The following is a 57671-nucleotide window of genomic DNA, read 5'->3' on the forward strand; positions in this document are numbered from 1 at the left end:
TAATTATAGCTGCAGTTTATGGAGATAAGTTAAAAAATAAAAAAATAAGTTAAGCTAGATTTTAAAATTAAAAATATAAAAAATTAATGAACTTTAGGAGGGTATTTTATGTTAAAGAAAAGATTAGCATTATTATCAATGTCAGTTGTATTAGCATTAGGCGCTTTTGCTGGATGTGGACAAAAATCAGAAACAGGCACTAAGTCCGGAAAGAAAACTATTGCATTAATAGTTAAATCAACAGACTCAGAATACTGGCTTACTGTAAAAGCTGGAGCAGAAAAGGCTGCTAAGGAAGCAGGGGTAGATATAATATTTAAGGGACCTGCTACAGAACAGGATATTCAAGGACAAATAAATATAGTTGAAGATGCTATAAATCAAAAGGTTGATGGAATAGTACTTGCAGCAAGTGATACAAAAGCACTTATTCAGCCAGCTGAAAAAGCAATAGATGCAAAAATTCCTCTAGTAACTGTTGACTCAGGGGCAGATTCTTCTAAAATAGCAAGCTTTATAGCAACGGATAACGAAGCTGCAGCAGCTCAAGGTGCTGATGTGCTTGCAAAACTTATTGGAGAATCAGGTAAGGTTGGAATAGTAAACTTTGTACCAGGAGTTTCAACAGCTGTTCAAAGAGAAAAGGGATTTAGAGATGGAATGGCTAAACATAAAGGAATACAATTATTACAAACACAGTATTCACAAAGTGACAAGGCAAAAGCAATGGCTATAACTGAAGATATTTTAACTGCTAACCCAGATGTAAAAGCAATTTTTGCGGCTAACAACCGTTCAGCACTAGGGGTTGCACAAGCTCTTAAAGGAAAAGGCGTCGCTGGTAAGGTAAAAGTTGTAGCTTTCGATGCTGACCCAGATGAAATCAAAGGTCTTGAAGATGGTTCAATAACAGCTCTTATAGTACAAAATCCTTTCAAAATGGGAGAAGAAGGAGTTAAAAATGTTTTAGCTCTTATGGAAGGAAAGACGGTTGAAAAGAGAATAGATACAGGTGTTACAATAGTTACAAAAGAAAACATGAATGATCCAGAAGTTAAAAAAGTTTTATATCCAGAAACAAATAAATAATAAGTTAATAAGATAATAAGGACTTAATAAGTCCTTATTATCCTTATTTAACTATGAAGTAGGGAGGGGATTGGTTTTTATGAATCAAGATATATTATCTACAATAAAAAAAGTTATGGAAGAAGAAATAGAGGCAATAAAAAAGGTTTACGAAAATTTAGATGAAGCTCATGTGAAGGCAGTAGAATTAATTCAAAATTGTACTGGTAAAGTTGTTTTTACAGGAGTAGGTAAATCAGGACATATAGGTAAAAAACTTGCAGCAACCTTTGCAAGTACAGGAACCCCAACTTTCTTTGTACATTCAACAGAAGCTCTTCATGGAGATCTTGGAATGATAGAAGAAAGAGATGTGGTTATTGCTATATCAAATAGCGGAGAAACAAAAGAAGTACTGTCTATACTTCCATCTATAAAGTATATCGGTGCTAAATTAATATCTATTACAGGAAACAAAGAATCTACCCTTGCAAAGGAAAGTGATGTACCTCTTGAGGCAAAGATTTCTCATGAAGCTGATCCGTTAAACCTTGCTCCAACAAGCAGCTCTACAGTAGCTTTAGTACTCGGAGATGCAATTGCAATAACACTTTCTCAGCTTAAAGGATTTAAGAGAGAAAACTTTGGGGTATATCATCCAGGTGGAAGTCTTGGAAAGCAATTATTTGAAGAAATGAAAAACCTCGAAAAAGGGGAGAAGTAGTGTGAAAAAGATATTAGTAATAGGAAGTTTTACCATGGATTTGGTGGCTCTAACTCCAAGAGCACCAATGGAAGGTGAAACTATTATAGGAACTTCATTTCAGCAGTTTACAGGAGGAAAGGGAGCTAATCAAGCAGTAGCTGCAGCAAGACTTGGTGCAGATGTTACAATGTTTGGAAAGCTAGGACGTGATAGCTTTGGAGAAGCTCATATAGAAACCTTAAAAAGAGAAGGTGTAAATTATGAGCATATATTATTTGATGAAAATGAAAGCTCCGGAGTTGGACATATAACTTTAGAGGCAAATGGAAACAATAGGATAATAGTTATTCCAGGTACGAATCATAAAGTAACTCCTGAAGATGTTAAAAATATTGAAGAGCAAATAAAGAGTTCAGATATAATAATGCTTCAGCTTGAAATTCCTTTTGATACTGTATATAAATCCATTGAACTTGCACATAAACATAATAAAACAATAATTTTAAATCCAGCACCAGCTGTAAAGTTAAGAGAAGAGTATATAAAGTTAGTTGACTATATAGTTCCTAATGAAACTGAAGCAGCTTTGCTTACTGGCATTGAAGTAAATACCATTGAAACTGCTAGAGAGGCAGGTAGAAAACTTTTAGATTTAGGTTGTAAAAATGTTATAATCACTCTAGGATCTAAAGGAGTATTACTTATAAATGATAAGGAAGAAATATTTAAGGAATCCTTCAAAGTTAAGCCAGTTGATACAACAGCTGCTGGAGATTCATTTATAGGTGCATTTGCATATTCCTTATCTCATGGAGTAGAACATTCTAGGGCTTTAGAATATGCATGTGCAGTAGGTGCTATAACAGTTACTAAAATGGGTGCTCAGCCATCACTCCCTAATTCCTTAGAAGTTGAGGAATTTATAAAAGAAAGACAAATAGGAAAAGTTAATTAAGCCAAATAAAAACTCACATTGGTAAATGTGAGTTTTTATTTCAGATAATATGTAGTAAAATAAAGGGAAACCAGTGCCACCCACGTGGCAAGTGGCAAGTTGCATATTTAAAGTATAGGAGTGATTATTATATGGATAATATATGGCTTAATGTGAAAAACGGCACGGATATTAGGGGAGTGGCAGTTAAAAATGAGGATAGACCTGTAAATCTTACAGAAGAAATGGTTAAAAGCATTGCAAAAGCATTTGTAGTTTTAATATCTAAAAAGAAAAATAAAAACTTAAAGGAATTAAAGCTATCAATAGGAATGGATTCTAGAATAACTAGCGAAAAACTAAAAGAAATATTAATGACAGAAATTAAGGCTTTAGGATGTACTGTATATGACTTAGGCATGTGTTCAACTCCTGCAATGTTCATGAGCACAGTGATTGAAGGATATAAATTTGATGGAGCTATAGAAATCACAGCAAGTCATCTGCCATATTACTATAATGGATTTAAATTTTTTACAGATAAAGGCGGATTTGAAAGCAGAGATGTTACTGAATTACTTGAAATAGCAGAGCAGGGCGATTTTCCACAAGCTAGCTTAAGTGGGGAAGTTATAACTGTTGATTTTATGGAAGTTTACAGTCAGTTTTTAAGAAACAAAATAACTGATGGTATAAATGATAATAAAAACAAATTAAAACCACTTGAAGGTTTTAAAATAGTAGTTGATGCAGGTAATGGAGTGGGAGGATTCTTTGCAGAAAGAATTTTAAGCAAACTGGGAGCAGATATTTCAGGAAGTCAATTTCTTGAGCCCGATGGAACTTTTCCAAATCACATACCAAATCCAGAAAATAAGCAGGCAATGGAAGCTATTAGAGAAGCTACATTAAAAAATGGTGCTGATCTTGGAATTATTTTTGATACAGATGTGGATAGAGCAGCTATAGTTGATAATAAAGGTAGCGAAATAAATAGAAATTTAATTATTGCATTATCCTCTGCAATTGTCCTTGAAGAGCATCCAGGTTCTATAGTAGTTACAGATTCTGTCACAAGCAATGGTGTTAAAAAGTTCATAGAAGCTAGAGGCGGACTTCATCATAGATTCAAAAGAGGATATAAAAATGTTATCAATGAAGCCATAAGATTTAATAAAGAAGGTAAAGAATCTCATCTTGCCATTGAAACCTCTGGTCACGCTGCATTAAAAGAAAATTACTTCTTAGATGATGGAGCATATTTAGTGGCTAAAATACTTATAAAAATGGCGAAACTTAGAAATGAAGGTGGGAAAACACTATCAGATTTAATTGCAGACCTTGAAGTGCCTTATGAAAGCATAGAAAAGAGAATTAAGATTAACTCTGAGGACTTTAAAAACTATGGATTGTCTGTTTTAGAAGATTTAAAGGAATATATTAATCAGGTTTCAGGATGGAGTATAGAGCCTAACAATTATGAAGGTGTAAGGGTAAATTGTGATAGGGAAAATGGTAATGGATGGTTTTTATTAAGATTATCTCTTCACGAGCCTGTTATGCCGTTAAATATAGAGTCAGATGAAGAAGGCGGCGTCAACAAGATAATTACTAAGCTTACTGAGTTCTTAAAGAAATATAATAAATTAACTATATAGTTTTCAATAGAAATTATTTTAAGAAATAAAACTTAAATATTTAAGCACAAAGGAGAAATTTAAATGAAACTAAGATGGGGCATTATTGGTGCAAGTGGTATATCTGACGAATGTACCATACCTGGAATATTAAAGTCAAATAACTCTGAAGTTGTGGCTGTAATGAGCAGAACTATGGAGAAGGCTGAGAAAATTAGACAAAAGTATAATGTAAAAAAGGCTTATTCAAATATAGATGATTTATTACAGGATGAGGAAGTTGATGTGGTATATATAGCAACTCCTGTTTTTGATCATAAGGATAGCGTTATTAAGTCTGCAAAGGCTAAGAAACATATTTTTCTTGAAAAACCTATGGGACTAAATCCAGAAGAATGTGAAGAAATGATTCAGGTTTGCAAAGAAAATGGTGTTAAATTAGGTCTTGCATTTATGATGAGATTTGGAGATTACCATGTAAAAGTTAAAAGACTATTAGAAGAAAAAATAATTGGTGATGTTATTAATACAAGAATACAATACAGCTGGTGGTATCCAGATGATAATGTTTGGAGACTTGACCCAAAACTTAGCGGTGGTGGAACAGTAGTAGATTTAGGAAGTCATTGTATTGACTTAATACAGTACTTACTTGGAACTAAAATTAAAACTGTAGCTGCTATGATTGGAACAAAGACTTTTAGCTATGAAGTTGAAGATTCTGCACAAATAATGTGTGAAATGGAAAATGGGGTATTTGGAGCATTTAACTTTCATTTCAATATTCCAAACAGTATATCAAACAATACTATGGAAATTTATGGAACTAAGGGCTCTATAGTTTGTTATGATACTATAGGAAGAGAAGATGTAGGAAGAGTTGTTATAAAACTTGCAGGAGAAAATGGATTAACAGACTTTGCAGATTACTCTTCAGAAGAATTATCAGTAGAGCCTGTTGATAGATATACAAAGGAAGTTGAAGCTTTTTCAAATGCAGTTATAAATAATAAAGAAATCCTAGTTGCAGGTGAAGATGGACTAAACGTGGTGAAGATAGCTTCAGCAATTTATAAATCTGCTAAAGATAAGACATTTGAAGAAATTAAGTAGCATATTAAATTAACTTAGGAGTTTTAAATTATGAAAGATTATAAAAAAATATTAGAGGTTATAGATGAACAGGAAAGCAGACTAGTATTTTCTGAGTTTACTAGTGAAACTGCTCTTAAAATAGGTTTAACTATAATAGAAAATGCAAAGAAAGAAAACAAAGTAATCACTATAGATATAACAAAAAATGGTCATCAATTATTTCACTATTCCTTTGATGGTACTTCCCCAGATAATGATCAGTGGGTAGCAAAAAAGAATAGAGTAGTAAATAGATTTTTTAAAAGCTCATTATATATACAAGCGCTTTTAAAGCATGAAGAAAAATCTATAGAGGAAAAGTATCATATAAGTTCCTTTGACTACTGTCCATATGGAGGAGCATTTCCTATAATAATAAAAAATGTAGGAGTAGTTGGAACCATAACTGTATCAGGATTAACTGAAGAAGAAGACCATGATATGGTGGTAAGAGCAATAGAAAGTGCCACCTAAGTATCAAATGAGATTTTAGACATTAGCACATTAAAAAATACCTACCTCAGAATAAAATTTGAGATAGGTATTTTTCAACTTGCCACTTGCCATGTGGGTGGCACTTTTTTATAATGCTAAGTTAAATATATTTACAATGTCTTCTTTATGAAGTTTTACAAAGTTTCCAAGTGGGCCATTTTCTGTTCCTTTTGAGGCCATTTCTTCAAATCTATCTGAAGGTACATTAGCTTCAGTTAGAGAAACGGGCATTCCTATTTTCTTAAAGAAATCTTTAGTTCTTTCAATTCCTTCAAGTGCAGTCTTTTCAAGATTATTTATATCAATTTCCACATCCCATACTCTGTTTGCAAATTGAGCAAATCTATTTACGTCCTGCTTACATACATATTTCATCCAAGCAGGGAAGAGTATTGCAAGACCAGCACCATGAGTTATATCGTAAATTCCGCTTATCTCATGCTCCATATCATGGGTTCCCCAGTCTTCAGTTCTTCCTGTTCCAAGTATTCCGTTATGTGCAATAGTTCCTGCCCACATGATTTCAGCACGAGCCTCGTAATTTTCAGGCTCTTGTAGAACTATAGGTACATTTTTAATTATAGTTCTAAGAGTACCTTCACTTAACCTATCTGTTAAATCCACATTAGGTTCATTTGTAAAATATCTTTCAAATATATGTGCCATCATATCTGCAGCACCAGCAGCAGTTTGATATGGTGGGAGAGTATAAGTAAGCTCAGGATTCATTATTGCAAATACTGGTCTCATAAGGTCGCTTCCAACAGCTCTTTTGTACCAGCCATCTTCATTTGTTATAACAGAACCAGTACTAGATTCACTTCCAGCTGCAGGTATAGTTAAAATTACTCCCACAGGAATAGTAGCATTTACTGAAGTTTTTCCTGTGTAAAAGTCCCATACATCTCCATTATAAGTTACACCTATTCCAATAGCCTTAGCAGAGTCAATAACACTTCCGCCGCCTACAGCTAAAATAAAGTCTATATTATTTTTACGACAAATATCTATTCCTTCATAAACTAAGCTTAATCTAGGATTTGGCTTAACTCCTCCAAGTTCAAATATTTCTATGCCTGCATCCTTTAAAGATTTAATTACTCTATCATAAAGACCAGATTTTTTTATGCTTCCACCACCGTAGTGAAGTAAAACTTTTCTACCATATTTTTCAGTTTCATTTCCAACTTCATTTTCTGTATCTTTACCAAAAATAATTTTAGTAGCATTGTCATAGCTAAAATTAATCATGCTTAACGCCTCCTTACTGATAATTTCATACAAAGTTTATTATATCATTTTTAAGTAAATTTTAGTAAAATAACTTTTGTAGATTTAAATAACTCCAATGCTTCTCCAAACTCTGAGCAGCTATATAGTTTAAAGGTATCTATATCTAGCTTGCTTGAAAACCGCATCAAATATTTAATATTTCATTGACAGACTAAGAAATATGTCATATAATGAACAGTGTTCAGAAAGGATGATACTTCATGCCAAAGATAATTGAAAATCCACGTGCTATAATTTTAGATACTGCAAAAAGAATACTAGATGAAACAGGATATGATGGACTTACTATGAGAAATATCTCTAAAGAATGTGGCATTGGTTTAGGTACCGTTTATAATTATTTTCCGGATAAGAAGGCTATCATTTACAACTTAATGGAGGAATTCTGGAACGATTATCTTGTGGTAGTTGATAATATTGATAGCAAGGAAGAAGATATATATGCAAAGTTTAAGCTTATGTATAATGAGCTTGAGAACTTTGTTAATTTGTTTATGGAAATGCTATCAAGAATAAATTCGGATAGAATAAAAAATTCTAAACAAGAGGGTCTTGAAAGAAAAAAGGTATTTACTGAGAAGCTAATACAAAAGGTAGAAACTATGCTCATAAATCATTTTCCTAGCAGTATAGTAGAAAAAACAGAAGCCTGTGATATTGCAAAGTTTATAATTTTAAATATGGTTATGATATCACATATGAAAGAATTTGATTATGATTCTTTTGAAAGAGTATTAAAAAAGTTACTAAAATAAATCATGTATTTAATAGTAGGTTATTATATCGAATATTCTATTATTAAAACATGTTTTTTTATGAACTTATATGAACGATGTTCATATAAAGAAAATTTATAAGGAGGGTAAATATGAATAAGAAAAATTCAACATTAGTATTAGTATTATTTCTTCTAGGAATATTTATGGGAGCTATTGATAGTGGAATAGTTTCTCCTGCAAGAGAACTTATTCAAAAGAGTTTTGGAGTCGAACGAAGTATTGGTACATGGATGATTACACTCTATACTCTTATTTACGCAGTTGCAATGCCAATAGTGAGTAAGCTTGCAGACAGATATGGATATAAAATTATTTATGTGTCAGGCATTGCAGTATTTGGTATAGGATCACTTCTTTGTGGTTTAGCTAATTTTTATGGCAATTTTACTTTTTTCCTTGTGGCTAGGGGGATTCAAGCTGTGGGAGCAGGTGGTATTATACCTATAGCTAATGCTTATATTGGTCAAAGCTTCCCTGAAGAAAAACGTGGTACAGCATTAGGTCTTGTAGGTGCAATTTATGGAGTAGCAAATATACTAGGCCCTACCATTGGAAGTGCTATACTTAATATTTTTGGTAATGATCAGTGGGGATTTATATTCTTTATTAATGTTCCTATAAGCTTGTTTATAATATTATTAAGCAGGGTAATGGAAAATACAAAAGCTGATAATAAAAAAGCTATGGATATAGCAGGTTCTATTGTAATTGCTGGTGTAATTGGAACTTTAATGTATGCACTGACAAACATTAATTTCTTTAATTTAGGAGAAAGCATTAAAAGTACTTCAGTATATCCATATCTAATAGCTTTTGCAATATTATTACCAATATTAATATTCATTGAAAGGCGTACAGAAGATCCTGTACTTAATCTTAAATACTTTAAAAGCAAACAGATACTTACAATACTAATTCTTGCATTTATTGTTGGTATAGGTATGATGGGAATGGTATTTGTTCCTCAGTTTGCTGAAAATACTTTAAAAATAAAAGCAGGAAATGGAGGATATCTTGTAACGCTTCTTGCTGTTTTTTCAGGAATTTCAGCTCCTTTAAGTGGAAAACTCATAGATAAGAAAGGCGCTCGTTTTGTTCTTATATTAGGTTTTAGCTTCAATATTATTGGAACTTTATTTTTAGGAATTGTTGCTGCAAAGAGTTTAAGTTTTATTAGTATATTAATAGGACTTGCACTTATGGGATTTGGTGTTGGATTTACTTTAGGTGCTCCCCTTAACTACCTTATTCTTCAGGCTGTACCTGAAAGAGAAGGCGCTACTGCCCTTGCAACAATGTCTCTAATACGTTCAATAGGTGTAACCATTTCACCAAGTATAATGATAGGGTTTATAGTAAATGCTGCAAGTAATCTTCAAGGAAATTTGATGAAAGTCTTAGGTAATATGATGCCAAAGAGTGGAAGCATGGCTGCATCAGCAAATGCCGGGGGACAAAATGCTAAGTTATTTCAAGGACTTCAAAATGCAGATGTTACAACAATAGTTGATAGCTTAAAGAATGTATTAAAGCAGGTAGTTCCACCTCAAGCACAATCCCAAATTGTTAATGGTATTGAAGCTATGAGAGCTCAAATAGAATCTGTATTTCAGCTAACTCTTAATGAAGGATATGCGCAGATGTTTATAGCTGCAGCTGTTATAGCATTTTTAGGGTTAATAACTACTTTTTTATTATCCAAGAATGCTATTAAGAATGTTACCCAAAAAGAAACAATTTAAAATGATTATTGGAGCTGTCGCATTAAGAAATTAAACCGCAATATATTGTTTTAGGATTCAAAAATCTAATACAATATATTGTAGTTTGTATTCTTTGTGTGACAGCTCATTTTTATATAAATTTTATTAACTTTAACATTTACGTTTAGTTCATATAAAATTCAGTAATAGAAAAAGATGATAGTCAGTTAGTGCTAAATATTGACTCTTTACCAGATGAAGACAGAATAAATAGTAATAGTATAAGAATGATAAGAGGAAAATACCAATGAATTAATTGACTGTATTACAAAAATTTGTTATATTAAGATATATAAGTACATACATTTTAAAAGTTTTATAGGGTTCCGCAACTTTAAAATAGAGCTGGTCTGGTCCGAGATAAAACGTACAGTTTAACTGTATACACGGAAGGATAAAAGCCTGGGAGGTATTTCAAATATCTACGTTGGCTTTTTTATTTTAGTGATTTTTAAGAGAGCTAGCAATGTATTTGCGAATAAATATTTTTATACTGATAAGTAATTATTAAGGGGGAAAGTTATGCAGTGGATTTTTTTAGTAATAGCAGGAGTTTTTGAAGTATGGTGGGCCATAGGGCTGAAGTATTCACATGGATTTACAAAATTAGTGCCAAGTTTATTCACAGCAGTAGGAATGGCAGCAAGTTTATACTTTTTATCATTAGCATTGAAAAACCTTCCATTAGGAACTGCATATGCAGTTTGGACTGGAATTGGTACCGTTGGAACTGTGATTTTAGGAGTAATATTGTTTAAAGAACCGATAGACATCACTCGATTAGTTTGTATTGGATTTATAGTAGTTGGGATTGTTGGACTAAAATTAGTATCACCTCATTAATTAAAGTTTATAGAAAGCTTTTTTCACTTCGAGAAATATATTATTATGACAAAATATAAAGAAATAAAGTTTATAATTATGATATACTTTTAAAGTAGTATAAAAGTTTGCATGTGTAGGAGTGAAAATATGAAGTTTAATAAAAAGTATCTTTTGGTTTTAGTTGTGGCAATTTTATTTCTTAATGGGTGCAGTAAATTTTCTAATACTACTTTAAAAAAAGAAGTAGTTATGGATGAAAAGATTCAACAAAGTTTGGATGCATTTTTTACTTATTTTTCTGAAGCAAACATAAAGGATTTTAAAGAAAATGAATTGACAGAAGAAGAAATGATAAATTTCTCAGTGTATTATAACTTTATGCATGCCTTTGATAAATTTACTGTTATTAAGGAAAGATGTTGTGCACTTATTGAATCAAAGTATGTAAAAGAAAGTGAAAGTTATTTCTTTGGTAAACAAGCTTCAAGGCATGAATCTACAAGTAAATATGAGATTTTAGATAATAAGTATAAGGTGTTTTTAGCAAACAAAGGGGAACTAACGATTTCGAAAACAGATAAACTATATGATTTGGGAAATGAAGAATATTTAGCTCAGTTAAGTATCTATAATGTTAATGGATTTGAGGAAGATTTAAAGAGCATTTTTGAAGAACTTAAAAAAGGTGATAGTAAATTTATAAAACTTAAAGGTAAAAAAATAGCTAAGATAAAAAAGATAAATGAAAATGGAAATGAAAGATTTATTTTATTATCTTATGAAACTGAGCAGGATAAATAAGCAGTATAATAAGAAAAACAAGAAGCGTCCTAATGATTTAGGATGCCTTTTTATTTTTAAGAAACTGTTAAGATTTAAGAGACTTTAATAATAAGATTTTTATGTTAAGCTATAATTTGAGCATAATACTATATTAAATTAAATAAATGTATTAAAATATATATGTTAAATTATTGAGGGAGAGATTAAATATGGAAAAAGAGGTTGTTTTGATAGTAGATGATGATATAGAAATAGCAAATCTTATAGCTATATATCTTCAAAATGAAGGATATGAAGTTATTAAAGCAGAAAATGGATTAAGAGCATTAGAAGTATTAAATAGTACTAATGTTGACCTTATATTATTAGATATAATGATGCCTCAAATGGACGGAATACAAGCTTGTATGAAAATAAGAGAAGAAAAGAATATGCCGATAATTATGCTATCTGCAAAAACTGAGGATATGGATAAGATATTGGGACTTACCGCAGGGGCAGATGATTATATAGGAAAGCCATTTAACCCGTTAGAACTTATAGCTAGAGTAAAATCTCAGCTTAGAAGATATAAGAAGTTTAACGGTTCTATTTCTAGTGTAATTAGTGAAAATATTATAGAAATAGATGAACTTAGTATAAATGTAGATACACATCAAGTTAAAGTTGGAGAAAGAGAAGTAAAGCTTACTCCAAGGGAATTTGGGATATTAGAGCTTTTAGCAAGAAATAAAGGAATAATCTTCAGTAATGAAAAAATATATGAAAGAGTATGGAAGGAAGAATTCTTTAAATCAGATAATACTGTTATGGTGCATATAAGAAAACTTAGAGAAAAATTAGAGGATGATTCTAGAAATCCTAAATACATAAAGACTGTATGGGGTGTAGGATACAAAGTAGAAAATATATAATTTAGAGGTGAGATATGAAACGGTTATTTTATGGTTTGGTAAGATTCTTTACTGCACCCATTAGATTGATGTTAAGACCTTTAAAAAAACCTTATAGAAAAGTTGAAAGAAGGGTAAATCAAAACTTAAGATGGCAGCTTATAGTTGTATTTGCTATATGTTTTTTTGCTTCTGTAATGATGTTTTTCCTGGGAAATTCGTTTTTTCAAAAGAGAAGTTATTACACAGATATTGATTATTCAAGAAGTATACATGATATGCAAAATCAATCCTATTATATTGTGAGTGAGATTTATAATAAACAGATAAGCTCTAAGGATAAAGAAGATATAGAAAATATAATAAATAAGCATAATAACAACAATACAAAAATACTTATATCTGACCTAAAGGGAAAAATACTTTATAAATCTTCTAATGCTGAAGAAAGTTACATAGACATATCTATGGCATTGAAAAATTCTATTAAGTTTAATCAATCTATGAATACCGAAGGCTATGAAAATTATAAAGGGGAGTTTATAGCTTTTTATCCACTGCAGTTTAAAGATGGAGAAGTATCTTATATAATATTAAAAGGTGTACCTATTGGAGATATAACTCGTAAGGAAATAAATAGGCAAAATTCATTTATAGCTCTGCTTTGGGCAGTTATGTTTTTTATTGGGTTGTTTTTTATAATTACAGGAAAAAGGGTTCAGTATTTGCAAAGTATAGCAACAACTATAATGAGTATGTCTAAAGGAGATTTAAAGCAAAGGGTACCTTTAATAGGAGAAGACGAATTAACGGTACTTGCACAAAATATAAATTTTATGGCTGAAGAGCTAAATAATAAAATTGAAGTAGAGAGAGAATTAGAGAAAACTAAAAGCGAACTTATTACTAATGTTTCTCATGATTTAAGAACGCCTTTAACATCTATACTTGGATATTTAAATTTGATAAAGGATAAGAAATTTAGTGATGAAAATCAGCTAATGGAGTATTCGGGGATTGCATATAATAAATCTGTTAAACTAAAAAAGTTAATAGATGAGCTCTTTGAATATACTAAGTTATCTGGAGAAGGAGTAAAGTTAAATATATCTCTAATATCACTAAATGAATTATTAGAGCAGCTCTTAGAAGAATTTGTTCCGGTATTTGAAGAAAATAATTTAGTGATAATAAAAGATATAAGAAAAGAAAATATTATGCTTTATGCAGATGGAGAAAAGATAGCAAGAGTTTTTGAAAACTTATTAGGAAATGCTATAAGATATAGCTATAAACCAGGAGAAATAAGAGTAGGTTTGTATGAAGAAGATAAAAAGGTTGTTTTTTATATAAGTAATAAGGGCAATAATATTCCAAAGAATGAACTAAATAAGATTTTTGATAGATTTTATAGGGTGGAAAAATCAAGGTCAGAGTCTACTGGAGGAAGTGGACTAGGACTTGCGATATGTAAAAATATTGTTAAACTTCATAAAGGCTCTATATGTGCTAGTTCTGAAGGTGATACCATTACCTTTAAAGTATATTTAAATAATAAAACTGAATAATATACCATAATAATTGAAAAATCAAGTAATAAGCGCATATTTATGAAAAATAAGGCACAATAGCCTTATTTTTTTGTTATAAATATACACAATATTAGGAACTTTTGGTATAATTTATTTGGAATACTTTTAAGGGGGCAGAGAAGGTATGAAAGATTATTTTGGGGAAAATGATTTAGAGGGCAAGGATATAGATAAAATAGATGAGCTTAAAAAGCAACTAATAGATAAGGAAATGGAAATTAGGCATTTAAGAGAAAAATTAAAGTGTGAGATAGAGAAAAGGGAGCAGAGTGAAAGTGCTTTAAAAGAAATTAAAAATGTAGCGGAGATAATTTTAAGCTCCATTCCAGATTCAGTGTGTTATATAGATGCTTCAGGGAGATGGATATATGCTAATGAGGCTATAATGAGAAATTTGGAATTAGACAAAAATTATAAAGGGAAGACAAATGAAGAGCTAGGAAAAGCAAATGAGTTCCTAAAACAAACTTATAGTTATTTTGATCATTGCCATAATCGAGCTTGGGAAAGTAGAAGTATTTTAAGGGAAGAGGACAGCATACCTCAAAAGGATGGCAGTGTTAAAATATTTGATACAGTAAAAGTACCTTTCTTTAATAAAGATAAAAGTGGAAATGGAATACTAATAGTTGCCAGAAATATTACAACTCAAAAGGAAGCTGAGTTAAGGTTAAAGCAAAGTGAAGAAAGATATAAAAGGCTTGTAGATGTTATGCCTGAAGCAATATATGTATTGGATGAAAATGGAAAGAATATATTTTCTAACAAGGCAGGCGCAAGACTTGCAGGGGTAGATAATCCAAAACAGCTTATAGGCATGGATTATAGGAGATTTTTATCTAAGGATTATCATGAAATATCACAAGAGAAATTCAGTAAACTTACTAGTAATAAAATAAATAAAACTATACGCCTTGAAAGAAAATTTGTGACAATAAATGGTGACTTAATAGATGTGGAATGTAACTGTATTAAATACAAGTTTGAAGATAAGGATGCTATTTTAATTGTAGTAAGAGATGTAACGGAAAAAAAGAAAAATGAAGAACTTAAAATATGGGTAGAAGAAAAGACTAAACAATTAAATGAAATAGTGGAATACGATAAAGTTAAGACGGAGTTTTTTTCTAATATATCCCATGAACTAAAAACTCCTGTGAATGTTATATTTAGTGCCATTCAAATTGTTGAAATGATTTTAAATGAGCATAAATGTAAAAATAAATGTACTACAGGAAAATATATTTATACTATGAAACAAAATTGTTATAGATTAACAAGATTAATAAATAATATATTAGATATTAGCAAAATAGATTCGGGATACTGTAAATTAATCATGCAAAATGTTGATATAGTAAACCTCATAGAAAGTATAACATTATCTGTAGTTGAATATGCAAAGTCTAAGGAAATTTCAATAATATTTGATACTGATGTTGAGGAAAAAATAATGGCAGTGGATGTGGATAAAATTGAAAGAATAATTCTTAATTTGCTTTCAAATGCAATTAAGTTTACGGACAAGGAGGGAAATATATTAGTAAGTATTAAAAATGAGGACAACCATATTGTGATTTCTGTAAAGGATGATGGCATAGGCATACCAGAGGAGAAGCAAAAAAATATATTTGAAAGATTTATTCAAGTTGATAAATCATTATCAAGAAATAATGAAGGAAGCGGCATAGGGCTATCACTTGTAAAATCCTTAGTAGAAATACATGAAGGAAGCATCAGAGTTAAAAGTAATTTAGGGAAAGGAAGCGAGTTTATTATTAAAATTCCTGTAGCTAATATAAATAATGAAGAATCAGAAGTGAAATATACTGACGTAAATATTGAGAGGATAAGTCTGGAATTTTCGGATATTTATTTTAATTAAAAATTTACACTTTTATTAATAAGAGTTTACATTTTCACTAAACTGCACATGATATATTATAAAGTATAGGGTTTTACAATAGAAGGGAGAACGTTTATATGAGAATTTTAATAATAGGTGCAGTTGCAGGTGGAACTACAGCATCAACTCAAGCTAGAAGAAATGACAGCAATGCAGAAATTGTTATATATGAAAAAGATAAAGATATATCTTACTCAGGATGTAGTTTGCCTTATTATATAGGTGGATTAGTAAAAGAAAGACAGTATATTGTTCCAAGGGATAGTGAGAGATTTAAAGAAAAATACAATGTAGATGTAAAGATAAGGCATGAGGTAATAGCTATAGATGCTGAAAATAAAAATATAACAGTAAAAAATTTAGACACTGGTGCAGAATTCAAAGACAATTATGATGAGCTTGTTATAGCTACAGGTGCTAGTCCCTTTGTACCAGTAAAACAGTGGCTTCAGCACGAAAATGTGTTTACTTTAAGAAATGTGGTAAGTGCAGATGAAATTAAAGAATATATCTTAAAAAACAATACTAAAAAGGCACTGCTTGTAGGAGCTGGAGCTATAAATTTAGAGCTATGTGAAAACCTTCAGGAACATGGAATAGAAATAACAGTACTGGAAGCTCAAAATCAAGTTATGGGACCATTAGATGAGGATATGGCTTTAAAACTTGAAGAGTATATAAAAGATAGGGGAGTTATTGTATACACAGGGGAAAAGCTTTCAAGTATAGAAGGAGAAAAAATAGCTACTAAGGTAATAACGGATAAAAGAGAAATTGAAACTGATATAATTATACTAGGTATGGGAGTTAGACCAAATACGGATTTAGCACAAAAGGCTGGAGTGGAAATAGGAAAAACAAAAGCTATACATGTAAATGATAGAATGCAAACCAATATTCCTCACATATATGCAGCTGGGGATTGTATAGAAGTTTATTCACTTCCTCATGATGATTATGTATATAGATCATTAGGTTCTCTGGCGAATAAAACAGGTAGAATAGCAGGCAAAAATGCAACAGGAGAAGATATAACCTTTAAAGGTATATTATCCACAGGTATATTTAAGGTATTTGATATGACCGTTGCATTAGTTGGAATGAATGAAAGAGAGGCTAAGGGATTAAATAAAAAGTTTAAATCCTACAGTTTTGAAATGCCAAGTAAACCTTTCTTTATGCCAGGATCAGGAAAAATGCTTATAAAGGTGATAGTAGATGAAGACACAGATAAAATACTTGGAGTACAAATTATTGGAGATGATGGAGTGGATAAAACTATAGACATATTTTCAACTTGCATGATGTTTGGTGCAAAATATAATAGAGATTTATCTAATTTGGATTTAGCCTATGCTCCACCATATTCTCCAGCTTTAGGCAATGTTATTCAAGCAGGAATAATTATGGAAGGAAGCCTTGGAAAATAAAGAAAAATTTTTTTACGCTAAGTATACTTTGTCTTGTGGGCTTTGTGTTAATAGTAATTGAGAGTGTTTATCGTAAAAGAGCATCCTAAGATTTTAGGATGCTCTTTTTGTGGTACGCCAAGCATAGGCGATAGCTTGATGGTGAAAGCCCACTAAGTTTAATGAAAATAAGTCTACTCAAGTAATGTAATTATAGTATATTTGTATAAAAATTGGTAATTAAGTCGTAACTCATATATAATAATATGTGGATGTGCTTTGGTGAAAATTATCAACAAAGCCGTAAATACTTTAAATAAATGAGGAGCAGTATTAATGGGTGTATATTTTTATATTATTTTAAATATAGCAATGAGTTATTGTTTATTACATAGCCTATATGAAAGGATTTATGCAGGGAAGTTTATTATTAAGACAAAGCCAAAAAAGATTCCGGTAATAAACACTATGACGGCGGTAGTAGGGGGGTATGCTGCAGCGAGAAGTTTTTTAGATTATTTTGCAGGTGGGGTCGGTGATATTTATGAAATTTTTCAGGGAGTCTTCTGGATGCAGCTATGTACTTCACAATTTTTAGGTGGATTATCATTAGGAATAGCTAAAGGAGGCGTATATTCAGGTGATTCTACGGTTTCTTATTTCACTAAATGGAGCAAAGTTAAAAGCTATACATGGATATCTGATAATGTAATTGGATTTGAAACCCTCACAAGAAAAGGTAAAATTTTCAATACGGAATTAGAAGTAGACTCAGAACAAAAGCAAGAAGTAAATAGAGTATTAAAGCATAACTTAAATGAAATAGATAGAGAAGTCAATGAAAGAGGAAATTTTAAACTCAAGGTATTGATTACTTTAGTTGCTGTTATGATGATCATAGTAAATGTAAATTTAATTAAAATAAGTAAGCCATATATGACTCGGAAAATAAAGTTAAAGGAAGATGAAGCTATATTAATACTTAAAAAAACATGGAAACCTTTAGCTGAGCTTAATAAAGAAAAAATAAAGTCTAGAGGAGAGTTTGACAAGCTGTTTCAAGAAACTATGACTAAACCAATGATAGATGAGTTATATGAAATACTTGTAGATGGAGACAAGTCTACATATGGAGATATTAAGTTTAAAGAAAAGGTACGTATACCAACTGTATATGATACAAAGATGTCCATAGAAAAGTCATATATAAAAGCTCCAAGATATATAGAGGGAAATAATCAAGTTATTACAGAAGAACTTATAATTAAAGAATTGTTAGAGCCATATGAAGATGGCTCGACTAGTTTCACAAGAAAGAGTACTTTTATAAAGAATAATAATGATGAATGGATACTGGATAGCACAACTGGGGTGCAAAGCCTTGGATCACAATAAAAAATAAATAAAAGATAAAAGTTTATGCTGAGTTACTAAGTAAAATAGAAGTCTAAATTTGTTTAAGTATATAAACTAGTAAAAGTAAAATACTAAAGAAGAATATAAAATGAATTTTCCAGAACTAATTTTAAAATATATGTAATAGGCAGGAGTGGAAAATTAATGAGCTTTTTTAGTATAGAAAGAGATATGGCAATTGACATAGGTACAGCGACAATCTTAGTATACATTAAAGGCAAAGGCATTATTCTTAAAGAACCATCTATTGTTGCTATAGATAGAAGTAATAACAGTGTGGTAGCAGTAGGGGAAGAAGCTAGAAAGATGATAGGAAAAACACCTGGTAATATTGTAACCATCCATCCCCTTAGAGATGGAGTAATATCAGATTATGATATTACTGAAGTAATGCTGAAGAATTTTATAAAGAAGGTTTGGGGAATTAAAAAAAGGCCGGCTCCAAGGGTAGTGATTTCCGTTCCATGTAATGCAACTGGAGTTGAGAGAAGGGCAGTAAAGGATGCAGCGATAAATGCTGGTGCCAAAAAAGTTTATTTAATTGAAGAGCCAATGGCAGCTGCTATAGGAGCTGGTTTGGATATCACAAAGACAAGTGGGAATATGATTATAGACATTGGTGCTGGGACAACAGATATTGCCATCATTTCACTTGGAGGAATGGTAGTAAGGAATTCTATAAAGGTTGCAGGAGACAAGTTTGATGAATCAATTATTCGTTATATCCGCAAAAATCATAAGACAGTAATCGGTGAAAAAACTGCAGAAGATATAAAGATTAATATCGGTTCCGCATGCAAGAAAGAAAAAGAGAACAGTATAGAAGTAAGTGGATCAGACTCCATCACAGGTCTTCCAAAGAAAATAATAGTATCCTCAGAAGAAATTAGGGATGCATTAAGGAAAGTAGTAAATAACATAGTTGAGAGTATAAATTCAGTCTTACAAAAAACTACGTCAGAGCTTTTAGTAGATATATATGATAAAGGAATTATCATGACTGGCGGTGGAGCTTTACTGAATGGGTTAGATGCGGTTATTCAAGAGGCAACTAAGATACCCGTCTATATTGCAGAGGATGCAGAGTCATGTGTAGCTTTAGGTATGGGAAAGGTTTTAGATTATCTGGATAAGTTAGACATGGCATATGTTGAGGATGTTATACTATAATCGTAAGGAATAAAGTTTATGGATAACTTAATTATTCAATGCAAAAAGGTATGCTAGATGAGATTAGCACACCTTGATTTTTAATGATGACATCCAGAGCACCCAGAACCCTTTGAACTGCAGCCTGAACATCCAGAGTTGGAGCCAGATTTACCAGAGCAGCCTGTGCTTTCTTTCAAAGGTATGGATTTAATCATAAAACCACTATTTCTATAAACTAATTGAACTTCTTTAACCTTCTCTGTTAAGGCCTTAGGATATATTATATTTAAATCTTCTATAGTGTCTTTCTTATCCTCATTAGATATGTTATTTAGGTCATCTAAATATATTCCTACCTTAGGATTACAGCAGCTAGATTCCATAGAAAACTTTACACAGTCAAATTGGTCATCATTTTTCAATATATTTAAAATTTTATTATAAGCTTGTTCTGATATTTTTATCTTTAATTTATCCATAAAATCACCTCTTGCGGATATTATAACGGTTTTAATGCTCTCATAGCATTAAAAATGTCGTCTTATTTCTATATTATTTACCATATGACAAATACAATACTATTCCAACTCTTATACAATGTCAATTAGTATTAGCTAAAAATACTTAGTAATTAAGCGTTATCTATAGGAAAATAAGGGAAATTAATGAAATAATCAAGAAAATAATTCAGAATATTTTTGCAAGACAAGGCTATTGGAGTTATACTTATGTTAGTTACATGAGTAACTAACCAACTAAGCATAGGCTTAAATTTGTAAAATTAATGGAGAAGAATAAGTTTTAGGAGGAAAGTTTTATGTATGGAGAAGTTTGGAACAATTATAAGAAAGGTTTCAAATTTTTGCTGCCATTTATTTTAGTACAGGGATTGTTTGAAAGTACTAGTCTTAATTTAGACTTTGACAAGTATGACTTCTTTGGAAAAGGAGGAAATTTAATAAAAAACATTTCACTTTTTAAGCAAATAATAATAAATGAACAAATACCAATTTTATTTGATTTATTTATAGGAACATTATTTTACTCATTTTTAATTGTAGTTATAAAAGCATTACTAAATAAAAATGAGATAAATTATAAGAAAAATTTTAAAGAAAGCTTGGGCTTTTATCTAAGATATTTAAGATTAAATATGATTATTTATTCTATTTCAGTTGGGTTAATTATTGTAGGATTTTGGGGTATATTGATACCATTTATGGTTATTTTACTAATACTTTTTAATGTGTTATTGATTCCATGTGATGCGTATTTAATATATTACAATACAAGTGTAGGAGAAGCTTTAAAAAAAGGAATGGTATTGGGTAAAAAGCATTTTGGAGAAATATTATTACTAGGAGTAATGGTAAGTATTATATTAGCTATTATAGGGGGATCAATGGCGTTAGTAAATATAAATCCTGAAGCTAATCTAATAGGCTCTGTATTGATGAATTTTGTGTCAGCAAGTGTAGGTAGTTATTTATATATGTTTACAATAACTATTTGTAAAAAAGAAGAAAAAGTAGAAGAGAAAATAATAGAATGTTAATTTATTAAAACTATGGGGTGAGTAGTGAAGTTTTGTAATTTCTATTATAAATTTCATTAGTCATCCCATTAAATATATAAAAATTATTTAGCGTGTAAAAGTATTAAAATTTAAATTATAGGAGAAGTAGAATAGTCAGCTATAGAATCGAAGTAACTAACGAGGTGGTGAAAGTATTTGGTTATTAATCCTAATGATATAAAGCCTATATACATACAAATTGCAGAAGGAATAGAAGATGACATTTTAAGAGGAATTATAGAGGAAGAAACACAGGTGATGTCCACAACGGAGTTTGCTCACGTTTATGGTATAAACCCAGCTACCACAAGAAAGGCAATGAACATATTAGTTGATAAGGGTATTTTATATAAAAAGAGAGGACTTGGAATGTTCGTAACTTTTGGAGCAAGAGAAAAAATTAGTATATGGAAAAGGGAGGAGTTTTTGAATAATAAATTGAAAAGTATCATAGAAGAGGGAAAAAGCATAGGCATTTCTATTGAAGATATAATAACTTGCTTAAATAAGTTTAAGACATAGGTTAAGGGGGAAGAAGGGTGATAAATAAGTTAGCATATATGTTTAAAAGAAACAGGATATTTTATATGATATCATTTGTGGTAGTTATATTAGGAATTTTCCAAGGGAGTTTAATCAAAAGGTTGCCAGGAATTTTTGACAGTATGTTGGTATTTATTTTTTTTCGTAAAATAGTAGAAAATAGAAGTGATAAAATAAATGTTTTTTTAGGATTTGGTGTAACTAGAAAGGAATTTTATATTTTAACTATAATATATGACGTTATAAACTCCATTTTATCATCAATAGTAATAACTTTAACAAAGATGAAAATTGATAACATAGATAAAAGTTACTTTATTTATGTATTTTTATTATATTTAATGCTTGTCCTAGTGTTTTTTAGTATATTATCCTTTAATCAAATATTTCAGCATACGGACTATGAAGCAATAACTTGGATAACTGGGTTCATATATATTGCAATATATTCTGGAATATATTCTGCAGGATTTAATACTAATAATTTTATAAGTTTTAATGAAAAATTAGTTTCTTATAAGAATTTTACATTAAGGCAGTTTTATATAATGCTTATTATAACTATAGCCTTTAACTATATGACAAGTTATCTAGTCCATAAAGGTATTGAAATTAAAATTAAGGGGGAAGTAGAATAGTGAGTCATGCAATTGAAATAACTAATTTAAAAAAGAGATTTTGGAATAGAAATGTTTTTAAAGATTTAAATTTAAGTATAGAGGAAAATAAAATATACTGTTTGGTAGGGAGAAATGGTGCTGGCAAGACTACCTTACTAAGATGTATTGCATCTCAATATGTAAAGTCAGGAGGAAGCATAAAGGCTTTTGGAGAAGAAGTATTTGAAAATAAGAGTGTTTTAAGTAAAATATATCTTTGTCAGGAAAATGGATTTTCAACGGAGATGACAGCCAGAGAAATATTCAGTGCAGCTAAGACATTTTTAAAGTATTGGGATGAAGAATTTAAGGAAAGGCTTTTAGAGAAATTTAATATAGAGTTAGGTAAAAAGTATGGAGAACTTTCTAAAGGAATGAAAGCTTGTTTAAATATAATAGCAGCACTAGCAAGCAGGGCGCCTATAACTATATTTGATGAAGCCTATGCAGGGCTAGATCCTTTTAATAGAGAGATATTTTATGAAGAACTTCTAAGGGACTATGAAGAAAATCCAAGGACGATAATTTTTTCAACTCACTATATAGAGGAAATAGAAAGTTTATTTGAAGGAATTATATTTATGGACAAAGGAAAGATTATATTAAATGAAGATAGAGATACAATTGACGAAAGAGCATTTTATATAACTGGAAAAGAAGATGAATTAAATGATATTCTAAGAAATTTAAATGTAGTGTCAAAAGAAAAAATAGCTTCTCTTATAAGGGCAGGAATATATGATGGCATAAGCTATGAAGAAAAACTACAACTTCAAAATAAGGGATTTACATTAGAAAAGATGCCACTTCAAAAATTGTTTATAAATCTATTGAGGGAAGGTGTGAGGAGTGAATGATTTCAAGAAAAAGTTAGGGCTTGTAATAGATACTTCAATTGGCATTACTATGTTAGTGGGTTCAGTAATGAGTGTTTTTTTTATTGCTATGGACATAAAAGGAGTATCTGTAAACGTATATTTATATGTATTCTTACCAATAATACTGTTTGAATTATATTATAACAGATATCGATATATAATGAACTTTTCAATAACAAGGGCGGAATATTTTAAAATTGGTCAAGTTTTAAATTTAATTTTTTCATTAATAGTATGGGTTATATATTTATTAGTAGTCTTTATGTTAAATGCAAATATAGAAGTTTTAACTAAGCTTTCCGTGCTTTTTAAAATTATATTCTTTGCAAGTTTGAGCAATACAGTAAGTCTTTTAATGGTGAATAGTCGTTTGCTTATACTTTTAGCCTATGGATGTGTATTTGCAACGCCTTATATTTCTAAGTATATATATATTAATATATCATCTATATATATGAATATGGCTTTCGTATTATTTCCAATTATCTTTAGCATATTTGGTAAGTATGCAATTGAAAAGATAGATTTTAAACCAAGATAACTGAAATAAAAGGTAAACTTAACTATAAATTACAAGTGAAAATTCGTCAGTTTTTTTCGACAATAAATATTAAATGGAAATAAAAAAATAAGCCATTTAGGCTTATTTTTATTTATCGGATTTTAATTCTTCAAGACAAGCTTGACAGATGTTTTTACCTTTGTAGTTAATAACATCTTTAGCATTTCCGCAGAATATGCAAGATGGGCTGTACTTCTTAAGTATTATCTGCTCTCCGTCAACGAAGATTTCCAAAGAATCCTTAATTTCTATATCTAATGTTCTCCTAAGCTCTATAGGAATAACAATTCTTCCTAATTCATCAACTCTTCTAACTATACCAGTAGATTTCATAACACGGTTCCTCCTAAAACAATATTCGACTTTTATTAATTAAATAATAACAGTAATAACATAAATAGTCAATACATTTTTACAAGTTTAAATAACATTAATAAAACTACTTATGCTTTTGTATAGAACTGAGAATAACGCAGTTATTTTAATATTATTAGTAAATTTTAATTTTTAATTTATAGAACATAATTTTTGTGGCATAATAATTAGTACGAAGTAATATTTGGTAATTTTTATTAAGGAGGAAAGTTATGAATTTAGAATTAAATAAAGAATACAGTGGATTTAAGCTTTTAGAAAAAAATCATGTTAAGGAATTAAACTCGGATGCTTTTATATTTGAACACCTAAAAACTGGGGCAAAGCTTTTAAAACTTGTAAATGACGAAGATAATAGGGTGTTTTCAATATCCTTTAGAACTCCTCCAGAAAATAGTACTGGTGTTGCACACATACTTGAGCACTCAGTTCTTTGTGGTTCAAGAAAATTCCCAGTAAAGGAGCCTTTTGTGGAACTTATAAAGGGTTCTCTAAATACATTTTTAAATGCTATGACCTTTGCAGATAAAACTATGTATCCTGTAGCTAGTAGAAATGAAAAAGATTTCTTTAATCTTATGGATGTGTACTTAGATGCAGTGCTTTATCCAAATATATATAAATATCCAGAAATATTTATGCAAGAAGGTTGGCATTATGAGCTTAAAGATAAAAATGATTCATTAACTTATAAAGGTGTAGTTTACAACGAAATGAAGGGAGCTTTCTCATCACCAGAATCAGTGCTTATGAGAAAGATATCTCAATCTCTTTTCCCAGACACAACTTATGGAGTGGAGTCTGGAGGAGATCCTGAATTTATACCGGATTTATCCTATGAAGAGTTTATAGATTTTCATAAGAAATATTATCATCCTTCAAATAGCTATATATATTTATATGGTAATGGAGATACATTAAAAGAGTTAGCTTTTATTAATGATAATTATTTAAAAGAATTTGACAAAATAGAAATCCACTCTGAAATTAAAGAGCAAAAGCCTTTTGAATCAATGCAGGAAATGAAAGTGGAGTATCCTATATCCGTAAACGAAAAAGAAGAAGATAAATCGTATATGAGCTTGAATTTTGTGGTAGGAAAAGTTGTAGATAAGGAATTGTACTTAGCCTTTGATATTTTAGAGCATCTTTTATTAGATACTCCTGCAGCACCGCTTAAAAAGGCTCTTATAGATGCTAATTTAGGTAAGGATGTATTTGGGGTATTTGACAGCAGCATACTTCAGCCTAGCTTTAGTATTGTAGTTAAGAATTCTAGTGAAAGCCAAAAAGAGAGATTTAAAGAAGTAGTATTTAATACTTTAAGAGAGTTAGTTAATAATGGTATAAATAAAAAGCTTATAGAGTCTTCCATAAACATTAAAGAATTTAGACTTAGAGAAGCAGAGTATCATGGATATCCTAAGGGCCTTGTGTATGGAATAAAGGCTATGGACAGTTGGCTTTATGATAAAGATCCATTAATGCATTTAGCTTATGAACCTCAATTAAATAAAGTAAAAGAAGCATTAACTACCAATTACTTTGAAAAGATTATAGAAAAGTATATATTAAATAACTCTCATAGTTCTATTTTAATATTAAATCCTAAAAAGGGCATGGCAGAAACTGTAGAAGAGGAAATAAAAAGAGAGCTTAAGGAATATAAAGAAAGACTAAGCGAAAGTGAATTAAATAAAATAATAGAGCAAACTAATAGATTAGAGGAAAGACAAACTTCAGAGGATAATCAAGAGGACTTAGAAAAGTTACCACTATTATCCATAGAAGATATAAATAAGAACTCCGAAAGGCTTCCATTGGTAGAAGAAACTTACAAGGATATTAAAGTTGTGAAACATCCTTTATTTACCAATAAGATAGCGTATATGAATTTTTATTTTAATAGTAAGGCAGTTAAACAAGAATTTATACCTTATATAGGAATTTTATGTGCAGTACTTGGAAAAGTAGGTACAGAAAATTATAGCTATGAAGACTTATCAAATGAAGTAAATATACACACTGGAGGAATAAGTTATGGTTCAATACCTTATTATGATAATAATAATATAGATAACTTTATTCCTATGCTTAAAGTTAGATCTAAGGCTCTTGTAAGTAAGCTTCCTGAATTATTTAATTTACTAAAGGAACAAATAGTAACTAGTAAATTTGATGACTATAAGAGACTTAAAGAAATTATACAGGAGTATAAATCTAGAGTGGAAATGTCCTTGTTTGATGCAGGACATATGGTAGCAGCAGGTAGAGTAGCTTCTTATTTTTCTCAAAGTGCGGCTTATTCAGAATTTATTTCTGGGCTTAATTTCTATCATTTCCTAGTTGACTTAGACAATAACTTTGAAAGCAAAAAAGAAGAAATAGTAAGTACTTTAAAGGAAATAAGTAAATTAGTATTTAATAAAAATAATCTTTTAATAAGTATAACTCTAGAGGAAGAGGATTATGATAAGTTTACTGAAAGCTTACCAGTATTATATGATTCACTAAATGATGAAAAAGTTAATTATAATGAATATAAATTTGAAACTGTTGCTAAAAATGAAGGGCTTATGACTTCAGGAAAAGTTCAATATAATTCTAAGGGATTTAACTTTAGAAAACTTGGATATGAGTATACAGGAATACTTCAAGTATTAAAGACTATAACAAGCTTTGATTATCTATGGAATAGAGTAAGGGTTCAAGGTGGAGCTTATGGATGCTTTGGAGGCTTCAATAGAAATGGAAATATGTACTTTACATCCTATAGAGATCCTAATCTTAAAAACACATTAGATGTTTATGATAATGTGGTAAATTACGTAAAGAATTTTGAGGCAGACGAAAGAGAAATGACAAAATATATAATAGGAACCATAAGTAACTTAGATAATCCACTTAGTGCATCCATGAAAGCTGACAAAGCTGTAGCTAATTATTTAAGCAAGGTGACTTTTGAAGATGTTCAAAAGGAAAGAGATGAAATATTAAATGCTTCAGTAGATAAGATAAAGGGCTTATCAAAACTTCTTGAAGATTGTATGGAAAAAAATTATATATGTGTATTTGGAAGCGAAGAAAAGATAAAAGAAAATAAAGAAATGTTCAATAAGATAATGAATGTATTTGAATAAGATAAAATGGGAAGTTTGTATGTGCAAACTTCTCTTTTTATCTTTAAGATTATAATGAAAAGTAATTTAACATATATTTCTTATTTACTCTTTATTTTTCTAAAGACTATACGAAAATATTTGTATTAAATGTAAAACTAAAAAGGGGGAGAATTATATGTCCATAAAAAAGAAAATACCTTTATTGATAACAATTATAGTTATAGTTCTGGTATCTGTAATAACTCTAGTCAATGAAGTTAGCTATAATTCTATATTAAATAAAAAAACATTAAGTGAAATGGAAGGCGTAGGTAAACGTGCAGGAGAGACTATAAGTGCCTCAATTGAAAAGGAACAACTAGCTGCTAGAATTATTTCAGAAAAAAATGTAGTTAGAGATTTACTTAAAACAGTTCAAGGCTCTACAAATAACGAGGATTTTATCAAAAAGCAGCAGTCAATGAACGCAACATTAGTTGATTATGTAAATGAAACCAAAAATGTTGAACATGTATTTTTAGTAGATACAAAAGGTAATATAGTGTCAGATAGTGACAAAAATTATCTTGGGAAAAATCTAAATGATAGATCTTATAACAACACAAGCCTAGAGGGCAAGGCATCTATAAGTGAGGTGCTTTTATCAAAGGTAACTCAAAACCCTATCGTTGTATTTACGAATCCAGTTAAAGTGAATAATCAGATAGTAGGATATGTGGGAGTAGCGGTACATGGAAACAGCCTATCTAAATACTTAGAAAATGTGAAAATTGGTGATAATAAGTCAAGCTATGCTTTTTTAATTGATGATAAAGCAACTATGATTTATCATCCTACTAAAGAAAAAATAGGAAAATCCAGTGAGGTTCCAGATATAAAGACTATTGCAAATAGGATAGCTAAAGGTGAAAATCTAAATGGGGAAGCTATAGAGTATAATTACAATAATACAGATAAAATGGCATACTATACAGTAATTCCTGATACTAATTGGGTTCTTGTTACATCAGTAACTACCGATGAAGTATTTAAACCAGTAAAAACACTAACCTATGTTATAATAGGAATATCAATTGTAGTTGGATTATTGGCAATTGGAGTAGGATATTTATTTTCTTTAAAGATTTCAAAGCCTATTATAGAAGTAGCAGAAGTTATTGATAGAACAGCCAAGCTAGATTTATCTTATGATAATAGTCTTGAACGATTCTACAAGTATAAGGATGAAGTAGGTACAATTTTCAATTCAATAGCACATATGAGAACAGTTTTAAGAGAAATGGTTGAAAATTTAAGTTCTGCTTCTCAGACTATAAATTCAAATGCATTAATAGTTGAAAATTTAACTGCTGAATTAAAAATCTATGCTGAAGAAACAGCACTTGAGAGCCAAAACCTTTCTGCTGGTATGGAGGAAAATGCTGCTACTGTTGAAGAAGTATCTGCTTCTTCAGATGAAATGGGTAACGCGGTAAATTCTATGGCTGAGAGAGCAACTAATGGATCTGCTAATGCAAATGAAATCGCCAAAAGAGCAAAGGGGTTAAAGAAATCTGCTGTTGAAGCTAGTGAGAAAGCAAATGAAATATATCATCTAGTTAAAAATGATTTGGAAAAAGCCATTGAAAACTCCAAGTCTATTGAGAAAATAAATTCATTAGCAGCATCTATACTTGATATTACAGATCAGACAAATTTATTAGCGCTTAATGCAGCTATAGAGGCAGCAAGAGCAGGGGAAGCTGGTAGAGGTTTTGCAGTAGTTGCCAATGAGGTTCGTAATTTGGCTGAGGAGTCTGCATCAACTGCTGGAAATATTCAAAATGTAGTTCATCAGGTTATATCTTCTGTAGAAGACTTATCTGATAATTCATCAAAGCTTCTTAAGTTTATAGATGAAAATGTATTAAAAGATTATCAAAAGCTAATGGAGACTGGTGAACAATATAATCAGGATGCGGATTCAGTAAATGGATTTATGCTTGAATTTAGCGCATTGGCTGAGGAGTTAACTTCATCTATTGATGGAATAGTAGATGCGGTAGGACAAGTGGCTGGTACAGTAAGTGATGGTGCTAAAGGAGTTACTGAAATATCAAGTAAAGCCATTAATATAAATGAAAAGTTAGAAGGCATAAAAGAAAGCGCTGAAGTGAACAAAGAAAGCGCTGAACAATTAGTACAAATTATATCAAAATTTAATCTTTAACTATAACAAAGGAGCTCTAATCATGAGCTCCTTTGTTCAGGAAAAAGTTTCCTGAATATTCATAAATTTTTTTTTGAATTATGGTAAAATTATAGTATAAGTCATAATTATTAGAGGTGGATAGATGAGGAGTATTGAGTTTAATATTAAGGACGTTGATGGTGTAGAAATTCATGTGTACAAATGGAAAACAGAAGGTACTCCAAAGGCAGTAGTGCAAATTGCTCATGGGATGGGGGAGCATTCGGGGAGATATGAATATTTTGCACAAAAACTTATAGAAAATGGTTATGCAGTTTATATAAATGATCATAGAGGGCATGGCAAAACAGCAAAAAATAAAGATGATTTAGGATATATAGGAGATACGGATGGCTTCAACTGGATGATAAAAGACATGTATGAAGTAACCTTAATTGCAAAAAAGGATTATAAGGATGTACCAATATTTCTCCTGGGCCATAGCATGGGTTCCTTTTTAACGCAAAAATATATAGCTCTTTATGGAAAAGAACTTAAGGGAGCTTTACTTTCAGGGACAAACGGAAAGCAAGGACAAAAATTAAAGATGGGTATGGCTCTTGCAAAACTTGAGGTATCTATGAAAGGGCCGCGTAATAAGGGAAAAAGCTTAAATAATTTAATATTTAAGGGATATAACTCAAAGTTTGAACCAGAAAGAACACTATTTGATTGGCTCACTTCTGATAAAGGTGAAGTGGATAAATATATAACAGATGAATACTGTGGGCATGCTTTTACATCCTCATTTTTTTATTATTTCTTTAAAGGTCTTGATGAACTAAGCAAACCTCATATTTTAAATAATATTCCAAGAGAGCTTCCTATATACATCTTTTCAGGTTCTGAAGATCCTGTGGGAGAAGAGGGAAAGGGCGTAACAAACTTATATAATACCTATAAAAAAATAGGAATACAGGATGTAACTTGCAAAATTTATCAAGGTGGAAGACATGAAATGTTAAATGAAGTAAATAAAAATGAAGTGATAAGTGATATTATAACATGGATGGAGCATAGAATTCATGATTAAGGTAATGGAATATAAATAATGTTGATTTTTATTATCTATCATTAGAGCAATCCTTAGAGTTTTTAATAAACAAGCGGCTAAGACTTTAAAACTTATGAACCGTTTTAAGCAGTTCATAAGTTTTAGTATCTGCCACTTGTGAAATTAGAAGCTCTTAAATTGCCTATTAGGACTAAATATAAAAAATCAACATTATTTACTTCACGATATATTTCATTGCAAGCTCCACAGGGTTATATGAAAGTTTAGCCTTTCTAAGGCCTTCTATACCTAAATCCTGCTCTCTATTTACATAGGTTACGCTTGTTAGGTATTCTTCAAGAAAGTGTCTATTTACAAAAGCATATAATCCACGAACATCAGCATCTGCTTTTTCTATATGAATTATAGCAGTATCTTCATTAACTACTTCGCCTATAGTAAAGGCGGAAAGTTTATCATCCACATATACTGCCATTCCTACAAAGTTTATTTTGTCTATGTTTTTTAGAAGATCTTTTATTCCAAAGAGCTCATAAAGCACATAGCCTTTACAGTCATTTTTATTACACCATTCTCTTCCAGCCATTAAACAATCATCTACTATATCCTCTGTAATAGGTACTGCTTTATAGTTATATTTTTTTACAAAAGCATTGTAATGATTTTTTTTTCCATGATACTTCTTTCCGGATAATTTAACTAAATCATCTCTTAAATATATATAATCGGCACCATCTCTATCTTCTTCAATTTCTAAAGAATCTCCATATACTTCTTTTAAATCATTTATAAAATTTAATTCAGCATCTTTAAATAGGTAATCCATATTATGTTCTTTTTTATATTCTATAAGTGTATCAACTATTTCTTTAAGATCTTTCATTTTATAACCTAATGGTTGCATAAAGTGAGATGAATGGTTGAAATCCACTTTTTTTATAATAAGAACATCATTTATTATACTATAATGTATTTCACATCCTTTTCTCCATAAGAATAAACTTAAAAATGAATATTCAGAGGTAGAAAAATTATAAGGTTTTATATATTTTTCAAATAAATCTTTATCGTCTAAGGTTAATGGTTTAAATTCTAGCATCATAACACTCCTTGTTAATAATTATGTACTATTTTAATGTACTTTATATTTACTGATTATTATATGTTATTGTTTCCATAATGAATACAAAAAATAATAAATGTTAATATGTAATTAATAATCATTATTTATACACATATTAAGTATAGTATAGCTTTAAGAAAGGATAAAGTCAAACTTTGTGAATTGTACAGAATAAAAAATACCGCATATCCATTTTAAATAATGCGGTATATAGAATTATTTATTTTGTTAGGCAGCCAATCATTTTGACCAGTGTAAAGGCCTACTAAGTGACATAGGTAACTTTGTTTCAGAATCACCCTTTGCCGTATTAATTTGTCCTTGGGTCAGAAATATACTATTAGTAAGGTTAGTTCCACTAAGATCAGCATCTCTTAAATCAGCACCAATGAGATCGGTACCGCTCAAATCCATTCCTCTAAGGTTAGCAGCAATAAGATATGATCCACTTAAGTTTTCACCTCTCAGATTGGTCTTAGTGAGATCTTTTCCAATAAAATCTCGTCCTCGACCAAGAGCTTTTTGGTGTTTTGAAGAAGTCTTTTGAGCAATACGAAATTTATTTCGTACAAGTTCACTGGTTTGTTTAAGAAGAGCATTAACTTTAAAGCGGTGCGATGTAATATCAAGCTTTAAGAGAGAGTCAGCACTTAAAATAGTAAGTTTTTCTGTTTCAATGAGCATGGAGTTAAGCTCCTCTTTAATATTATGAGATGACCCCAATCTAAGTGCTTCTGTTAGATACCAGAGCATTTCATGAATTTGATGCATAATTAGGAAAACCTCGTACATTTGCTGGGCAGTTTCTGGGACTTGCCTCCAATCATGTCCACCATAGGTGGCCTGAGCAACCTTTTGTCCTGCCCCAAAACAGTCATAGGCAATACAACCTTTAAGTCCTAACTTTCTGAGGTCTTTATGGACTCTACAGCGAAAGTTTGATTGTAGATTGATGCAAGGAGTACCAGCATCTTTATTCACAGGGAATCCTTCTGAAGCTGAAAAGTACAGTGCAACACAACAAAAACCAAAGCAGTTCTCACAGTCAGCCCTAAGATTACTGGGATTTATATTAGAAAAAGATAAGTTTTCATCTTTTTTATTTTCACAGGAATAGTTCATATTTATTTTACCTCACATAACAAAGTAGAAAAATTTTTAATTTGATTTTATCATAAATACTATGATTGTTCAATTTCTAAGGATTTGGAATCAGTTTGTTGTTAATAATAGTACAAAAGCAATTGTTTACTGATTTGAAAGAATTAAATATAACCAATTTGTATTTAATAATAGAAAGGATTTAGAAAACTTTTATCGAAGAATAAAATTAATGACTAGTATATGAATTAAAAAGGAGAAGAAGTAATGATTAAACATATTGTAATGTGGAAATTAAAAGAATTTGCTGATGGAAAAAAGAAACAAGAAAATGCTAAGATAATTAAAACAGATTTAGAAAACTTACAAGATAAAATTAATGAAATTAAATTTATAGAGGTTGGGATAAATGTTAATAGCTCACCTCAAGCATATGATATTGTTTTATACTCACAGTTTGAAAATATGGAGGATTTAAACATATATCAAAATCATTCTGAACATATAAGAGTTGGAGAATTTATTAAGAAAGTTGTAAATGAAAGAGTAGCAGTAGATTATGAAGTTTAAAGAGTATTAGTATAGATACTTATACTTCAAAGAGGAGAAATTTATGGATAATATAGTTGTTTTAGATGTTAATTTTAATTTTGGATATGGTGAAAATATAATTTATCCTGTGATACTTCAAGATGAAAATGAAATGATTTTAGTAGATTGTGGATATGCCGATTTTTTATCGATATTAGAAGAGGCTGCTTGTAAAAAAGATATAGATCTTTCTAAATTGACAAAGATAATTATAACGCACCATGATCACGATCATATGGGGAGTTTAGCTGCAATAAAGCAAAAGTATCCTAATGTTCAAGTTGTTGCAAGTGAAAAGGATGCTCCTTATGTGTCTGGGCGATTAAAGTCATTACGGCTTGAGCAAGCAGAACAAACTCAGGTGATGCTGCCGCCAGAACAGCAAGAATCAGGAAAGGCATTTCAAAATATTTTAAGGTCAATTAAAAATGTAGAAGTAGATATAACTGTAAAAGATGGGGACTATTTTACTTGGTGTGGGGGAATTGAAGTTGTTGAAACCCCAGGACATATGCCAGGACATATTTCTATTTATTTAAAAAAGTTTAAAGTTTTAATTAGTGGAGATGCTTTAGCCATAGAAAATGGAAATCTTGAAATTGCAGCACCACAATTTACTTTAGATATGGTAGAAGCAAAGAGATCTGTTTCAAAACTGCTTAAATATGATATAGAAAAGATAATTTGCTACCATGGTGGAGAGTATCAGGGGAATATATCAGATGCCTTGCGTAATATAGAAAATATATTTTAGATAATTATAAAAATAAAATCTAGCTAAGTAAAATTAGTTAGGTTTTATTTTTGATAAGTGATAATTAAAATTAGAATAGTTTAATATGACATATAGCTGGCATATTTATATTGTTATCATTAAGCTATTATAAACGAAGGGAGTTTTTCTATATGAAGGATTTAAAAGAGTCGATGGAGGTTATAACTTTAAATGAAGAAAATATTGATAGCGAACATATTTGCTGTGCTATATCAGATAAAAAATGTCTTGAGGGTTACCTAAAGAAAAAGGAATGGTTAAAGCAGCAATTTGCAAAAGGATATGTATTTAAGAAGTTTAATGTCAATCATAAAGTGTTCATTGAATACTGTCCTTCTGAAATTGCTTGGATACCAATTGCTGCTCCAAACTACATGGTGATTAACTGTTTTTGGGTTGCAGGAAAGTATGCAGGGAAGGGTTATGGAAGAAGGCTTTTAGAAGAATGCATAAAGGATTCCCAAGATAGGGATGGTATTATTGTGCTCACCAGTAATAAAAAGAAACCATATATGCCAGATAAAAAGTTTTTCTTAAAACATGGATTTGAAGTTTGTGATACAGCTCCACCATACTTTGAACTACTAGTTTATAAAAACAATCCTAATGTTGAAAATCCTATATTTAATAAGTGTGCAAAAGAAAATATATGCAGTAATGAAAGCGGATTAACAGTATATTATTCAAATCTTTGCCCTTTTACTGAGTACTACACCAATACAGTAATAAAAGAATTGGCAAAGAGAGAAGGCATTGCATTAGAGATTATTAAAATTGATAATATGGAACAAGTAAAGAGCCTTCCATCAGCCTTTAGTATTTACAACGTGTTTTACAATGGTAAGTTTATTACTCATGAAATTTTAAGTGAAGCAAAATTTAATAAAATTATAGATGGTATAAAGATGGGGATATATTAATGTAAAAATGAAATATGGTTGGAATAAATGTTGGAGGAAAGAGATGTCAAATAAACGTAATAGATTGCTGTATGGATTTATAATAATAATTGTAATTGCTTTAGGGCTACTATCAAGAAAGATGGATAATATTATACCAGACTTTTTAAATACATATTTAGGGGATGCTCTCTGGGCACTAATGGTTTTCTTCATCTTTGGCTTTATTTTTAGAGATTCAGAGACAAAAAAGATTGCATTGATAGGGATATTATTTTGTTATCTCATTGAGCTAAGTCAGTTATATCATGCAAATTGGATAGATAGTATCAGAAAAACAACCCTAGGAGGATTAGTATTAGGATACGGATTTTTATGGAGTGATTTACTTGCATATGCTATAGGAATTGGCATAGGTATAACTATTGAAATTTTTTTATCAAAACTAAGGAGGAAATAAACTATAATGGATAACAATATCTCATGGTATGTAGAAAAACAAGTTGATAGGACAATAGATAATTTAAGAAAGCATAATATGGAGGGATACTTCGTTAAGGATGAAGTAGAACTGATAGAGCTTTTAAAAGAACTTATAACTGAAGACTCTGTAGTAGGTGTTGGTGATTCTATGACACTATTTGAAACAGGAGTTATAGAATTTCTTCGTAAAGGAAATTATAAATTTTTAGATAAATATAAAGAAAATATAACAAGTGAAGAAAAGAAACAAATTTATATACAAAACTTCTCTTCGGATACTTTTATGTGCAGTACAAATGCTCTAACTGAAAATGGAGAACTTTACAATATTGATGGTAATGGAAGTAGAGTTGCGCCAATGATTTATGGACCTAAACAAGTTGTTTTAGTAGCTGGAATAAATAAAATTGTTAGTGACTTAAAGGAAGCAGAAAAAAGAGTTAGAAATTATTCAGCTCCAATTGATGCAAAAAGATTAAAGAAAAATACTCCATGTACTACTTTGGGATACTGCGTAGACTGCAAAAGTCCTAATAGAATATGTAACGATTTTTTAATTATCACAGGACAATTTGTCAAAGATAGAATAAAGGTAATTATTGTAGGAAAAGAGTTAGGTTATTAGTTGTTATTATATATAATTTAAAGTTAATCAACCCTACATAACTGTGCATGAAATGTCGGATAGATACATTTGATTTCTGATATTCTATTGATGAAAGGGAGGTCATGTAAATGGATTTGCTTAAACAAATGAATGAAGCATTAAACTATATTGAGGAGAATCTTACCGAAGAAATTGATTTTAAAGAAGTGGCAAGGCTGGCTGTTTGCTCGGAATATCATTTTAAAAGAATGTTTTCTTTCCTTGCAGGTATTACACTTTCGGAATATATCCGCCGCAGACGTCTAACTATTGCAGCGTTTGAACTTAGTAACAATAACATGAGAGTAATCGATATTGCAGTTAAATATGGATACAGCTCGGCAGATTCTTTTACTAGAGCTTTTCAAGGTTTGCATGGGATAACACCGTCGGAAGCCAGAAATAATGGTCAATCATTAAAGGCTTATCCACGAATGACCTTTCAATTAACAATTAAGGGAGGAAATGAAATGAAGTATAGAATTGAAGAAAAAGAGGCATTTTCCATAGTTGGCATTACAAAAAGAGTTCCTATAATTTTTAATGGAGTTAATCCAGAGATTGCAGCTATGTGGCAAAGTCTAAATGGTGAAATAATAAGTGAGTTTAAGAGCCTTTCTAATGTGGAGCCTTTTGGAATAATCAGTGCGTCAGCGAATTTTTCTGAAAATCGAATGGAGGAAAAAGGAGAGCTTGATCATTATATAGGTGTAGCAACAAATAAAGATTGCCCAGGCAATTTAGCTAAACTTGACGTTTCTGCATCAACATGGGCAGTATTTGAAGCAGTTGGACCATTCCCTGAGACTCTTCAAAATATATGGGGACGCATTTACTCTGAATGGTTTCCGTCTTCAAACTATGAAATAGCAGAAGGACCAGAAATCCTGTGGAATGAACAGAAGGATGTAACTTCACCAACTTTTAAAAGTGAAATATGGATACCAGTTAGAAAAAGAAAATAATTAATTTTACTTTTAGATACTAGCTGAAAGGTGTTAGATATTAGGATTAGATGAAATTTTCCCTTGTAAGGTTTCATCCAATCATAGTACCTAGCACCTTTAGTCTACTATATTAAGAGAATTTAGTGACTACTCTTTATTAAAGTATTTCTCATACATTAGTGGTTCGCCTTTTTCCCAAGGTGCATAGTCCTTAGCAAATTCCACTCTTTCTAAATAAGGTGGATGAGAATAGTACCATACTTCAAATAGCTTTCCAGGATAGGGAAGAGCTAGGCTTCCTTCATGAAGTTTTATGGTAGAGGTTATAGTAGCTTCTGTATTTTGAGTGAGCTCTAATTCAAATCTATCAGCTTCAATTTCCATACGTCTAGAAACGGTATTTGTTATTGGGTTACTTAAAAACATATAAAAGTTTAAAACAAGTAATATTAAAGGCAGTGCAGCAATATCAGATATCCTATTGAATCCCAATTTACCTTTAGAAAGCTTAATTATATAAAGCACACTTTTATTGGTTAAGTAAAGTACAAATATAATCAAAACTCCTCCAAGAATTATGGATTTCCACACATGTCCCATTACATAATGGCCCATTTCGTGAGCAAGCACTCCTAGAGTTTCTTCGTTAGTTAAATTGTTTATAGTGGTATCCCACAAAACTATTCTCTTAGACTTCGAAACACCTGTCATATAGGCATTCATTTCTTTTGTATCTACACTTTTATTTACTTGATATACATCGGTTCCTTCTAAATTTGCCTTCTTTAATTGAACTTCTATTTTTTGCTTTAGGTTTTTATCTTTAATATCTTCGTATTTATTAAATATAGGATCTATATAAAAAGGAGAGACAAAGGTCATAAAAAATATAATGGGAATAGATAAAAATCCCATGTAAAGCCACCAGAGCTTTTCTTTTTTTCGTATAACATAATAAGGGAACCATATAAACAATGCTCCAGTTACAGAAGACAATAAAACACTTTTTAGAGAATCTGTAAGCCATTTTACTAAAGTTTGATTTGATAGTCCAAAATTATGAGGTTGAATAAAACTGCTATAAAATTCCAAAGGTAGCGTTATAAGAAAGTTTATAAGTGTAAATATAATAAAATATACTCCAGATATTATAAAAAATCTGCGAGTTCTTCTCTCTATAAAGTTTCTTATACCCTTTGAAAGGCCAGTTGCTAAGAAAAATATTGGAATTAAAAAGGTAAGTATAAAGCTTATAGTCCATATGTTTAAATTAGATTTTTTATATGCTATTGCTTTATCGCTTACTTGAGGAAGATTAATATCTTTACCATTTACAGTAACGCTATAGGTTACCCCTTTTAAGCTTTCTAAATTTCTATGCTCTGTATAGCGGGCTAATACTATAAATAGTAAAAGAAAAATCACTGCAAAGATTATTGGTTTATATGAGCATTTTTTCAAAAAAACACCTTCTTTTGACAAATTTATATTTGAAAACAGGTACATGAAAAGGTTATAATTATAAAGGTTTAATATAAATATAACAAAATTTAAAGTAAAGATTAATATATTATTTAAGGAGTGATATTATTTGCTGTTAACTAAAGAAAAAACCCATCCCCGCATCATAAGTATTATAGAATATTTTAAGTATGATTCGTTATTTTATTTAACAACCATATTTATTTTTATAAAGTCCATACTTTTTTTAGGTGTTATAGCTCATGATAATGTGTCTGGAATAAATATGTTTAAGGCATTTTTTGCACCACCTCCACTTGCAGCATACCTTGCTTTTATAACGATTTTTTTAAGTATTGCATATTTGTTTAGTGGAAGAATTCATGGCTGGGTACTTTTTTTAGTTAATGTGGCTATTACTATATTATTACTATCAGACCTGTGGTATTACAGAGGTTTTGGAAACTTTATTTCTCCGTACATTTTTCAGCAAACATCTAACTTGGATAACTTAACGGATTCTATACTATCTATGGCAAGACCTATAGATATAATATTTTGGATAGACATATTATATATGCCATATATGCTTACTAAAAATAAGATAGCGTATAAATATTATAAGCGAAATATAATGTCATTTTTATGGATAGTGCTTATAAGTATAATATCAATATATTATATCCATTATAATATAGATATAAAAAAGACAGGAAAAGATGGACAGTACTTTTTTTATACTTGTTGGGCTCCTAATCAAACTATGTCCAACTTATCACCTATAGGATATCACATATATGATGGGTATAATTACTATCATGAAGTTAAAAAACCTTTTACTCTGAGTGATAAAGAAAATGACAAAATAAAGGCTTGGTATAAAGATAATAAAGAAAACCTACCTGATAATGAGTATAAGGGAATTTTTAAAGGTAAAAATGTGATATTTTTGCAAGTAGAATCTTTAGAAAACTTTGTAATTGGTAAAAAGGTTAATGGGCAAGAAATTACTCCTAATTTAAATAAAATTTTAAATAATAGCTACTATTTTTCAAATTTTCATGAGCAGGTATACAATGGTACAAGTGTGGATTCAGACCTTCTTTCCAATACTTCAATGCATCCCGTAAGAAAGGGAGCTACATTTTTTAGATTCCCACAAAATACTTATAATTCCTTTCCGAAACTTTTAAAAGAAGAAGGGTATTATACTCAAGCTATACATCCTGATAAGGCTTCTTTTTGGAATTGGAAAAATGGATTAACAGCTGTAGGATTTGATAACTGCATAGATTCTTCTCATTTTAAGTTGGATGAAACTATAGGGCTTGGATTAAGTGATGGAAGTTTTTTAAAACAAACTATACCACTTATAAAAAATGCTAAAAAACCATTTTATACATTTATGGTAACTCTCTCAAGTCATGCACCTTTTGATATTGAATCAAAGTATAGAGAGCTTAAAATTGATAAAGGACTTGATGAAACAAAGCTTGGAGGATACTTCCAAAGTATACACTATACAGATAAGCATATAGGAATTTTCATGGATAACTTAAAGAAAGAGGGTCTTTTAGAGGATACAGTTGTTGTTATATATGGAGATCACGGCGGAATTCATAAGTACTATGAAAGTGAACTTAAGGATATAAAACCTCAAGAAGACTGGTGGATGAAAAATAACTGGGAAATTCCTCTTATCATATATAATAAGGATATAAGCCATAAGGAATTCACAGTAAATGGTGGTCAAATAGACACTATGCCAACTGTAGCTTATATGATGGGAATAGATAAAGAAAAATTTGAAAATACTGCAATGGGAAGAATACTTGTAAATACAAAAGAAGATTTTACAGTACTTTCAGATAGAACTTATATAGGAGATAAGAGTAATAAAAATCATGTAGAACATAGTATACTAAGTATAGATATTTCAGATATGATGATTAGAAGTAATTACTTTAATAAATAGGGGAGATGTGAATATGGAAGAAAAATTATGGGGAAAGCTTGAGGCTTTAGAAAAAAGCGATAAAACTTTAAAAGAAGTACTTCCGCAGGGCTTTGAAAACATGATAAAGGTTTATATATTTAATAATCGTGACAATATAATAGGTTTTTTAAAGGGGATAGTAAATAACCCTAATTTTAAAAAGAAGATATCAGAGGAAATAGTAAAGTTTACATCAAATATGAATCCAATGATGGCAAAGTTTATAAATGTGGATAGTATGCAAACTAAAGTTGTTGAAGGAATAAATGGTTACCTTCAAGATGAGAACAATGTATATAAGATAATGGAACTTGTAAATGAAGGAATAGACAAGTTTAAAGATAAAAGAGCAGCGGAAGTACTTATGTATATTCCTTATGAAGGAAAGAAAGAACTTGTAAGATGGGTAAGTAAAATAGTAAAGTAGTAAAATAAAGCCTTGAAAATCAAGGCTTTATTTTTGTTTTGGCAGTCTTATATTTTCTAATAAATTTTCCTCATGGTCATATACTTCAATGGTATTCTTTTCTTCATAAAACTTAGCTACCTTAAAGCTTCTATGAAATGCGTCATCCATAGATTGATAAAATATAATATTATTTTCATCTTCTTTTTCTATATGACCTATTGAATAACCAAAGGCACTTATCATCATTTTATGTTCCTGTTTCATTTTAAAGTTCCCCCTTAAATGGCATGTCTACCTAAAGTATAAATTAATTAAAGATTCTATAGAATTTTTAATAGATAAATTATATTAATTTTTTTATACTTTTTCAAGACATATTACAACAGATTAATATGAAATTAGAACAAATATTTTATTTTATAATAATAGTTTTAGTATTAAATAATAAGAAAATGAAGAAAATTAAAGAAAATGGACAGGCAATAGGAGATAACGGGATATAAAGATAATTGACAAAATAGTCAGAAAATTATAAAATGTAATCAGACACCAAACAAAAACTAAAACATAAAAATCTAAAGATAGGAGATGATTCCACCAAAACAATTAACTTTATTTAGACCTATTATAAAAAGTTTCAAAGAAATCTTTAAGATTGATAGGTAGGTGATGGTGGTATTAAAGGCTCCAATTCCTTTAAATGATTCTCTTAAACCAGTAAATGAAAATTGAATTAGGAGTTTAATAAAAGATTTAAATTTTAATAGATATAAGGGTTCGGCACAAATAGATGGTTCTAGCTGAACAACCTAATCTAAAGTAGTATTATTTAAGGAAAATCTTAAGAAAGGAATGATAAAATTTCAAATAGCTATTGATGGGTGTGGTCAGGAATTGGAAGCTGAAAAATAACCGGTTTGTATATAGTAAGAGAGTATACAAACCGGCTATTTTTTATGTAAAAATAATTAGAAAAATCTTATCTTCATAAAATATATAACTAATAAATGTACTGGATAAAAAGCATAAAAGGCATATTTGTATTTTTTGAATCCTTGTTTTTCATTATAATATCTTATTATTATTAGAGAAAATAATGAAAATAATTGAATTATTCCGCCTAACTCAAAAGAAGCTCCTCCAAGTATCACTGAAATGATATAAAGTGATATTAAAGCTATATTTAAAATTGCTTGAGATTTAATGAGTTTTTTGAAATCTTGGCTATAATAATAAAATAAAAATATAGTGGCAATACCATATGCAAAATAGTCAGTATTAAGTATTGTAGCAATAATGCTTGGAAGTATTATACTTAATTGTTTACCACGTTCATTTTGTTCCTTTTCATATTTATCATAGAAATAAATTGCTATTAATCCAAGAAGTAAAGTGAAAAATATATTTAAACTTTGAGCTTTAAGTGCAAGATTAAATGGAATTTGAGATATAAGAGCAAAAATACCAAGTCTTTTCATATACCTTATAGGGTCGCTAGTATGTTTATAGCCTAAAGCAATCATCCAAGCAAATAGAGGAAAGGCTAGTCTACCAATTATCCTTAAAAATATATATTGTGGAAATAAAGCAGCTCCTATGTGGTCTATTAGCATGCACAAGCACGCAAGCAATTTAATTTTAAAGTTTGACATAGTAATTCTCCTTGCATGATTTATAGAAACTTATAAAATAAAAAATAGTTTATTGATTCTTAATAATTTCATAACTACTAGTTAATAATTATTATTTATAATTAATTATATAATATAACTAACAAAAATAGTTTTGTTCAGAGAACCTCCCCCTTTTAATATACACAAAGGTGCTTAAAAAAGCACCTTATTTTTTTATCAAAATAAGATGCTGTAAAGGTATCTATTTATCATTTTTATTCTTTTTGAATAGATTTTTAATGCTGAATTTCTTAGTGCTTCTTTTGAAAAGATATCTCATTATGAGGACTATAGGAATTATAATTATAAGATATGGTATAAAAGCAATTACTCCTATAATTGAAATCTTTAGTATTTGAATTACATTGTTTATGGAATTTATAAATTTATATTTAATTTTTTCTCCTAAATCACTTCCGGAATTTCCAAGAGAAAGCACATCAACTTCCTGCAAGTTTACATCCACGGTTGAATAATCTATAAGATTATCAAGTCTCTTTAGTGTTCCAGTAAGGTTTTCAATTTCATAGCGAACAGTTACAAGTTCTTTTTCTATTTCAAGTACATCCTTTAAAGTTCCTGATTTTTTTAATAGTTCTAAAAGTCGTTCCTCTTGAAGTTTAAGTGATTTTAATCTAGCTTCTGTATCAAAATACTGAGAGGTTACATCTTCACCGCTTATGGTGGTGGTTACAACATTTCCTATAACAGATGAGCCATCCATAAAGGAGTTAAAGTGCTTAGTTGGAATTCTTAAGGAAAAATTAGCGTGTCGCATTTGAGAGTTGTTTATATTTTCTACTCTATTCCCAGATATAGTCGAATTTTCAATATATCCACCTAAAACCTTTACCTTTTCATTAAGAGCAGCTATAGATTTTTCAAATTCCTTTGTTTGAATATCTAAATATCCTCTTTGTATTAATTTTCTTTGAGATAACTTAGATGCATCAATATTTTCCGGAGTGGTGGCAGCTTTAGATTCCTGTTTCATTTTTGAATTCTGACCGCTGGCTATATCAGCCTCAACATTCATTTGACTATAATCCTGAGCTATTTGGTTTCCAGATCTAGATGCCTCTTTTTTTGATCCGCAGGCATTAAAGGAAAGCATGGAAAAGATTATAGTTAACAAAACTAGAAAGAAATATATTTTCTTTTTCAATAATATTCACTCCCTATAAGATTAGTTAAGAATAGGTTTATTTACTAATATATACGAGTAAACTAATAATATAGTCCTTGGCATTTTTAATGCTGAATTAGAAGTATGGAATTTGCATCTAGGAAGGTGTTCACTTCACTAAGATACTGGGGGTGTTTAAATTTGGCTGCTTATTCAAATAGAAGACGGGACCATATTCATTTTATAAAGCAATACAATATGGAAACTGGTGAGTACACTGGTACTCGTATAGTTATATTTATGAAACCTAAGTATAAATCTATACATGATATAGGTGATTTCCAAAAGCATCCTTATAAAAGTCCTAAATCTAAAAAGCCTAATAAGTCTTTATGGAAAGTAATAAATTGTGATATAGGAGAATTAATAAAAAAGGAAATGATAAATGTTAGTGAAGATAATAAATATATTATGAGACATATATTATATGAAAATCCTAGAGGAGATATAGAAAGCTATATAAATGATTTAATATTTAAAGAAACAGGAATGCAGAACCTAAGATTATAAATTGACAGCTGACAATTAATATAGAAATATTATGATTGTTCTACAATGTCTCCTAAACCTTGGATGTTCTTAAGGGCAGATATGGTTTCGTTTCTCATAAATTTCATGTAATTTTTATAATCTAGGTTAGCATCATAAAAAATTTCTTCATAGATTTCTCGATTCATTAAAATTTAAGCAGTTAAATCAAAAGTAAATGGGTGGTAGATTAATTGATTTGTTTTACCACCTATAGTTTTCTCCTTTTCATAAACTTTCACATCATATCCTTTGCTAAGTAATCTTACAGCTGTAGATAAACCGCCTACGCCTGAACCTATAATTAATACTGACTTTTTCATTGTTTTCACCTCGTACTAGATTATATACAAAGTTATTATTCTCAATATATACCATATTCAATTCTTTGTTTTCAGCACTAATTTCAGGCCCATAATGCTTTATCTTTGTTATCTTTGAACTTTATAAGGGGATGTCTAACAAAGAATAAAAACTACAATATATTGCATTAGATTTTTAAATTCTAAAACAATATATTGCGGTCTAATTTCTTAATGGGACAGCCCCTTATTTATTATTATTTTATGGAGTAGTAAAGAACACCATCTTCTTCTTCCATAGTTACTTCTCCTAAAGCTCTAAGATGTTCTAAATGGGCATGGGCCTCTCCAGCTGCAAACCATTTCTGTGCTTTGGGAAACTCATCCCAGTTTTTACTTTTAATATCCCAGTGTAGCTGCTTTGTTACTGTTCTCACAGTAGACCTTCCAGATTTTCTTAAAGCTTCTCTTGATTCATCTAATCTTTTAGCATGATGAGCATAAAGTTCTTCAATTCGCCTGCGGTGATCGTCTACTAAAAAACGATGGGAAGAAAACAAATAATCAATATCCATATTATAAACATGATCTAAACTTTCTAAATAAGTTCCTAATATATCGCCATATTGGAAACCCCAAAATGTAATATTTGGAGTTATTTTTCCTAGTATATGATCCCCGCAAAATAGTATCTTGTGTTCTTTATCATAAAGACCTACTATCCCTGGTGTATGACCTTTTAAATCTATAATTTCAAAATTATATTCTCCAATTTGAATACATTCACCTGGAATTGCAGAAATGAAATTTATATGAGCTGTCGGTCGAAATTTAAATCCAGGATGATCTTCGATATCTAGCTTGTCTTCTTCCAATCCTTGCCAAACTCCCTGTTGAATTGTATCTTGCCACATTGAATCTGATTTTTTTACACTATTATTTAATAAATTACCATCCATCTTACTCGCATATATACTTAAACCCATTTCTTCTAAATAAGTAGCTAACCCCGTATGATCTGAATGTAGGTGAGTCAAAAAAAGAATAGTGTTTTCTGGTTTCAAATTTAATTCTTTAAAAGTTTTCATTATATCTTCTTTTGTATCCTCACGGTTAAAGCCCGTATCAATGATCATAGATTTTTCTTGACCTTTAATAATATAAAAATTTAAGTACTTTAAGGGATTGTTCGGTAATGGGAGTTCTTCCAAGTAAATATTTTTGTATACTTCTCTCATAGATTAGATCACCCTCCTAAAATTCCATATTTTAGCAATATGATAGTATATTATTTATATAAAGTCAACTATTCCATCTACTGATAAAACAGGGAAAAGAAGATTTAGGAATGGTTTTTCGAAGAATTGGTACAAGATGTGTATATTGTTATAATTTTCAGAATTATATGGTTCGCATTCAGGGAGGCTCTAATTAAGATGATATACTTGCATAACTAAATAATTATTGCCCTCTTGAATCCTATAATGTATCATTATTATTGTGAATTAAATACAATACTTAAGGAGTTTGATTGGATGTCTTCATCAACAAAAAATACAAAAGTTTATGAGCAAGTAATAGATCAAATTAAAGATATGATAATAAATGGTACCCTTAAGGCTGGAGATAAATTATCTTCCGAAAGAGAGCTTGCAGAGCAACTGCAAGTGAGTAGAACATCTATTAGGGAAGCTTTAAAAGCACTTCAAATTATAGGATTAGTTCAATGTAAACAGGGTGGAGGAAATTACATCAGTGAAGACCTTGAAAATGGGTTATTTGAACCTTTATCAATAATGTTTATGCTTAAAGATAGTAATCCTGAAGAAATTATTGAGGTTAGAAGAGTTATCGAGGTACAAACTGCAGCTATAGCTGCACAAAAGATAACGGATAAAGAACTTGAGGACCTTGAAATACTTATAAAAGCCTTTAAAAATTCAAAAGATGAAAATGATAACGTACAAATTGATAAAAGGTTTCACTATGAAATAGCTAAGGCTTCCAAGAATTTTATAATAGTAAATATATTAAATGCAATATCTTCATTAATAGATTCCTTTATTAAGGATGCCAGAAAAAAGATAATAGTAGATGAAGGAAATATGGAAGTCCTTGCAGACCAACATGAGGATATTTATATAGCACTAAAAAATCATAATCCCAAAAAAGCTTCTGAGGCTATGAAAAAACATTTAGATTTTGCCAATAAATATATTATGATGAAGTAATTTAGTTAAAATACTAATTAGTTTAAAGGAATAAACTAATTAGTATTTTTTTGTTTCTAGATATGATTATATCAATAAATATAAGATAAAACTCCATATGAAATATAACACAATATACAAAATATTGTTAATTAAATAACAATATTATAGAGTTGAGTTTAATAAAGATAAAAATTTAAATTTTTTTGTCTCAATGGAAATTATTGAAAAGGTTACAACATATAGGTTCGTGAATAATTCGCATTTTTCGAAATATTGTTAATTGAATAACTATACTAGGAATAATAGTAAAAAAGTGGTATGATTTAATTAATACAGATTGGTCTTACCAGTTTGCGTAACATAGAGATAAGATGAATAATTATAAGCTATTTTTATTGACTTAATACTAGTGATTTGGCAGATGTTTTCGATATAGGTATTAAACATACCTGAACATAAGGCAACGCCAATTACCTTTGTGATAACGTTTTTATTGGCGGTTATTGTGTGGAAAATGTCAGTTTTAGATGCTTTTAAGTCAAGTCTTGAGTGTGTACCAAATACATTAAGGCCTATAATTCTTGTTATAATGGCAACAGTATTTATCTATAATTTATCCCTACACACAAAGAGTATGGATGTAATTAAAACATGACGATTGGTATTACCAAAGATAAAAGAATATTGGTTCTTATTCTAGCTTGGAGATTCGACGGATTTCTTAAAAAATTATATGTTATGGAGGAAATTTAAATGGGGAAAATTAAAATACCATATCATAAACAAATGCTTGAAATTGAAATAGAAGATAAAAATTTACTTGGAATATTAGAGTCAAAAGCAGAAAATTATAAAACAAAAGAAACTCAAGAAGAACTTGTCGAAATGGCTTTAGACAACCCTATAGGGAGTGAACGATTAGAAGATTTAGTTAAAGATAAAAAGAATATGATTATTATAAGCAGTGATCATACTAGACCAGTGCCAAGCAAAGTTACAATGCCAATATTACTTAGAAGAATAAGAAAAGCAAATCCTGATATAGATATAACTATACTTATTGCCACAGGATTTCACAGAGCAACTACTCATGAAGAACTTGTAAACAAGTTTGGAGAAGAAATAGTTAAAAATGAAAATATCATAGTTCACGATGCTTTCAATGATAGTGATATGGTTAAGCTTGGAATTCTCCCATCAGGTGGAGAACTTATAATAAACAAGCTAGCTTGCGAAACAGAATTATTAATTGCAGAAGGATTTATAGAAGCTCACTTCTTTGCTGGCTTCTCTGGTGGAAGAAAGAGTATACTTCCAGGTATTGCATCGGCAACAACAGTTATGGCCAATCACTGCAGCGAGTTCATAGGAAGTTCTAATGCAAGAACTGGAATACTTGAAGGTAATCCTATACACAAAGATATGCTTTATGCATCTGAAAAAGCAAATCTTGCTTTTATATTAAATGTTGTTATAGATAGTGAAAAAAAAGTACTAAAAGCATTTGCAGGGCATAGGGAAAAAGCTCATGAAAAAGGCTGTGAATTTGTAACAGAACTTTCAAAGGTTGATAAGATTCCAGCAGATATAGCAATTTCAACAAATGGTGGATATCCACTTGACCAAAATATTTATCAGTCAGTTAAAGGAATGACAGCAGCAGAGGCAACTTGTAAGGAAGGCGGAGTTATCATAATGGTTTCAGCTTGCAATGATGGACATGGTGGACAATCCTTTTATGATAATTTAGCACAGGCTAAATCTCCAAGAGAACTTTTAGATAGAGTAGCAAAGGTTCCAAGAAACGAAACTGTTCCAGATCAGTGGGAATTCCAAATACTTGCTAGAATGTTAGATAAATATACAGTAATAATGGTTACTGATATGTGTGACTCAGAAATGATAAAAAGTATGCACATGCAGCATGCATTTACATTCGAAGAAGCACTTAAGAAAGCTTATGACATTAAAGGAAAGAATGCTAAAGTAGTGGTAATTCCTGATGGAGTATCGGTTATAGTTAGATAATTATAGTTAACAGTAGACAATAATTTTTAAAAACTTATTCCATAAAAATTATTAATTCAAATAGTAATATCAAAAATTTTAAAAATCAAGAATGTAAAGGAGAGGTAAAATATGAATATTCTGATATGTGTAAAGCAAGTTCCGGATGATTCTGTTGAAATCCATTTGGATAATAAGACAGAAAAACCAAATTTAAATGGAGTTAGTTTGGTAGCAAATGCATTTGATACCTATGCATTAGAGTTAGCAGTTCGTTTTATGGAAGCTCATGGAGGAAATGTTAGTGTATTAACTGTTGGAGCAGAGGATTCTCTAAATACATTAAAAAATTGTCTTTCTGTAGGAGCTAAAGAAGCATTCTTTGTAAAAGATGATTTATATAAAGACTTAGATGCCCTTGGAACAGCTGAAGTTCTAGCGGATGCTATTCATAAAATTGAAAAAGATAAAGATAAAGAGTTTGATTTAATTCTTTGTGGAAAGGAATCTACAGATGAAATTACCGGTCAGGTAGGGCCAATGCTTGCTGAGAAATTGGGAACAGGCTTTGTCAGCAGTGCAATTGAAGTTAATTTAAAAGATAATGGCGTGGAAGTTCATCAAGAAACTGATGAAGGATATAATGTAGTTTCTGTACAATCTCCTGCTGTAGTAACAGTAAGTAAACCAGATTATGATCCGCGTTATCCTACTATTAAAACTAAGATGGCAAGCCGTAAGGCAGTAATTCCAACTTATTCAGCATCAGAAATTGGAGAGGTAAAACAAGGAAAAGTACGCTTAATTGAATATGCTGCACCTCCTAAAAAAGAGGCTGGTATCAAGATTCAAGAGAAAGATGTTACTTTGGCAGTAAGTGCTGCTATGGAGCAAATGAAAAAAGATAAGGCAATTTAAGCAGAGAGCTCAAATCTTGGATTTGGTGCGAATCGCTTACTCCTCTGATAAGAGGAAGAGGAGTTTCATTATTAAAGGAGGGAAACGAAATTATGAAAACGTTATTGTATATTGAAACAGATGGAGAAAAAGTATTAGGCGGAAGTCTTGAATTGATTAGTGCAGTACAAGCATTAGATTCAGAAGGAGTAGCTCTTGTAGTAGGTAATAGAACTGCAGCAGATACAGTAGCTGAACTCGGAATTCCAGTTATTTTTGCAGATAATGCTACAGACTATGACAGTTTAACAGAAGTATTATCACAAGTTGTTAAGGAAGAAAATCCAGATACTGTTTTACTTGCAAATACAGCACTATCTAAAGATATTGCACCACGTATTGCAGGACGTATGTCCTTAGGATGTGTAAGTGACGTAATAGGAATGAATAAAACTGATGATAAGGTTATATATACTAGACCAGCTTATGGTGGTACAGTTTTAGAACATATTGAAGTAGAAGGTACAGCTGTAGTGACAGTTAGAAATGGAAGTTTTTCAAAGCCAGAAGCTAGTTCAAATGCAGGTGTTACAGAGAAAAAAATAGAAATTCCAGAGAGTAGCATTAAGGCGAAAATTATAGACACAGTAAAAGAAATTTCTGAATCTGTTAATTTAGAGGAAGCACAAGTTATTGTTTCTGGTGGACGTGGAATGGGAAATGCAGAAAACTTCAAACTTGTTAAAGAATTAGCATCTATACTTGATGGTGTAGTAGGTGCAACAAGACCAGTAATTGAAGAAGGATGGGTTTCTCGTGCACACCAAGTTGGACAATCAGGAAAGATTGTAGCACCAAAACTTTATATTGCATGTGGTATTTCTGGAGCAACACAACATACATCTGGAATGACAGGCTCTAATTATATTATAGCAATTAATAAAGATGAAGAGGCTCCAATTTTTGAAATAGCTGATGTAGCTATTGTTGGAAATGTAAATGAAGTTCTTCCGGTTATGATTGAAGAAATGAAGAAAGTAAAAGAAAAATAAATCAATGGAAGCGGCATAGGACAAAAGAGCACTGAAAACAACATATGTAAAAAGTGACATTTAAGTGACAACCCAAAAATTATATAGACAGAATATGGTGCTAGAGTCAATTGATAAAAAGGCATTACTATATAAAAATTGAATGAGGGGATAAAAAAATGTTGTTTTTAAATTTTTTAATAGCCATAATACCAATTGTTTGGCTGATAGTTGCATTAAGTAAATTGAAAATGCCAGGTTATAAAGCTTGTCTTATTACACTTGCCATTACAGTAGTTTTAGCTGTTGGCTTTTGGAAATTCAATGCAGTTTATGCTGCATCAGCTATATTGGAGGGAACACTAAACGCCTTGTGGCCAATTTGTTTAGTTATTGTTGCAGCTTTGTTTGCGTATAATTTGACTTTACGTACAGGTGCAATGGAATCTATAAAACAAATGTTGGCTGGAGTTTCTACTGACAAAAGGGTTTTAGTATTAATTATTGGATGGGGATTTGGAAATTTCATGGAAGGAATGGCTGGGTTTGGTACAGCCGTTGCTATTCCAGCATCAATGCTTGCTGGTATTGGATTAAATCCAATTTCAGCAGTTCTAGCATGTTTGGTTGCTAATAGTACACCAACTGCATTTGGATCAGTAGGAATACCTTTGGTAACGCTTTCAGCAATAACCGGAATTGAATCCGGTACATTAGCAGCAAATACAGCAATAATTCAAGCAGTTCTCTGTTTTATCAGCCCATTTATTATGGTATACATTGTAGGTGGTGGAATAAAAGCATTAAAGGAAGCATTTCTTATTACATTAATTTCTGCAATATCATTTGTACTACCTTGGTACATTACAGCAACAGTAGTTGGAGCAGAACTTCCAAATATAGTAGGTTCTATTTGTTGTATGGTATGTACAGTTATTGCAGCAAAAGTCCTTAATAAAAATACTCAAGTTGAAGCAGAGTGTTGTGCTGCGGCAATTGAAGTTAAGGGTAAAAAGGAAGAAACAGCTTTATCACTTGGCAAGGGGTTACAGGCATGGTGTTCGTTTATTCTAATATTCATAATGCTACTTGCTACATCAACTCTATGTCCACCAATTAATCATTTTATTGCAAAATACAAAACTGTTATGGTTGTATATGCTGGACAGGGTGGAAATAAATTAAGCTTTAGTTGGATCAATACACCAGGTGTTATTATTTTTGTTGCTGCAATTATTGGAGGCTTTGTTCAAGGTGCAAAAATATCAACCATGTTAGAAGTATTGAGGGATACATTAAAGGGAAACTGGAAAACAATAGTTACAATTTGTGCGGTTATGTCAGTAGCAAAGATAATGGGCTATAGCGGAATGATTTCAGATATGGCAAGTTTTCTAGTTGTAGCTACTGGAGGAGCATATCCATTGATTTCTCCATTAATTGGATCAATTGGAGGATTTGTTACAGGCTCAGGTACATCAACAAGTGTTTTATTTGGAGGCTTACAAGTAGAAACAGCAAAAAATCTTGGACTTCCTGCGGCATGGATGGCATCAGCCAATGCTCTTGGAGGGGGTATTGGAAAGATGATTTGTCCTCAAAGTATTGCAATTGGTGCAAGTGCAATTAATAAGTCAGGTTCAGAAAGTAAAATACTCGGAAGTATGTTTAAATACTATATATTTTACGTAGTTGTTGGTGGCATCATATGTTTTTTAGGAACATTATTTTTATAAGAATATTATAGGGTAAGAATAAAATTGGAAAGGAATGATTATTATGGTTAAGTATAACGAGTTGACAGAAGAAATAATCTCAAAATTACAGGAGGCAGCTCCAGGACATATTTTAACAGGTGATGATATCAATGAAGATTATTCTCATGATGAAATGCCTATTTACGGAAAAATGGCTCCACAAGTTGTATTAATGGCCAACTCTACAGAGGAAGTTGCTGCAGTAGTAAAAATATGTAATGAAAATAAGATACCAGTAACTCCAAGAGGGGCAGGAACAGGACTTGCAGGAGGAGCAGTTCCACTACTCGGAGGAGTTTTAATTGATCTTACAAAGATGAATAAAATAATCTCTTATGATTTGGAAAATTTTGTAGTTCATGTTCAATCTGGTGTTTTGTTGAACGATCTTGCAGAGGATTGTTTAAAACAAGGATTATTATACGCTCCAGATCCAGGTGAAAAGTTTGCATGCCTCGGTGGAAATGTTTCAACAAATGCTGGAGGAATGAGGGCCGTTAAATATGGGGCAACACGTGATTATGTACGTGCAATGACAGTTGTTCTCCCAACAGGAGAAATTACTAAGTTTGGAGCTACAGTATCAAAAACAAGTTCAGGTTATAGCCTTTTAAATTTAATGATTGGTTCTGAAGGTACTCTTGGAATTATTACAGAACTTACTTTGAAGGTTATGCCAGCACCAAAGGTAGTTGCTAGTTTAATTATTCCTTTTGAAAATTTACATGATTGTGTTTCTACTGTTCCTAAATTTAAAATGGAACAAATGAATCCACAAGCAATTGAATTTATGGAAAGAGAGATTGTTCTTTCTAGCGAAAGATATGTTGGAAAGAGTGTATTTCCACAAGTAATTGATGGAGTAACTGCAAATGCTTATTTACTTGTTACTTTAGACGCAGACAACGAAGATGAATTAAATAACCTTATTGAGCAAGCTAGTGAAATAGTATTGGAAGCAGGAGCAATAGATGTTCTTGTAGCTGATACACCTGCAAAGATAAAAGATGCATGGGCAGCTCGTTCTAGCTTCTTAGAAGCAATTATGGCAGAAACAAAATTATTAGATGAATGTGATGTTGTAGTTCCAGTAAATAAAATTGCTTCTTATGTTGAATTTGTAAATAAAACTGGTGACGAATGTGGACTTACTATTAAGAGTTTTGGACATGCAGGAGATGGAAACCTTCACATATATCAATGCAGTAATGATTTAGAAGAAGAGGAGTTTAAGTCAAGAGTTCATAAATTCTTCAAGATTATTTACGAAGAGGCAACAAAATATGGTGGCCTTGTTTCAGGTGAACATGGAATTGGCAGTGGAAAGATGAGCTATTTAGCAGATAGTATTGGAGAAGTAAATATGGAATTAATGAAAGGTATTAAAAAAGTGTTTGACCCGAACTGTATTATGAATCCAGGTAAAGTATGCTGTCCATTGGATGCTAACAATTAATAAAATACAATTGAAATTTATATACACATATAAAAAGAAAGGTAGGAAATTAATATGAATTTTAAACTAGATGAAAATCATGAACAATTACAAGAAATGTATCGCGAATTTGCTGAAAATGAGGTAAAACCACTTGCAAAGGAAATTGATGAAAACATGCGTTTTCCAGAAGAAACTATACCCAAAATGGCTGAGATGGGCTTGCTTGGAATTCCATTTCCTGAAGAATACGGCGGAGCTGGAATGGATACATTAAGTTATATACAATGTGTGGAAGAATTATCTAAATGTTGTGCAACAACTGGGGTTATTGTTTCAGCACATACAAGTCTTTGTGCAACACCAATTTACACATATGGTACAGAAGAGCAAAAGGAGAAATATTTAAAGCCACTTGCTTCTGGTGAAAAATTAGGTGCATTTGGATTAACAGAACCTTCTGCTGGAACTGATGCTTCTATGCAAAAGACAACAGCAGTACTAGAAGGAGACCACTATGTATTAAATGGCAGCAAGATCTTTATTACTAATGCAGGATATGCAGACACATATATTATTTTGGCTATGACAGATAAGAGTAAGGGAACAAAGGGTATTTCAGCATTTATCGTTGAAAAAGACTATCCAGGCTTTTCTGTTGGAAGTCACGAAATAAAGATGGGAATCAGAGGATCTTCAACATGTGAATTATTCTTTGATAACTGCAGAGTTCCAAAGGAAAATCTTTTAGGAGAAGAAGGAAAAGGATTTAAGATTGCTATGGCAACTCTTGATGGAGGCCGTATTGGTATTGCTGCGCAAGCTCTTGGTATTGCAGAAGGCGCAATAGAAGAAACTATAAAATATGTTAATGAACGTGTTCAATTTGGACGTTCTATTGGAAAATTCCAAAATACACAATTTGAACTTGCTCAAATGCGTGCTAATACAGAAGCTGCAAAACTTTTAGTATATCAAGCTGCATGTGCAAAGGATGATCATGAAAATTATACACATTTAGCTGCTATGGCAAAATTAGTTGCTTCTAGAAACGCCAGCGATGTAACAAGACGTTGTTTACAATTATTTGGTGGATATGGATTCTCAAGTGATTATCCAATTGAAAGAATGATGCGTGATGCAAAAATAACAGAAATTTATGAAGGAACATCAGAAGTTCAAATGATGGTTATTTCAGGATGGATGGGCGTTAAATAATTAAAAGGAGGAGTGCTTCAAATCTTCCGCAAAGATGCCTAGTATCACTTAAAAATATAAGATTATGAAAATATGTCTATAAGTAAAATAAAAGGTTCATGGCAATATATGCATACTATGTTGCCATGAATCTTTCTTTTTTGAATAATCTTATTAAATTTCTTAATTTATAAAAAAATGGATAAAAACACTTGTAAATTTAAAAAAAAGGACTATAATAAAATATAGATGAAAATGATAATCGTTATCAAATAACGTGTATATAATAAGGATCTTTACAAGGAGACATTAATATGGAGAAAATTATAAGTAGGAATGAATTAAATAGTTATATAAACATTGTAAATAAATACAGTAATATAGAGTACTTGTTATCAAAAATACTCTTTAGTGCTGCTCCAACCCTAGCAGGAGAAAAAGTATCATCTTTGATTACTTTTAGTAATGATAATCGTAATATATATAACCTTTGGCAGAAAAATAAGGAACAAATAAAAGATATGCTAAATGTTAAGTTTTTTGAATTGAAAAAAAGTGAGAATCACATTGTTGTGCTATTTTACAATGAAGAGAAATTAGAAAGTGCTATAAGAGAAAAAAGAAATATTGAGTTTTTAAATAGATTTGGATATAGCAAAGAAATGAGCTTGAAGGAATGTTTAGTTATTTTAAGCAAGCGATTTGAACATATATGTCCACATGAAATAGGAATTTTTTTAGGATATCCTGTAGATGATGTAATTGTTTTTACTGATTGTCCAAATATAAAGTGTAAAATGATAGGGTATTGGAAAGTCTATCATGATATAGAGATAGCAAAGAAGATTTTTACAAGATATGATGAAATAAAATACAATATTATTAAAATGATTATAAATGGAGTTAAGCCAAGGAAAGTATTAGATAATATTAGTATTACGATTAACTAAAGGTATAAAGATAGGTTTGCATATTTATTGATAATGACAATCAATATCTGCTGATGTGTAAGTTATATTTCATAATAAGTTATATATTAATTAAAGAGGAGACAGGGATTGTATGAGTATTTTGGTTATAGGAGGAGACAAATTAGGCAGCATTACGCATAAGTTATCTGAAAATGGATTTTCAGATATACAACATATAAGTGGAAGAAAATATGGAGATAGAAAATTAAAAATAAGCTGTAAGACAGACTTAGTATTGGTTTTGATTGATTTTGTAGACCATGCAATGATGAATATTATAAAAAAAGAGTCTAAGAAATATGGAATAAAAATAACATTTTCAAAACGTTCATGGATTCATATGGAAAGTAATATCAAAAATAGCATTAAGGAGATATCATTGAGTTGACAGCAGGGGAAGCAGATGAAAATGCATATAGAATGGAGAATATCTACATAAAAACAATATAAATATTGATAGGTAATACAAACTTTGGAGGTGTATGTATGGAGAGTATTATAGGTAATAAATCTATGTCTAGAACTTTAAACAAAACAGAAGGATTGGGTGGTCTAGTGATGAATCTGGCACAGGGAAGGATTAATACAGAATATACTATAAAGGATATTGATACTAATGATGAAGAAATTAAAGATTTCTTATTTACATTAGGCTGTTACGAAGGAGAATCAATAACTCTTATATCTATACTTGCAGACAATTATGTTATTACAGTAAAGGATGCAAGATATAGTATTGATAAAGATTTGGCTGAAGCTATTATTATATAGCTTTTTATTTGGCCGAAAGTTAACCTTGGTTAACTTTACATATGATTAAATTTATTGTAGGAGTTTTTTGCTCGCAAAAAGTTAGCTGAGGCTAACAAATATAAAATGAGGAGGTAAATATACATGAATATGGAGGGAAACATGAAAGTAGCACTAACGGGAAATCCTAATAGTGGAAAAACAACACTATTTAATGCGATAACAGGAAAAATTGAACATGTAGGTAACTGGGCAGGTGTAACGGTTGAGAAAAAAGAAGGGGATATTAAGAAAAATCTTAATAAGACAAATGTCCGAATTACAGCTGTAGATCTTCCAGGGGCATATTCAATGTCTCCGTTCACATCTGAGGAAAGTATTACAAGTAGTTTTGTTAGAAATGAAAATCCAGATGTTATTATTAATATCGTTGATGCAACTAACTTAAGTAGAAGCTTATTTTTCACAACTCAACTTCTTGAATTAGGGATACCAGTTGTTGTTGCCTTAAATAAAAGTGATTTGAATAAGAAGAAAAAGACAACTAT

The 57671-nt window shown here is 30.5% G+C and carries 57 protein-coding genes and 1 riboswitch (2 of these 58 cut by a window edge); of the genes, 46 read left to right on the forward strand and 11 right to left on the reverse strand.

Features of this window, described 5'->3' with window-relative positions; all coding sequences use genetic code 11:
- The 7 genes from DP68_RS12290 to DP68_RS12320 form a co-directional block, all read left to right on the forward strand.
- Window positions 1-53, forward strand: the 3' portion of a protein-coding gene (locus tag DP68_RS12290) for a ribose ABC transporter permease (protein ID WP_035309905.1). 919 nt of this gene lie to the left of the window's left edge; the window shows 53 of its 972 coding nt (coding positions 920-972); its start codon lies beyond the left edge, outside the window; the stop codon is at window positions 51-53.
- 55 nt (window positions 54-108) lie between these two features.
- The gene (locus DP68_RS12295) at window positions 109-1089 is read left to right on the forward strand and encodes an ABC transporter substrate-binding protein (RefSeq protein WP_035309907.1); all 981 of its coding nucleotides are present in this window, start codon (window positions 109-111) and stop codon (window positions 1087-1089) included.
- Window positions 1090-1168: 79 nt separating this feature from the next.
- Window positions 1169-1792: an SIS domain-containing protein gene (locus tag DP68_RS12300; protein WP_035309909.1), complete on the forward strand. Its 624-nt coding sequence runs from the start codon at window positions 1169-1171 to the stop codon at window positions 1790-1792.
- Between the two features lies 1 nt (window position 1793).
- Window positions 1794-2729, forward strand: coding sequence for a ribokinase (gene rbsK, locus DP68_RS12305; protein WP_035309911.1), 936 nt, complete (start codon window positions 1794-1796; stop codon window positions 2727-2729).
- 131 nt (window positions 2730-2860) lie between these two features.
- A complete protein-coding gene (locus DP68_RS12310) occupies window positions 2861-4366 on the forward strand; it encodes a phosphoglucomutase (protein ID WP_035309912.1) in 1506 nt (501 codons plus the stop codon).
- Window positions 4367-4429: 63 nt separating this feature from the next.
- On the forward strand, window positions 4430-5458 hold the full coding sequence (locus DP68_RS18975) for a Gfo/Idh/MocA family oxidoreductase (protein ID WP_052085783.1): 1029 nt from the start codon (window positions 4430-4432) through the stop codon (window positions 5456-5458).
- 30 nt (window positions 5459-5488) lie between these two features.
- Complete coding sequence (locus DP68_RS12320; RefSeq protein ID WP_035309914.1) at window positions 5489-5953, forward strand: heme-degrading domain-containing protein; 465 nt, start codon at window positions 5489-5491, stop codon at window positions 5951-5953.
- Window positions 5954-6061: 108 nt separating this feature from the next.
- Here the strand turns inward: DP68_RS12320 and DP68_RS12325 are convergent, their stop codons facing one another.
- Window positions 6062-7225 (reverse strand): iron-containing alcohol dehydrogenase, encoded by a 1164-nt coding sequence (locus DP68_RS12325; RefSeq protein ID WP_035309916.1) that lies wholly within the window; start codon window positions 7223-7225, stop codon window positions 6062-6064.
- A 242-nt stretch (window positions 7226-7467) separates the two neighbouring features.
- Here DP68_RS12325 and DP68_RS12330 point away from each other — a divergent pair, with 242 nt between their 5' ends.
- The 10 genes from DP68_RS12330 to mreB all read left to right on the forward strand — a co-directional run bounded on the left by DP68_RS12330 (window position 7468) and on the right by mreB (window position 19803).
- Window positions 7468-8022 (forward strand): TetR/AcrR family transcriptional regulator, encoded by a 555-nt coding sequence (locus DP68_RS12330; protein WP_035309918.1) that lies wholly within the window; start codon window positions 7468-7470, stop codon window positions 8020-8022.
- A 113-nt stretch (window positions 8023-8135) separates the two neighbouring features.
- On the forward strand, window positions 8136-9788 hold the full coding sequence (locus DP68_RS12335; protein ID WP_035309920.1) for an MFS transporter: 1653 nt from the start codon (window positions 8136-8138) through the stop codon (window positions 9786-9788).
- Between the two features lie 328 nt (window positions 9789-10116).
- A riboswitch (guanidine-I (ykkC/yxkD leader) is annotated at window positions 10117-10220 on the forward strand.
- 111 nt (window positions 10221-10331) lie between these two features.
- On the forward strand, window positions 10332-10652 hold the full coding sequence (gene sugE, locus DP68_RS12340; protein ID WP_035309926.1) for a quaternary ammonium compound efflux SMR transporter SugE: 321 nt from the start codon (window positions 10332-10334) through the stop codon (window positions 10650-10652).
- A gap of 129 nt (window positions 10653-10781) precedes the next feature.
- A complete protein-coding gene (locus tag DP68_RS12345) occupies window positions 10782-11435 on the forward strand; it encodes a hypothetical protein (RefSeq protein WP_035309928.1) in 654 nt (217 codons plus the stop codon).
- A 191-nt stretch (window positions 11436-11626) separates the two neighbouring features.
- Window positions 11627-12331, forward strand: coding sequence for a response regulator transcription factor (locus DP68_RS12350; RefSeq protein ID WP_035309930.1), 705 nt, complete (start codon window positions 11627-11629; stop codon window positions 12329-12331).
- A 14-nt stretch (window positions 12332-12345) separates the two neighbouring features.
- A complete protein-coding gene (locus DP68_RS12355; RefSeq protein ID WP_052085784.1) occupies window positions 12346-13878 on the forward strand; it encodes a HAMP domain-containing sensor histidine kinase in 1533 nt (510 codons plus the stop codon).
- 148 nt (window positions 13879-14026) lie between these two features.
- The gene (locus tag DP68_RS12360; protein ID WP_052085785.1) at window positions 14027-15787 is read left to right on the forward strand and encodes a PAS domain-containing sensor histidine kinase; all 1761 of its coding nucleotides are present in this window, start codon (window positions 14027-14029) and stop codon (window positions 15785-15787) included.
- Between the two features lie 98 nt (window positions 15788-15885).
- Window positions 15886-17238 carry an FAD-dependent oxidoreductase gene (locus tag DP68_RS12365; protein WP_035310044.1) on the forward strand — a complete coding sequence of 451 codons (1353 nt, stop codon included), beginning with the start codon at window positions 15886-15888 and terminating at the stop codon, window positions 17236-17238.
- Between the two features lie 315 nt (window positions 17239-17553).
- On the forward strand, window positions 17554-18612 hold the full coding sequence (locus DP68_RS12370) for a DUF5673 domain-containing protein (RefSeq protein ID WP_035309932.1): 1059 nt from the start codon (window positions 17554-17556) through the stop codon (window positions 18610-18612).
- 165 nt (window positions 18613-18777) lie between these two features.
- Window positions 18778-19803, forward strand: a complete 1026-nt coding sequence (gene mreB / locus DP68_RS12375) for a rod shape-determining protein MreB (RefSeq protein WP_035309933.1) — start codon at window positions 18778-18780, stop codon at window positions 19801-19803.
- An 80-nt stretch (window positions 19804-19883) separates the two neighbouring features.
- Here the strand turns inward: mreB and DP68_RS12380 are convergent, their stop codons facing one another.
- A complete protein-coding gene (locus DP68_RS12380; RefSeq protein ID WP_035309935.1) occupies window positions 19884-20264 on the reverse strand; it encodes a hypothetical protein in 381 nt (126 codons plus the stop codon).
- A 338-nt stretch (window positions 20265-20602) separates the two neighbouring features.
- Between DP68_RS12380 and DP68_RS12385 the strand changes: the two genes are divergently transcribed.
- From DP68_RS12385 to DP68_RS12405, 5 genes are all read left to right on the forward strand, one after another.
- On the forward strand, window positions 20603-21340 hold the full coding sequence (locus DP68_RS12385; protein ID WP_035309936.1) for a hypothetical protein: 738 nt from the start codon (window positions 20603-20605) through the stop codon (window positions 21338-21340).
- 177 nt (window positions 21341-21517) lie between these two features.
- The gene (locus DP68_RS12390; RefSeq protein ID WP_035309937.1) at window positions 21518-21883 is read left to right on the forward strand and encodes a GntR family transcriptional regulator; all 366 of its coding nucleotides are present in this window, start codon (window positions 21518-21520) and stop codon (window positions 21881-21883) included.
- Between the two features lie 17 nt (window positions 21884-21900).
- Window positions 21901-22542: a hypothetical protein gene (locus DP68_RS12395; RefSeq protein ID WP_035309939.1), complete on the forward strand. Its 642-nt coding sequence runs from the start codon at window positions 21901-21903 to the stop codon at window positions 22540-22542.
- On the forward strand, window positions 22542-23420 hold the full coding sequence (locus DP68_RS12400) for an ABC transporter ATP-binding protein (RefSeq protein WP_035309941.1): 879 nt from the start codon (window positions 22542-22544) through the stop codon (window positions 23418-23420). Before DP68_RS12395 ends, DP68_RS12400 begins: the two co-directional genes overlap by 1 nt.
- Window positions 23413-23982 carry a hypothetical protein gene (locus DP68_RS12405; protein WP_035309942.1) on the forward strand — a complete coding sequence of 190 codons (570 nt, stop codon included), beginning with the start codon at window positions 23413-23415 and terminating at the stop codon, window positions 23980-23982. The genes DP68_RS12400 and DP68_RS12405 overlap by 8 nt, the downstream gene beginning before the upstream one ends.
- A 108-nt stretch (window positions 23983-24090) precedes the next feature.
- On the opposite strand, the gene DP68_RS12410 is transcribed toward DP68_RS12405, so the two are convergent.
- Window positions 24091-24336 carry an AbrB/MazE/SpoVT family DNA-binding domain-containing protein gene (locus DP68_RS12410; RefSeq protein WP_035309944.1) on the reverse strand — a complete coding sequence of 82 codons (246 nt, stop codon included), beginning with the start codon at window positions 24334-24336 and terminating at the stop codon, window positions 24091-24093.
- A 254-nt stretch (window positions 24337-24590) separates the two neighbouring features.
- On the opposite strand from DP68_RS12410, the gene DP68_RS12415 reads away from it, so the two are divergent.
- The 3 genes from DP68_RS12415 to DP68_RS12425 all read left to right on the forward strand — a co-directional run bounded on the left by DP68_RS12415 (window position 24591) and on the right by DP68_RS12425 (window position 30763).
- Window positions 24591-27518, forward strand: a complete 2928-nt coding sequence (locus DP68_RS12415) for an insulinase family protein (RefSeq protein WP_035309946.1) — start codon at window positions 24591-24593, stop codon at window positions 27516-27518.
- 157 nt (window positions 27519-27675) lie between these two features.
- Window positions 27676-29709 (forward strand): methyl-accepting chemotaxis protein, encoded by a 2034-nt coding sequence (locus tag DP68_RS12420; protein ID WP_035309948.1) that lies wholly within the window; start codon window positions 27676-27678, stop codon window positions 29707-29709.
- 124 nt (window positions 29710-29833) lie between these two features.
- Entirely contained in the window at window positions 29834-30763 is a 930-nt protein-coding gene (locus DP68_RS12425; RefSeq protein ID WP_035309950.1) for an alpha/beta hydrolase, read from the forward strand.
- A gap of 196 nt (window positions 30764-30959) precedes the next feature.
- On the opposite strand, the gene DP68_RS12430 is transcribed toward DP68_RS12425, so the two are convergent.
- The gene (locus tag DP68_RS12430; RefSeq protein WP_035309952.1) at window positions 30960-31844 is read right to left on the reverse strand and encodes a DUF2156 domain-containing protein; all 885 of its coding nucleotides are present in this window, start codon (window positions 31842-31844) and stop codon (window positions 30960-30962) included.
- Window positions 31845-32108: 264 nt separating this feature from the next.
- Window positions 32109-32990, reverse strand: a complete 882-nt coding sequence (locus DP68_RS12435; protein ID WP_035309954.1) for a pentapeptide repeat-containing protein — start codon at window positions 32988-32990, stop codon at window positions 32109-32111.
- Between the two features lie 246 nt (window positions 32991-33236).
- Between DP68_RS12435 and DP68_RS12440 the strand changes: the two genes are divergently transcribed.
- The 6 genes from DP68_RS12440 (at window position 33237) to DP68_RS12465 (ending at window position 37328) form a co-directional block, all read left to right on the forward strand.
- On the forward strand, window positions 33237-33539 hold the full coding sequence (locus DP68_RS12440; RefSeq protein ID WP_035309956.1) for a Dabb family protein: 303 nt from the start codon (window positions 33237-33239) through the stop codon (window positions 33537-33539).
- Window positions 33540-33582: 43 nt separating this feature from the next.
- Window positions 33583-34314: an MBL fold metallo-hydrolase gene (locus tag DP68_RS12445; RefSeq protein WP_035309958.1), complete on the forward strand. Its 732-nt coding sequence runs from the start codon at window positions 33583-33585 to the stop codon at window positions 34312-34314.
- 152 nt (window positions 34315-34466) lie between these two features.
- The gene (locus DP68_RS12450) at window positions 34467-35255 is read left to right on the forward strand and encodes a GNAT family N-acetyltransferase (protein WP_052085786.1); all 789 of its coding nucleotides are present in this window, start codon (window positions 34467-34469) and stop codon (window positions 35253-35255) included.
- Between the two features lie 43 nt (window positions 35256-35298).
- Entirely contained in the window at window positions 35299-35694 is a 396-nt protein-coding gene (locus DP68_RS12455) for a DUF2809 domain-containing protein (RefSeq protein WP_035309960.1), read from the forward strand.
- Window positions 35695-35700: 6 nt separating this feature from the next.
- The gene (locus DP68_RS12460) at window positions 35701-36342 is read left to right on the forward strand and encodes a lactate utilization protein (protein ID WP_035309961.1); all 642 of its coding nucleotides are present in this window, start codon (window positions 35701-35703) and stop codon (window positions 36340-36342) included.
- Window positions 36343-36452: 110 nt separating this feature from the next.
- Window positions 36453-37328, forward strand: coding sequence for an AraC family transcriptional regulator (locus DP68_RS12465; RefSeq protein ID WP_035309963.1), 876 nt, complete (start codon window positions 36453-36455; stop codon window positions 37326-37328).
- A gap of 129 nt (window positions 37329-37457) precedes the next feature.
- Here DP68_RS12465 and DP68_RS12470 read toward each other — a convergent pair whose 3' ends face one another.
- Entirely contained in the window at window positions 37458-38771 is a 1314-nt protein-coding gene (locus tag DP68_RS12470) for a M48 family metallopeptidase (protein ID WP_035309966.1), read from the reverse strand.
- A gap of 130 nt (window positions 38772-38901) precedes the next feature.
- Between DP68_RS12470 and DP68_RS12475 the strand changes: the two genes are divergently transcribed.
- Together DP68_RS12475 and DP68_RS12480 are read left to right on the forward strand one after the other, a co-directional pair.
- A complete protein-coding gene (locus tag DP68_RS12475) occupies window positions 38902-40746 on the forward strand; it encodes an LTA synthase family protein (RefSeq protein ID WP_291549004.1) in 1845 nt (614 codons plus the stop codon).
- A gap of 13 nt (window positions 40747-40759) precedes the next feature.
- On the forward strand, window positions 40760-41194 hold the full coding sequence (locus tag DP68_RS12480) for a hypothetical protein (RefSeq protein ID WP_035309967.1): 435 nt from the start codon (window positions 40760-40762) through the stop codon (window positions 41192-41194).
- Window positions 41195-41221: 27 nt separating this feature from the next.
- On the opposite strand, the gene DP68_RS12485 is transcribed toward DP68_RS12480, so the two are convergent.
- From DP68_RS12485 to DP68_RS12495, 3 genes are all read right to left on the reverse strand, one after another.
- Window positions 41222-41440: a hypothetical protein gene (locus DP68_RS12485; protein WP_035309970.1), complete on the reverse strand. Its 219-nt coding sequence runs from the start codon at window positions 41438-41440 to the stop codon at window positions 41222-41224.
- 704 nt (window positions 41441-42144) lie between these two features.
- Entirely contained in the window at window positions 42145-42828 is a 684-nt protein-coding gene (locus tag DP68_RS12490) for a TraX family protein (protein WP_035309972.1), read from the reverse strand.
- Between the two features lie 223 nt (window positions 42829-43051).
- Entirely contained in the window at window positions 43052-44014 is a 963-nt protein-coding gene (locus DP68_RS12495) for a DUF4349 domain-containing protein (protein ID WP_035309974.1), read from the reverse strand.
- 162 nt (window positions 44015-44176) lie between these two features.
- Here DP68_RS12495 and DP68_RS12500 point away from each other — a divergent pair, with 162 nt between their 5' ends.
- Window positions 44177-44545 carry a hypothetical protein gene (locus DP68_RS12500; RefSeq protein WP_035309975.1) on the forward strand — a complete coding sequence of 123 codons (369 nt, stop codon included), beginning with the start codon at window positions 44177-44179 and terminating at the stop codon, window positions 44543-44545.
- Between the two features lie 173 nt (window positions 44546-44718).
- Here DP68_RS12500 and DP68_RS19260 read toward each other — a convergent pair whose 3' ends face one another.
- Both DP68_RS19260 and DP68_RS12505 read right to left on the reverse strand, forming a co-directional pair.
- The gene (locus DP68_RS19260; protein WP_081957211.1) at window positions 44719-44886 is read right to left on the reverse strand and encodes an FAD-dependent oxidoreductase; all 168 of its coding nucleotides are present in this window, start codon (window positions 44884-44886) and stop codon (window positions 44719-44721) included.
- A 236-nt stretch (window positions 44887-45122) separates the two neighbouring features.
- Window positions 45123-46103 carry an MBL fold metallo-hydrolase gene (locus DP68_RS12505; protein WP_035309977.1) on the reverse strand — a complete coding sequence of 327 codons (981 nt, stop codon included), beginning with the start codon at window positions 46101-46103 and terminating at the stop codon, window positions 45123-45125.
- A 297-nt stretch (window positions 46104-46400) separates the two neighbouring features.
- Here DP68_RS12505 and DP68_RS12510 point away from each other — a divergent pair, with 297 nt between their 5' ends.
- From DP68_RS12510 to DP68_RS12560, 12 genes are all read left to right on the forward strand, one after another.
- Window positions 46401-47096, forward strand: a complete 696-nt coding sequence (locus tag DP68_RS12510) for a FadR/GntR family transcriptional regulator (RefSeq protein WP_035309980.1) — start codon at window positions 46401-46403, stop codon at window positions 47094-47096.
- Between the two features lie 427 nt (window positions 47097-47523).
- Window positions 47524-47733, forward strand: a complete 210-nt coding sequence (locus DP68_RS19885; RefSeq protein WP_363330959.1) for an L-lactate permease — start codon at window positions 47524-47526, stop codon at window positions 47731-47733.
- Between the two features lie 98 nt (window positions 47734-47831).
- On the forward strand, window positions 47832-49106 hold the full coding sequence (gene larA / locus DP68_RS12515) for a nickel-dependent lactate racemase (protein ID WP_035309982.1): 1275 nt from the start codon (window positions 47832-47834) through the stop codon (window positions 49104-49106).
- A gap of 111 nt (window positions 49107-49217) precedes the next feature.
- Window positions 49218-50003 carry an electron transfer flavoprotein subunit beta/FixA family protein gene (locus DP68_RS12520; RefSeq protein ID WP_035309984.1) on the forward strand — a complete coding sequence of 262 codons (786 nt, stop codon included), beginning with the start codon at window positions 49218-49220 and terminating at the stop codon, window positions 50001-50003.
- 92 nt (window positions 50004-50095) lie between these two features.
- Entirely contained in the window at window positions 50096-51034 is a 939-nt protein-coding gene (locus tag DP68_RS12525) for an electron transfer flavoprotein subunit alpha/FixB family protein (RefSeq protein WP_035309985.1), read from the forward strand.
- A gap of 158 nt (window positions 51035-51192) precedes the next feature.
- On the forward strand, window positions 51193-52749 hold the full coding sequence (locus tag DP68_RS12530) for an L-lactate permease (RefSeq protein ID WP_035309988.1): 1557 nt from the start codon (window positions 51193-51195) through the stop codon (window positions 52747-52749).
- A 43-nt stretch (window positions 52750-52792) separates the two neighbouring features.
- The gene (locus DP68_RS12535) at window positions 52793-54226 is read left to right on the forward strand and encodes an FAD-binding oxidoreductase (RefSeq protein WP_035309989.1); all 1434 of its coding nucleotides are present in this window, start codon (window positions 52793-52795) and stop codon (window positions 54224-54226) included.
- 54 nt (window positions 54227-54280) lie between these two features.
- Window positions 54281-55423 carry an acyl-CoA dehydrogenase gene (locus tag DP68_RS12540; RefSeq protein WP_035309991.1) on the forward strand — a complete coding sequence of 381 codons (1143 nt, stop codon included), beginning with the start codon at window positions 54281-54283 and terminating at the stop codon, window positions 55421-55423.
- Between the two features lie 293 nt (window positions 55424-55716).
- Window positions 55717-56352 carry a DUF3793 family protein gene (locus DP68_RS12545; RefSeq protein ID WP_291549019.1) on the forward strand — a complete coding sequence of 212 codons (636 nt, stop codon included), beginning with the start codon at window positions 55717-55719 and terminating at the stop codon, window positions 56350-56352.
- A gap of 112 nt (window positions 56353-56464) precedes the next feature.
- Window positions 56465-56761: a DUF2325 domain-containing protein gene (locus DP68_RS12550; RefSeq protein WP_035309992.1), complete on the forward strand. Its 297-nt coding sequence runs from the start codon at window positions 56465-56467 to the stop codon at window positions 56759-56761.
- A gap of 98 nt (window positions 56762-56859) precedes the next feature.
- The gene (locus DP68_RS12555) at window positions 56860-57144 is read left to right on the forward strand and encodes a FeoA family protein (protein WP_363330958.1); all 285 of its coding nucleotides are present in this window, start codon (window positions 56860-56862) and stop codon (window positions 57142-57144) included.
- A 141-nt stretch (window positions 57145-57285) separates the two neighbouring features.
- Window positions 57286-57671 carry the beginning of a ferrous iron transporter B gene (locus DP68_RS12560; RefSeq protein WP_035310053.1) on the forward strand. Its footprint extends 1615 nt past the window's final position, so only the first 386 of its 2001 coding nucleotides appear in the window; its start codon is at window positions 57286-57288; its stop codon lies off the right edge, out of view.

Origin of the sequence: Clostridium sp. HMP27 (assembly GCF_000765165.1) — a bacterium.
In the GTDB taxonomy this organism is placed as follows: domain Bacteria; phylum Bacillota; class Clostridia; order Clostridiales; family Clostridiaceae; genus Clostridium_AK.

Coding starts and splice junctions, on each gene's coding strand:
- DP68_RS12295 (WP_035309907.1), top strand. CDS start 109: ATGTTAAAGAAAAGATTAGCATTATTATCAATGTCAGTTGTATTAGCA.
- DP68_RS12300 (WP_035309909.1), top strand. CDS start 1,169: ATGAATCAAGATATATTATCTACAATAAAAAAAGTTATGGAAGAAGAA.
- DP68_RS12310 (WP_035309912.1), top strand. CDS start 2,861: ATGGATAATATATGGCTTAATGTGAAAAACGGCACGGATATTAGGGGA.
- DP68_RS18975 (WP_052085783.1), top strand. CDS start 4,430: ATGAAACTAAGATGGGGCATTATTGGTGCAAGTGGTATATCTGACGAA.
- DP68_RS12320 (WP_035309914.1), top strand. CDS start 5,489: ATGAAAGATTATAAAAAAATATTAGAGGTTATAGATGAACAGGAAAGC.
- DP68_RS12325 (WP_035309916.1), bottom strand. CDS start 7,225: ATGATTAATTTTAGCTATGACAATGCTACTAAAATTATTTTTGGTAAA.
- DP68_RS12330 (WP_035309918.1), top strand. CDS start 7,468: ATGCCAAAGATAATTGAAAATCCACGTGCTATAATTTTAGATACTGCA.
- DP68_RS12335 (WP_035309920.1), top strand. CDS start 8,136: ATGAATAAGAAAAATTCAACATTAGTATTAGTATTATTTCTTCTAGGA.
- sugE (WP_035309926.1), top strand. CDS start 10,332: ATGCAGTGGATTTTTTTAGTAATAGCAGGAGTTTTTGAAGTATGGTGG.
- DP68_RS12345 (WP_035309928.1), top strand. CDS start 10,782: ATGAAGTTTAATAAAAAGTATCTTTTGGTTTTAGTTGTGGCAATTTTA.
- DP68_RS12350 (WP_035309930.1), top strand. CDS start 11,627: ATGGAAAAAGAGGTTGTTTTGATAGTAGATGATGATATAGAAATAGCA.
- DP68_RS12355 (WP_052085784.1), top strand. CDS start 12,346: ATGAAACGGTTATTTTATGGTTTGGTAAGATTCTTTACTGCACCCATT.
- DP68_RS12360 (WP_052085785.1), top strand. CDS start 14,027: ATGAAAGATTATTTTGGGGAAAATGATTTAGAGGGCAAGGATATAGAT.
- DP68_RS12365 (WP_035310044.1), top strand. CDS start 15,886: ATGAGAATTTTAATAATAGGTGCAGTTGCAGGTGGAACTACAGCATCA.
- DP68_RS12370 (WP_035309932.1), top strand. CDS start 17,554: ATGGGTGTATATTTTTATATTATTTTAAATATAGCAATGAGTTATTGT.
- mreB (WP_035309933.1), top strand. CDS start 18,778: ATGAGCTTTTTTAGTATAGAAAGAGATATGGCAATTGACATAGGTACA.
- DP68_RS12380 (WP_035309935.1), bottom strand. CDS start 20,264: ATGGATAAATTAAAGATAAAAATATCAGAACAAGCTTATAATAAAATT.
- DP68_RS12385 (WP_035309936.1), top strand. CDS start 20,603: ATGTATGGAGAAGTTTGGAACAATTATAAGAAAGGTTTCAAATTTTTG.
- DP68_RS12410 (WP_035309944.1), bottom strand. CDS start 24,336: ATGAAATCTACTGGTATAGTTAGAAGAGTTGATGAATTAGGAAGAATT.
- DP68_RS12415 (WP_035309946.1), top strand. CDS start 24,591: ATGAATTTAGAATTAAATAAAGAATACAGTGGATTTAAGCTTTTAGAA.
- DP68_RS12420 (WP_035309948.1), top strand. CDS start 27,676: ATGTCCATAAAAAAGAAAATACCTTTATTGATAACAATTATAGTTATA.
- DP68_RS12425 (WP_035309950.1), top strand. CDS start 29,834: ATGAGGAGTATTGAGTTTAATATTAAGGACGTTGATGGTGTAGAAATT.
- DP68_RS12430 (WP_035309952.1), bottom strand. CDS start 31,844: ATGCTAGAATTTAAACCATTAACCTTAGACGATAAAGATTTATTTGAA.
- DP68_RS12435 (WP_035309954.1), bottom strand. CDS start 32,990: ATGAACTATTCCTGTGAAAATAAAAAAGATGAAAACTTATCTTTTTCT.
- DP68_RS12440 (WP_035309956.1), top strand. CDS start 33,237: ATGATTAAACATATTGTAATGTGGAAATTAAAAGAATTTGCTGATGGA.
- DP68_RS12445 (WP_035309958.1), top strand. CDS start 33,583: ATGGATAATATAGTTGTTTTAGATGTTAATTTTAATTTTGGATATGGT.
- DP68_RS12450 (WP_052085786.1), top strand. CDS start 34,467: ATGAAGGATTTAAAAGAGTCGATGGAGGTTATAACTTTAAATGAAGAA.
- DP68_RS12455 (WP_035309960.1), top strand. CDS start 35,299: ATGTCAAATAAACGTAATAGATTGCTGTATGGATTTATAATAATAATT.
- DP68_RS12460 (WP_035309961.1), top strand. CDS start 35,701: ATGGATAACAATATCTCATGGTATGTAGAAAAACAAGTTGATAGGACA.
- DP68_RS12465 (WP_035309963.1), top strand. CDS start 36,453: ATGGATTTGCTTAAACAAATGAATGAAGCATTAAACTATATTGAGGAG.
- DP68_RS12480 (WP_035309967.1), top strand. CDS start 40,760: ATGGAAGAAAAATTATGGGGAAAGCTTGAGGCTTTAGAAAAAAGCGAT.
- DP68_RS12485 (WP_035309970.1), bottom strand. CDS start 41,440: ATGAAACAGGAACATAAAATGATGATAAGTGCCTTTGGTTATTCAATA.
- DP68_RS12490 (WP_035309972.1), bottom strand. CDS start 42,828: ATGTCAAACTTTAAAATTAAATTGCTTGCGTGCTTGTGCATGCTAATA.
- DP68_RS19260 (WP_081957211.1), bottom strand. CDS start 44,886: ATGAAAAAGTCAGTATTAATTATAGGTTCAGGCGTAGGCGGTTTATCT.
- DP68_RS12505 (WP_035309977.1), bottom strand. CDS start 46,103: ATGAGAGAAGTATACAAAAATATTTACTTGGAAGAACTCCCATTACCG.
- DP68_RS12510 (WP_035309980.1), top strand. CDS start 46,401: ATGTCTTCATCAACAAAAAATACAAAAGTTTATGAGCAAGTAATAGAT.
- larA (WP_035309982.1), top strand. CDS start 47,832: ATGGGGAAAATTAAAATACCATATCATAAACAAATGCTTGAAATTGAA.
- DP68_RS12520 (WP_035309984.1), top strand. CDS start 49,218: ATGAATATTCTGATATGTGTAAAGCAAGTTCCGGATGATTCTGTTGAA.
- DP68_RS12525 (WP_035309985.1), top strand. CDS start 50,096: ATGAAAACGTTATTGTATATTGAAACAGATGGAGAAAAAGTATTAGGC.
- DP68_RS12530 (WP_035309988.1), top strand. CDS start 51,193: ATGTTGTTTTTAAATTTTTTAATAGCCATAATACCAATTGTTTGGCTG.
- DP68_RS12535 (WP_035309989.1), top strand. CDS start 52,793: ATGGTTAAGTATAACGAGTTGACAGAAGAAATAATCTCAAAATTACAG.
- DP68_RS12540 (WP_035309991.1), top strand. CDS start 54,281: ATGAATTTTAAACTAGATGAAAATCATGAACAATTACAAGAAATGTAT.
- DP68_RS12545 (WP_291549019.1), top strand. CDS start 55,717: ATGGAGAAAATTATAAGTAGGAATGAATTAAATAGTTATATAAACATT.
- DP68_RS12550 (WP_035309992.1), top strand. CDS start 56,465: ATGAGTATTTTGGTTATAGGAGGAGACAAATTAGGCAGCATTACGCAT.
- DP68_RS12555 (WP_363330958.1), top strand. CDS start 56,860: ATGGAGAGTATTATAGGTAATAAATCTATGTCTAGAACTTTAAACAAA.